49 protein-coding genes, 4 tRNA genes, 3 rRNA genes, 1 other RNA gene and 1 pseudogene (2 of these 58 running past the window's edge) are annotated in these 56880 nt (G+C 61.7%); 36 read left to right on the top strand and 22 right to left on the bottom strand.

What is annotated here, in order from left to right:
- Positions 1-443 carry the 3' portion of a universal stress protein gene (locus ACZ46Y_RS12480; protein ID WP_311957608.1) on the top strand. It extends 46 nt beyond the left edge of the window, so the window shows 443 of its 489 coding nt (coding positions 47-489); the start codon falls outside the window, past its left edge; it ends in the stop codon at positions 441-443.
- Between the two features lie 139 nt (positions 444-582).
- Positions 583-1623 (top strand): AbrB family transcriptional regulator, encoded by a 1041-nt coding sequence (locus ACZ46Y_RS12475; RefSeq protein ID WP_311957610.1) that lies wholly within the window; start codon positions 583-585, stop codon positions 1621-1623.
- A 130-nt stretch (positions 1624-1753) separates the two neighbouring features.
- On the opposite strand, the pseudogene ACZ46Y_RS12470 reads toward ACZ46Y_RS12475, so the two are convergent.
- The 4 genes and pseudogenes from ACZ46Y_RS12470 to ACZ46Y_RS12455 all read right to left on the bottom strand — a co-directional run bounded on the left by ACZ46Y_RS12470 (position 1754) and on the right by ACZ46Y_RS12455 (position 4810).
- Positions 1754-2907, bottom strand: a pseudogene (locus ACZ46Y_RS12470) (transposase).
- A 167-nt stretch (positions 2908-3074) separates the two neighbouring features.
- Positions 3075-3626 (bottom strand): DsbA family protein, encoded by a 552-nt coding sequence (locus tag ACZ46Y_RS12465; protein WP_311957206.1) that lies wholly within the window; start codon positions 3624-3626, stop codon positions 3075-3077.
- Between the two features lie 277 nt (positions 3627-3903).
- Positions 3904-4557, bottom strand: coding sequence for a transglycosylase SLT domain-containing protein (locus tag ACZ46Y_RS12460; protein WP_376717597.1), 654 nt, complete (start codon positions 4555-4557; stop codon positions 3904-3906).
- 34 nt (positions 4558-4591) lie between these two features.
- Positions 4592-4810 carry a hypothetical protein gene (locus tag ACZ46Y_RS12455; RefSeq protein WP_464380044.1) on the bottom strand — a complete coding sequence of 73 codons (219 nt, stop codon included), beginning with the start codon at positions 4808-4810 and terminating at the stop codon, positions 4592-4594.
- A 551-nt stretch (positions 4811-5361) separates the two neighbouring features.
- Here ACZ46Y_RS12455 and ACZ46Y_RS12450 point away from each other — a divergent pair.
- From ACZ46Y_RS12450 to ACZ46Y_RS12440, 3 genes are all read left to right on the top strand, one after another.
- A complete protein-coding gene (locus ACZ46Y_RS12450) occupies positions 5362-5910 on the top strand; it encodes a cysteine hydrolase family protein (protein ID WP_311957204.1) in 549 nt (182 codons plus the stop codon).
- Between the two features lie 106 nt (positions 5911-6016).
- The gene (locus ACZ46Y_RS12445) at positions 6017-7228 is read left to right on the top strand and encodes a cation:proton antiporter (RefSeq protein WP_464380043.1); all 1212 of its coding nucleotides are present in this window, start codon (positions 6017-6019) and stop codon (positions 7226-7228) included.
- Positions 7225-7671 carry a CBS domain-containing protein gene (locus ACZ46Y_RS12440; RefSeq protein WP_311957201.1) on the top strand — a complete coding sequence of 149 codons (447 nt, stop codon included), beginning with the start codon at positions 7225-7227 and terminating at the stop codon, positions 7669-7671. Before ACZ46Y_RS12445 ends, ACZ46Y_RS12440 begins: the two co-directional genes overlap by 4 nt.
- A 106-nt stretch (positions 7672-7777) precedes the next feature.
- Here ACZ46Y_RS12440 and ACZ46Y_RS12435 read toward each other — a convergent pair whose 3' ends face one another.
- The 5 genes from ACZ46Y_RS12435 to ACZ46Y_RS12415 all read right to left on the bottom strand — a co-directional run bounded on the left by ACZ46Y_RS12435 (position 7778) and on the right by ACZ46Y_RS12415 (position 13211).
- Positions 7778-8737 carry a DMT family transporter gene (locus tag ACZ46Y_RS12435; RefSeq protein WP_311957199.1) on the bottom strand — a complete coding sequence of 320 codons (960 nt, stop codon included), beginning with the start codon at positions 8735-8737 and terminating at the stop codon, positions 7778-7780.
- A gap of 263 nt (positions 8738-9000) precedes the next feature.
- Positions 9001-10128 (bottom strand): cell division protein ZapE, encoded by a 1128-nt coding sequence (gene zapE / locus ACZ46Y_RS12430; RefSeq protein WP_311957207.1) that lies wholly within the window; start codon positions 10126-10128, stop codon positions 9001-9003.
- Positions 10129-10333: 205 nt separating this feature from the next.
- Entirely contained in the window at positions 10334-11215 is an 882-nt protein-coding gene (locus ACZ46Y_RS12425; RefSeq protein WP_311957198.1) for an MBL fold metallo-hydrolase, read from the bottom strand.
- Positions 11216-11242: 27 nt separating this feature from the next.
- Positions 11243-11566, bottom strand: a complete 324-nt coding sequence (locus tag ACZ46Y_RS12420; RefSeq protein ID WP_311957196.1) for an ArsR/SmtB family transcription factor — start codon at positions 11564-11566, stop codon at positions 11243-11245.
- 268 nt (positions 11567-11834) lie between these two features.
- A complete protein-coding gene (locus tag ACZ46Y_RS12415) occupies positions 11835-13211 on the bottom strand; it encodes an NAD-dependent succinate-semialdehyde dehydrogenase (RefSeq protein ID WP_311957194.1) in 1377 nt (458 codons plus the stop codon).
- Between the two features lie 263 nt (positions 13212-13474).
- On the opposite strand from ACZ46Y_RS12415, the gene ACZ46Y_RS12410 reads away from it, so the two are divergent.
- The 5 genes from ACZ46Y_RS12410 to betT all read left to right on the top strand — a co-directional run bounded on the left by ACZ46Y_RS12410 (position 13475) and on the right by betT (position 19942).
- Positions 13475-14371: an AraC family transcriptional regulator gene (locus ACZ46Y_RS12410; RefSeq protein WP_311957192.1), complete on the top strand. Its 897-nt coding sequence runs from the start codon at positions 13475-13477 to the stop codon at positions 14369-14371.
- A gap of 212 nt (positions 14372-14583) precedes the next feature.
- Positions 14584-15360: a MipA/OmpV family protein gene (locus ACZ46Y_RS12405; RefSeq protein ID WP_311957189.1), complete on the top strand. Its 777-nt coding sequence runs from the start codon at positions 14584-14586 to the stop codon at positions 15358-15360.
- Positions 15361-15470: 110 nt separating this feature from the next.
- A complete protein-coding gene (gene hdhA / locus ACZ46Y_RS12400; RefSeq protein ID WP_311957186.1) occupies positions 15471-16238 on the top strand; it encodes a 7-alpha-hydroxysteroid dehydrogenase in 768 nt (255 codons plus the stop codon).
- 207 nt (positions 16239-16445) lie between these two features.
- Positions 16446-17774, top strand: coding sequence for a serine hydrolase domain-containing protein (locus ACZ46Y_RS12395; protein ID WP_311957183.1), 1329 nt, complete (start codon positions 16446-16448; stop codon positions 17772-17774).
- A 113-nt stretch (positions 17775-17887) separates the two neighbouring features.
- Positions 17888-19942 carry a choline BCCT transporter BetT gene (gene betT, locus ACZ46Y_RS12390; RefSeq protein WP_311957182.1) on the top strand — a complete coding sequence of 685 codons (2055 nt, stop codon included), beginning with the start codon at positions 17888-17890 and terminating at the stop codon, positions 19940-19942.
- A 227-nt stretch (positions 19943-20169) separates the two neighbouring features.
- Here the strand turns inward: betT and ACZ46Y_RS12385 are convergent.
- From ACZ46Y_RS12385 to smpB, 3 genes are all read right to left on the bottom strand, one after another.
- Positions 20170-20246: transfer RNA gene (locus tag ACZ46Y_RS12385), tRNA-Arg, on the bottom strand.
- Positions 20247-20442: 196 nt separating this feature from the next.
- Positions 20443-20822: a transfer-messenger RNA gene (gene ssrA / locus ACZ46Y_RS12380) on the bottom strand.
- Positions 20823-20865: 43 nt separating this feature from the next.
- Positions 20866-21360: an SsrA-binding protein SmpB gene (gene smpB, locus ACZ46Y_RS12375; protein ID WP_311957179.1), complete on the bottom strand. Its 495-nt coding sequence runs from the start codon at positions 21358-21360 to the stop codon at positions 20866-20868.
- Between the two features lie 116 nt (positions 21361-21476).
- Here smpB and ACZ46Y_RS12370 point away from each other — a divergent pair, with 116 nt between their 5' ends.
- On the top strand, positions 21477-21911 hold the full coding sequence (locus ACZ46Y_RS12370) for a type II toxin-antitoxin system RatA family toxin (protein ID WP_311957176.1): 435 nt from the start codon (positions 21477-21479) through the stop codon (positions 21909-21911).
- A 13-nt stretch (positions 21912-21924) separates the two neighbouring features.
- Complete coding sequence (locus tag ACZ46Y_RS12365) at positions 21925-22236, top strand: RnfH family protein (RefSeq protein ID WP_311957174.1); 312 nt, start codon at positions 21925-21927, stop codon at positions 22234-22236.
- A gap of 1 nt (position 22237) precedes the next feature.
- Here the strand turns inward: ACZ46Y_RS12365 and ACZ46Y_RS12360 are convergent, their stop codons facing one another.
- Positions 22238-22696 carry an outer membrane protein assembly factor BamE gene (locus ACZ46Y_RS12360; protein ID WP_464380042.1) on the bottom strand — a complete coding sequence of 153 codons (459 nt, stop codon included), beginning with the start codon at positions 22694-22696 and terminating at the stop codon, positions 22238-22240.
- A gap of 72 nt (positions 22697-22768) precedes the next feature.
- Here ACZ46Y_RS12360 and fur point away from each other — a divergent pair, with 72 nt between their 5' ends.
- A complete protein-coding gene (gene fur, locus ACZ46Y_RS12355; RefSeq protein WP_311957169.1) occupies positions 22769-23236 on the top strand; it encodes a ferric iron uptake transcriptional regulator in 468 nt (155 codons plus the stop codon).
- A gap of 60 nt (positions 23237-23296) precedes the next feature.
- Here the strand turns inward: fur and ilvY are convergent, their stop codons facing one another.
- Positions 23297-24190 (bottom strand): HTH-type transcriptional activator IlvY, encoded by an 894-nt coding sequence (ilvY, locus tag ACZ46Y_RS12350; RefSeq protein WP_311957166.1) that lies wholly within the window; start codon positions 24188-24190, stop codon positions 23297-23299.
- A 211-nt stretch (positions 24191-24401) separates the two neighbouring features.
- Between ilvY and ilvC the strand changes: the two genes are divergently transcribed.
- The 5 genes from ilvC (at position 24402) to rrf (ending at position 31943) form a co-directional block, all read left to right on the top strand.
- Entirely contained in the window at positions 24402-25418 is a 1017-nt protein-coding gene (ilvC, locus tag ACZ46Y_RS12345) for a ketol-acid reductoisomerase (protein ID WP_311957164.1), read from the top strand.
- 228 nt (positions 25419-25646) lie between these two features.
- Entirely contained in the window at positions 25647-26498 is an 852-nt protein-coding gene (gene pssA, locus ACZ46Y_RS12340) for a CDP-diacylglycerol--serine O-phosphatidyltransferase (protein WP_311957162.1), read from the top strand.
- Between the two features lie 467 nt (positions 26499-26965).
- Positions 26966-28498, top strand: a 16S ribosomal RNA gene (locus tag ACZ46Y_RS12335).
- Positions 28499-28733: 235 nt separating this feature from the next.
- Positions 28734-31723, top strand: a 23S ribosomal RNA gene (locus ACZ46Y_RS12330).
- Positions 31724-31827: 104 nt separating this feature from the next.
- Positions 31828-31943, top strand: a 5S ribosomal RNA gene (gene rrf, locus ACZ46Y_RS12325).
- Together the 16S, 23S and 5S rRNA genes form the textbook arrangement of a ribosomal RNA operon.
- A 407-nt stretch (positions 31944-32350) precedes the next feature.
- Here rrf and hisC read toward each other — a convergent pair.
- Positions 32351-33412, bottom strand: a complete 1062-nt coding sequence (gene hisC, locus ACZ46Y_RS12320) for a histidinol-phosphate transaminase (RefSeq protein WP_311952523.1) — start codon at positions 33410-33412, stop codon at positions 32351-32353.
- Between the two features lie 157 nt (positions 33413-33569).
- Here hisC and ACZ46Y_RS12315 point away from each other — a divergent pair, with 157 nt between their 5' ends.
- From ACZ46Y_RS12315 to mnmH, 4 genes are all read left to right on the top strand, one after another.
- Entirely contained in the window at positions 33570-34019 is a 450-nt protein-coding gene (locus tag ACZ46Y_RS12315) for a copper resistance protein NlpE N-terminal domain-containing protein (protein WP_311952519.1), read from the top strand.
- A 116-nt stretch (positions 34020-34135) separates the two neighbouring features.
- Entirely contained in the window at positions 34136-35512 is a 1377-nt protein-coding gene (gene radA, locus ACZ46Y_RS12310; RefSeq protein ID WP_311952516.1) for a DNA repair protein RadA, read from the top strand.
- A 102-nt stretch (positions 35513-35614) separates the two neighbouring features.
- Positions 35615-36652, top strand: a complete 1038-nt coding sequence (gene selD / locus ACZ46Y_RS12305) for a selenide, water dikinase SelD (protein WP_311952512.1) — start codon at positions 35615-35617, stop codon at positions 36650-36652.
- Positions 36649-37758 (top strand): tRNA 2-selenouridine(34) synthase MnmH, encoded by a 1110-nt coding sequence (gene mnmH / locus ACZ46Y_RS12300; RefSeq protein WP_311952508.1) that lies wholly within the window; start codon positions 36649-36651, stop codon positions 37756-37758. Before selD ends, mnmH begins: the two co-directional genes overlap by 4 nt.
- Here mnmH and ACZ46Y_RS12295 read toward each other — a convergent pair.
- Positions 37755-38444, bottom strand: a complete 690-nt coding sequence (locus ACZ46Y_RS12295; protein WP_311952505.1) for a type 1 glutamine amidotransferase — start codon at positions 38442-38444, stop codon at positions 37755-37757. The genes mnmH and ACZ46Y_RS12295 overlap by 4 nt on opposite strands.
- 136 nt (positions 38445-38580) lie before the next feature.
- Between ACZ46Y_RS12295 and ACZ46Y_RS12290 the strand changes: the two genes are divergently transcribed.
- Positions 38581-39177, top strand: a complete 597-nt coding sequence (locus ACZ46Y_RS12290) for a YjaG family protein (protein ID WP_311952502.1) — start codon at positions 38581-38583, stop codon at positions 39175-39177.
- 41 nt (positions 39178-39218) lie between these two features.
- Here the strand turns inward: ACZ46Y_RS12290 and ACZ46Y_RS12285 are convergent, their stop codons facing one another.
- The 5 genes from ACZ46Y_RS12285 to hisB form a co-directional block, all read right to left on the bottom strand.
- The gene (locus tag ACZ46Y_RS12285; RefSeq protein ID WP_311952499.1) at positions 39219-39782 is read right to left on the bottom strand and encodes a hypothetical protein; all 564 of its coding nucleotides are present in this window, start codon (positions 39780-39782) and stop codon (positions 39219-39221) included.
- Between the two features lies 1 nt (position 39783).
- Complete coding sequence (hisF, locus tag ACZ46Y_RS12280) at positions 39784-40557, bottom strand: imidazole glycerol phosphate synthase subunit HisF (protein ID WP_311952497.1); 774 nt, start codon at positions 40555-40557, stop codon at positions 39784-39786.
- A complete protein-coding gene (gene hisA, locus ACZ46Y_RS12275) occupies positions 40554-41300 on the bottom strand; it encodes a 1-(5-phosphoribosyl)-5-[(5-phosphoribosylamino)methylideneamino]imidazole-4-carboxamide isomerase (RefSeq protein WP_311952495.1) in 747 nt (248 codons plus the stop codon). Before hisA ends, hisF begins: the two co-directional genes overlap by 4 nt.
- Before the next feature lie 71 nt (positions 41301-41371).
- On the bottom strand, positions 41372-42013 hold the full coding sequence (gene hisH / locus ACZ46Y_RS12270) for an imidazole glycerol phosphate synthase subunit HisH (protein ID WP_311952492.1): 642 nt from the start codon (positions 42011-42013) through the stop codon (positions 41372-41374).
- A gap of 10 nt (positions 42014-42023) precedes the next feature.
- Complete coding sequence (hisB, locus tag ACZ46Y_RS12265; RefSeq protein WP_311952487.1) at positions 42024-42617, bottom strand: imidazoleglycerol-phosphate dehydratase HisB; 594 nt, start codon at positions 42615-42617, stop codon at positions 42024-42026.
- Positions 42618-42822: 205 nt separating this feature from the next.
- Between hisB and ACZ46Y_RS12260 the strand changes: the two genes are divergently transcribed.
- The 12 genes from ACZ46Y_RS12260 to ACZ46Y_RS12205 all read left to right on the top strand — a co-directional run bounded on the left by ACZ46Y_RS12260 (position 42823) and on the right by ACZ46Y_RS12205 (position 53184).
- A complete protein-coding gene (locus tag ACZ46Y_RS12260) occupies positions 42823-43179 on the top strand; it encodes an acetyl-CoA sensor PanZ family protein (protein WP_311952482.1) in 357 nt (118 codons plus the stop codon).
- Positions 43176-45482 (top strand): AsmA family protein, encoded by a 2307-nt coding sequence (locus tag ACZ46Y_RS12255; protein WP_311952477.1) that lies wholly within the window; start codon positions 43176-43178, stop codon positions 45480-45482. The genes ACZ46Y_RS12260 and ACZ46Y_RS12255 overlap by 4 nt, the downstream gene beginning before the upstream one ends.
- A 6-nt stretch (positions 45483-45488) precedes the next feature.
- Positions 45489-46622: an A/G-specific adenine glycosylase gene (gene mutY / locus ACZ46Y_RS12250; RefSeq protein WP_376717565.1), complete on the top strand. Its 1134-nt coding sequence runs from the start codon at positions 45489-45491 to the stop codon at positions 46620-46622.
- Between the two features lie 42 nt (positions 46623-46664).
- On the top strand, positions 46665-46937 hold the full coding sequence (locus tag ACZ46Y_RS12245; protein ID WP_311952473.1) for an oxidative damage protection protein: 273 nt from the start codon (positions 46665-46667) through the stop codon (positions 46935-46937).
- A 128-nt stretch (positions 46938-47065) separates the two neighbouring features.
- Positions 47066-47141: transfer RNA gene (locus ACZ46Y_RS12240), tRNA-Phe, on the top strand.
- Positions 47142-47145: 4 nt separating this feature from the next.
- Positions 47146-47220: transfer RNA gene (locus ACZ46Y_RS12235), tRNA-Gln, on the top strand.
- 75 nt (positions 47221-47295) lie between these two features.
- Positions 47296-47371 (top strand) — tRNA-Thr (locus tag ACZ46Y_RS12230).
- Positions 47372-47482: 111 nt separating this feature from the next.
- Positions 47483-48082 carry a DUF2726 domain-containing protein gene (locus ACZ46Y_RS12225; protein WP_311952470.1) on the top strand — a complete coding sequence of 200 codons (600 nt, stop codon included), beginning with the start codon at positions 47483-47485 and terminating at the stop codon, positions 48080-48082.
- 197 nt (positions 48083-48279) lie between these two features.
- On the top strand, positions 48280-49764 hold the full coding sequence (locus ACZ46Y_RS12220; RefSeq protein ID WP_311952467.1) for a Na+/H+ antiporter NhaC family protein: 1485 nt from the start codon (positions 48280-48282) through the stop codon (positions 49762-49764).
- A 20-nt stretch (positions 49765-49784) separates the two neighbouring features.
- Positions 49785-50978 (top strand): glycine C-acetyltransferase, encoded by a 1194-nt coding sequence (locus ACZ46Y_RS12215; protein ID WP_311952463.1) that lies wholly within the window; start codon positions 49785-49787, stop codon positions 50976-50978.
- A complete protein-coding gene (tdh, locus tag ACZ46Y_RS12210) occupies positions 50975-52000 on the top strand; it encodes an L-threonine 3-dehydrogenase (RefSeq protein ID WP_311952460.1) in 1026 nt (341 codons plus the stop codon). The genes ACZ46Y_RS12215 and tdh overlap by 4 nt, the downstream gene beginning before the upstream one ends.
- 119 nt (positions 52001-52119) lie before the next feature.
- The gene (locus ACZ46Y_RS12205) at positions 52120-53184 is read left to right on the top strand and encodes an endonuclease/exonuclease/phosphatase family protein (protein WP_311952456.1); all 1065 of its coding nucleotides are present in this window, start codon (positions 52120-52122) and stop codon (positions 53182-53184) included.
- Positions 53185-53200: 16 nt separating this feature from the next.
- On the opposite strand, the gene ACZ46Y_RS12200 is transcribed toward ACZ46Y_RS12205, so the two are convergent.
- Positions 53201-54172: a homoserine kinase gene (locus ACZ46Y_RS12200; RefSeq protein WP_311952452.1), complete on the bottom strand. Its 972-nt coding sequence runs from the start codon at positions 54170-54172 to the stop codon at positions 53201-53203.
- 213 nt (positions 54173-54385) lie between these two features.
- On the opposite strand from ACZ46Y_RS12200, the gene polA reads away from it, so the two are divergent.
- On the top strand, positions 54386-56880 hold the 5' portion of the coding sequence (polA, locus tag ACZ46Y_RS12195; RefSeq protein ID WP_311952449.1) for a DNA polymerase I. The gene runs 292 nt beyond the window's last position; only the first 2495 of its 2787 coding nucleotides appear in the window; the start codon lies at positions 54386-54388; its stop codon lies beyond the right edge, outside the window.

The raw sequence follows: 56880 nt of genomic DNA, 5'->3' as shown, positions 1-56880 counted from the left end.
GCAACTGCGACCACGTGCTTGAACAGGCCGCTGACCTGGCGCTTGTCACCGGAGCCGACCTGCACATACTGCACGTCGCCAAGTCCTTTCCTGAGGACATGTTCAACACCTTGAAGACCAATATTCGCGACCGCGACACCTTGAGCGCACTGCTGGAACAGCGCCTTGAGGAGCGTCGCCTTGAGCTGGCCCAAAAAGTTGAAACGGCCTGTACACGCTATCCGTCGCTGCAGAAGGCAGTGCAGGAACAACGGGTTACTCAGTCGGTGCGGGAGGGTTATCCCGGCTCGGTCATTGCGCACTTTGCCACCGACGGCGGCTTCAGCATGATCGTGATGGCTGCCAACAAGCAGGGCAGCACGGCGTCTTACGCCGGCAAGATTACCAAAGGCGTCATCAAACGCGCGACGGTTCCCGTAGTGGTGGTGCCTGCCGCGCCTTGATGGCCTAGCAGAAGCTGAAGGCAGGGGGAGAAACTGCTTGCCGGCCGCCAGCGGTAGTGAGAAGGCTGACGCTTCGTCATCGGGTCTGCGTCTGGCGGGCCCGTCACTTTGACATTGGGGATATCCTGCTTTGCCCTCCGTGCTGTCTTCTCTGCGCCGGCTGTTACCCGCTCTCGCGCTGGGGCTTGCCGGCGGTACGCTGGCGTTTGCGCTGCACTTGCCGTTGCCTTGGCTGCTGGGCGCCATGCTGGCCACTACCGCAGCAAGTCTGGCCGGCGTGGAACTGCATTCACCGGCGCGCAGTCGTCAAGGCGTGCTGGTAGTGATCGGGGTGATGCTGGGCTCGGCGTTCACGCCGGATATCTCGGGTGCCCTGGGGCGGTGGAGTTTGAGCTTGGCAATCATGCTGGTCGCGACGGCGGCCATGATGGTGTTCTCGGTGTGGTTTTCACGGCGGATCGCCGGATACTCGCCGGATACGGCGCTGTATGCCGGCGTCCCGGGCGGCGTTTCACTGGTCACCATGATGGCGGCGGGAACCGGCGCTGATTTGAGAGTTATCGGCATCACCCACGCGGTGCGTATCATGGTGCTGCTGGTGGCCATTCCGCCGGTGTTGCAGGCCATCGGGCATGTGGATTTGGGCAATGCCACGCCGGATCCGGCTCGATGGCTTATGCTGCCGGGGCCGGCTGATACGGGTTGGCTGATCGCTGCCGGGGTGGGTGGTGCCTGGCTGGGACGTCGGCTGCGCTTGCCCAATGCCTTGCTGTTTGGGCCGGCGCTGGCCTCGGCGACGCTGCATCTCACCGGCGTCACCGAGGCGGCGATCCCGCCAGTGCTGGTGGCCCTGGCTCAGGTGCTTATCGGCGTTTCGATAGGTGTGCGCTTTGCGGGCACGTCGCTTGCACTGGTGGGTCGAGCCATGTTGATGGCGGTGGCTCAGGCGCTGGTGCTGCTGGTTATTGCTATTGTGACTGCCTGGGTCGGCCATTTGCTGACCGGCTACTCGGCCGCCGCGGCGTTGCTTGCCTATATGCCGGGCGGTGCACCCGAGCTCAGCCTGGTAGCGCTGACGCTGGGTATCGACCCGGCGTTCGTTACGACCCACCACCTGCTGCGCATTTCGCTACTGGCGCTTTTGCTACCCCTGTTACTCAAGCAAAAAGCAGCGGCCTGAGCGTTTTCTTCCGATTGCTTCGCGGCTTTTTGCGCTTTCAGGCTATGTTGATATGTTTATTCGGGTGTTTCACTCTCAAGGCGCACGCCCGGCGTTTTGCTGAATACATCAATGTTGGCTCTTCGACGTTTCATGTGGATTGGGCCTGATTCAGCATGCTCCCGACCGGGCTGCCAATCAGGTAGATCATGGTGATGAAGGTGCTTTCGTTGCGGTACCCGCGAGCACGTGAGCGGGCGGCCTGAAACAGACTGTTCATCCCTTCCAGTCGTGCGTTGGTCAGGGACGACGTCCAGCGCCGGATGACTCGCTCGGCATGCCGTTCCAGGGTGTTCAGTGCCTTCCTGACCGGGGCCAGCAAGGCCTTGTCTGCGATCGCCTCCCGGGCGAAATTGAGGAAGTGGGTGATCCGCCAGCGGGCCCCGCGAGGCGTGGGCGCCTGCTGAATCCAGCGCAGCTTCTCCTTGATGAGCCAGGCGTCGGCCGTGGCGCTTTCGTCGGCCAGCAATTCCTGCAACGCGGCGATCTGGTGGGACGTCAGGTTGTCGGATTCCGCGTTGCGCAGGATGGCCCAGCGCAGGTGCTTGGGGTGGGGCTGTTCGCGCCGCTCACGCTTTCTGACCTCATCCAGCGCCCGCGTGAAGGTCTGCACGATATGAAACCAGTCGACGGTGACCTCGGCGTGGGGTAACTGCTCTTCCACGCCCTTGAGGAAGGCCGGCGACATGTCGCAGACCACCTCCAGCACCTTGCCGGGAGCGCCCTGATGCGCGGCCAGGAAGTCGCTGAAGGCCTCGATCGTGGCCTTGCCCCGGCCTTGACCGCGGATAAATCGAGTTGCTCGAGCATGCGGCCGACATAGTGATGCACGATGCGCCACAGGCGCTTGTCGGTGATCTCGATCAGGCGGGCAGCGGCCAGCACCGGCATCTCCCGGACCAGGGCCATGGCGGCCTGCTCGAACAGCAGGGTGAAGTCGCTGCCCGGCCGCGCCCAGGGCACCTCGATGCGCTTGACGCCATGCTCGGGGCACTGGGTGCGAGGCACGCGGGCGTGCAGGTAACAGTGATGCTGGAAGAAGTTCAGGTGGCGCCAGGTCTTGTCGGCAAAGTCGTGGGCCGGGCAGGCCTTACCGCACTCCGGGCAGGGGTAGAGGCTACCTCGTTCGGCTTCAACATGAAGCTCCAGCCGGTGAGGTGACACGGTAGTATCCAGGTGCTGGTCCTTGAGAATCCAGGGCGCTTCAAGACCCAGGCCAAGGGTTAGAATCTGAGTGCCGTCCATGTCCTACCTCCTGTCATCGTGGAGGTCATATCCTGGCCTAGCTCAGGGGGTGAATTCCACACCCGACGTCGAAGAGCCCATTTCATACGGCGGGCTTCTAAAATCGGTTTGGCGGTACCTCAAGTATACCTGGCCGTTGTCTTCTGCCGGAGGCCCGCCGGCAGGGGTTAACCCACGCGCTTGACCCATTCGCTCACGTCATCGCCGCTGCCCATGCCGGGATCAATCAGGCCGTCGACCATAAAGGTGGGCGAGCCGTGGATGCCGTTCTGGCGTGAATATTTGGCGTGGCGTTTGATCTCGCGATCAAGGTCGGGGGTGTCAAACGCCGCGGTGAATGCCGCACCGCTGTATTCTTCCAGTCGCTGGAGAATCTCATCCGGCGTGGTGCGACGGTTGGCGCCCCGGCAGTGGTCTTCAAACACAAATTCTTCGCGATGCTGACCTACCGCATCCATAACCCGGTAGGCATTGCTTTTACCGCCCTCGAGCGTTGAGGCGGCAACGATTGCTCGGATAACAATGCCGGAATACAGGTGCCAGGGCTGGGAGTGCAGCCAGATTTGCACGCGGACGTTATCCTCGCCGGCCTGGCTAAGAAACTCGTCCAGCTTGTTGAAGGTCTTGACTGAAAAAGGGCAGGTCGGCTCCAGAAAAACCTCAAGCAGACGCGGGCCGTGGCCCCAGACGAGCGGATCGGCATGCCAACGATGCGCCATGGTAAACACTCCTTTTTGTCACGTACGAGCTGCAAAACGCCTGGTACAGGCGACTGTGCGCCCACCCTAGCATAGAGGCAGACAGGGAGCAGAGCCGCGTAGCAGGGTTGCCCAGCAAGGATGAAGCGCGGTGAATACCGGCTGGGCATCTGGCCATCCTTCGTTCCGCGACCCTACACGTTGGCGGTTCCACACAAGGGAGGTGGCGTTAGAGAGAGAAGCGGCGTTAGAGGGAGTTCCATACATGAGTGGATGGTCAGGCAGTAACTTGGTGCCGCTATCGACAAAAGGGCCAGAATGCCAGCAGGCCGTCGCACTGAAACTCCGCCTCGCAGGCCGCCAGCTGCCCCTGGTAGCGTGAGGCGGTGCGCGATACCTGGCGGGCTGCCCGCCGGACCGCCGGCTTGCCTCGATAGGAGCCGCGCTGATAGCCGCCCTGTCCTTCGTGATAGGCAAGGTAAAGGTGCTCGGGGTTGTGAAGGGATACCCCTGCCACGCGGTGCGTGCGGGCGTTATACCAGCCGATGAAGTCGGTGGCGTGCTTGATGTGGGTACGGCGCGCAAACAGGCGCCCGGCGTCGTCTTCGTATTCTTCCCAGACCGGGTCCTGGGCCTGGGCGTAGCCATAGGCCGAGGAGGGGCGCGTCCAGGGAATGAAGCCCAGCAGCCGGCGGCGGGGTGGCTTCACGTGGCTGCGGAAGCTGGATTCGCGCTGGATGAATGCCATCTGAGTGGCGATAGGCGTGCCCCACTTCTCCTGCGAGTCTTGTGCGTAGTCGTACCAGCCGGGCTGCTCGCGGAAGATTTCGCAAATATTCTCCTGGTTTGCGGGCGGCGACGGCGCCAGCATGGCGCACCCGGCGAGCATGGCGGCAAGGCTCAGCCCGCCCAGCGGCCGGAGCAACGGTGCCAGGCAACGGATGGATGTCACGGCCCTGGGATTCCTTGCGTTACGGTAGTCATCGTCAAGACAATTCCTGAGAAGTATCGCGAGCGTCTGAACGAAATGCGCGTTGCCGGTATTGAAGCACAGGGGTTCGAGAACCACGAACTTCCGTACCGGCATCCTGGGGGCGTACGTAAGGGTGACGCAGGGGGATGCTCAGCGCCGGGATGAAGGCCAGCGTCAGCCCTACAAGGGCGTAGATGCCCCAAGGGTGTAAACTCCAGTGAAGAAACGTCATCTCCATGGAAAACTGAGCGGTAGTAGCATCGCTGCTTAAATAAGGACGGAACGAGGCGTGAGAACAGCGTGGCTGCCGTGTCACCTTGCCAGCCAACAAAGATCAGTAGCAGGGCAATGACGGTGGCCGAGACGATAAACAGGCTCATTTTCCTGAGCGATGGCATAATGTCGGGCTTCCGTAACGTTATCGTGTTGTGCGCAAGGGTCGGCTGTTTTTAGAGAATGGAAATCCCGGCGCGGCAGGGACACTGTGTTATATTAGATTTATATAATATATTGATATGAGCGGCTAGTTTTGCTTTGCTGGCGTCGCTTAAGTGGAGCGCAAGCCTTGATAACCCCCATGCTGGTGGCAATGGCAGTATTCGTGACCAAGAGGTCGTGACATCGTAAAACTAACCGGAAGATGATGAGTGTATGGACACGCCTGGAAAAAATTCAGATGGTTGGATGATCAAGAAAGGAAACTGTAACCCGGCATGTGTTCAGAAACAGATCCGCTTTTAGCTGAAAACACGGAATCTGACATTTAACAGAAAGAGGTAACCCATGACCAAACGCGCCATTATCGTCGTAGACTTTCAGAACGAGTACCTTCCCACCGGTAAGCTACCGTTGGCCGGCTTGGAACAAGCGCTGACAAATGCCGCTCGCCTTATTGATACGGCGCGTACCGGGGGCGATAAGCTTTTTCATATTCGCCATGAGTTTGCCCAGCCCGACGCGCAGGTTTTTGTACCGGGAAGCGATGGCGTTGAGATTATTCCAGCCGTCGCGCCGGCCGAAGGCGAGCCGGTCGTCCTCAAGCATTCTCCCAATGCGTTTCGCGGCACGAATCTGCAGCAGCAGCTGGAGGAACAGGGTGTCGAGGAGCTGGTGATCATCGGTGCCATGAGCCATATGTGTGTGGAAGGGACCTCCCGCGCTGCCAGCGATCTTGGCTATGCCGTTACCGTGGTGCAGGATGCGTGCGCCACGATGGATCTTGAGTTTCAGGATACGAAAGTGCCGGCGGCCCAGGTGCACGCCACGGCAATGGCTGCGCTGGCGTTTGCCTATGCGACCATTGCCAGCACCGAGGCCTATTTGGCCGGCTGATGGGATAGTGATTCCCTGCCCTGTTACGAAAAGAAAACAGTGGGGTGCTGCGGTTCTGCTGTGATAAGCCCGTTTCTGCCCCTGGACAGGCGTCGATGGAGGTAATGTGGAAGTTCTGCTGATTGGAATGCTGCTGCTGACCGGGCTGGCGTTCGGTGTGCTGGGCAGCCGCTTTCTGCGTGTGCCTCGCGTGGTGGGTTATATATTCGCCGGCATCTTGTGGGCCCCTGACCTCCTTGGTGGGCCGCTGGGCGCAGAAACTACCGAATGGACCCGCTCTATTGTTGCCGTCACTCTTGGCATCATTGCTTATTTAATCGGCGGCGCGGCGACCGTCACGCAGCTTCGTCAGCTGGGCTGGGCCATTGTCACCGCGACGGTGGGTAAGGTTTCCGGTAGCTTTCTCGCGGTACTGGTGGGTTTTGCGCTGCTGGGCTCGGCCGTGGCCGATGTGCCCGGCTGGACGCTGGCGCTGCTACTTGCAGCGATTGCCACGACTACGGCGCCGGCCGCCATCGTTGCAATCATCCACCAGTATCGAGCTCGCGGCCCGCTGACTACCACACTGCTGGGCATGGTGGCGCTGGATGATGCGCTGGCGCTGGTGATTTTCTCGTTGGTATTGGCCGCCATGGACAGCACGGGCTTCGCCGCTGCGATTCCAGCCGTTATTTGGGAGATCGTCGCGGCCATCGGGTTTGGGGCGGCCGGCGGCTATGTGGTTGAGCGTACTGCACGTCATCTGCCCGAACCGGAACTGCAGCTGGTGGGGCTGCTGGGTGCCATCGTTCTGCTCACTGGGCTCGCCGACGCCTGGCATTTTTCGCCGCTGTTGGCCGCCATGGCGCTGGGTTTTTCCACTCGGTTTTTCGGCGGCGCCCATTCCGAACCGCTATTCCGTCCGCTGGAACAGCTTCAGGAAGTCGTATTTGTGCTGTTTTTCACCCTGGCCGGGCTGCATTTCGCGCCCGGCGTGGTGTTCAGCCATGCGGGGCTGGTCGTGCTGTATTTTGTGCTGCGAGCGGGCGGGCAGATCATCGGCGCGATGACCGGCGCGCGGCTTGCGGGGGCGCCGCGGGTTATCAGCCATAACGTGGGGCTGGTCATGTTGCCCCAGGGCGGGGTGGCCATCGGGATGGCGCTGCTGCTGACCGGGGTGCCACGTCTGGAGGCGTCTGCGCTGGTGATCGTCAATATCGTCACCGCCACCACGCTGCTGACCGAGACGCTGGGAGCGGTGGCCGTTCGCTTTGGGCTGGCGCGAGCCGGCGAGCTTGATCAGGCGGCGAAAATCAGCGAGACGGAGAACACAAGATGAAGACCAGCGAATGGATAGCTGCCTATCCGACCAGGGCGTTGACTATCACCGGTGAATGCCGGCTGCAGGAGGCGGCCCGTATGCTGCTGGATAATCCGGAACGGCGCGATCTCTTTGTCCTCGACGCCGAGGGGCGTGTCTGCGGGCACCTGGGCTTGTGGCATCTGTCCAGCTTGCTGCTGGCCAAGCTACGGCCCACGCATAGCCTGCGCGAACTGGTGGAGCGGATCACGCTGGGCAGTGTGGCCGAACACATGGACGGTCGTGTGATGTGCGCCGGAGCCGATGAGGATATCGACAACATTTTATATCAGCATGACCTCTTCCAGCAGCACGTAGAGCGCCGCGTCGAGGACATCCCGGTGGTAGACGTGCAGCACCGTCTGCTGGGCGTGATTCGTCTATCCGACCTGCTGCGCAACGCACTCGATACAGGAGCGTGATGCCGCGGCCTCTATGTAGCGATAGCAGAATTTGAGCCTGAGCCCCTTGGCTTCGGCGACCGGAATGTTTCGCCTGGCCAAAGCAAGATAAAGGCCATGGCGGTATTCATGGCCGGGAGGATTCGACGTCAGAACCGGAGGTCGAGAGGGACTTCTCCTGCTTGTTTGCCCTGGCGGAAGCGCTGATAAGCACCAGGCAAGCCAGTATCAGCCCGATGCCGGCCCAGCCCATCAGCGGTAGACGTTCGCCGACGATGACCACCGCCAGGCCTGCCGCCACCACGGGCTCAAACAGCGTTATCGTTGTGGCGGTGCTGGCAGCAATACGTGCCAGGCCGTGTCCGAAGCAGAGATATCCCAGGAACATCGGCACCAGAGCCATGTAGAGCCCCACCGCGGCATTGCCCCAGGAGGCGAGCAGCGGCGCCCCGGTTATCAAAAGGACTGGCATCAGCATCAGGCCGCCCAGCCCGAAGGTGGCCCCCATGGCAGCTCGGGAAGCAATGCCACGCTGCATGAGGTGGCGTGCCGTCCATGAATACAAGGCATAGGTAAGGCCGGCCAACAACCCCAGCAGCACGCCGGGGATCACACCCGATTCCGTTCCGGTCGGTACATGGCCGCTGCCTTCGGCCAGGCAGAGTAACGCCATACCGGCTAGCCCAAGCCCAGCGCCGGTTATCCAACGCCGGGTGAGCCGAAGCCCGTCCAGATGATACTCGATCAGCGCCGAGAGCAGCGGTGCCGAGCCGATGGAGACGACTGTACCAATGGTGACCCCGGCCAGGCGCATTGAGGCATAGAACGCCAGCGGATAAATCGCCACGCCCAGCGCGCCCAGCAGCAGGTACTGCCACTGCGCTCGCAGCAGTTCGGCATGGCGGTAGATCCGCCCGGCAGAGAGGGCGGCCTGCATGAGGCCACCGCCGCCCATGGCCACGGCACCGATGGCGACGGCGCTAACGCCTGGAGCGAAGGTCGCCGCGGTACCGGTGGTCCCCCATAGGATGGCGGCCACCAGAACGGCGGCAATGCCCAGTAGGTGATCGCTGGCTCGCTGATTCATCGCGTTGTCGTGGCTCAATGAAATCGGATACTCATATGGGTGGTAAGTTGGCCATCCCAAACGAGGTGTATGATGGCGCGGAAAACGTCGTTCCTTTTCCATGAAATTCAAGCAGGAAGCCGCAAGCCTAGTGCTGGAACAACCGCCGATCAACCAAATGGGGCTTTCCATGAGTAACCTTGGGGTCTTAAACACCTGGGTCGCCATAGGTCTCATGGAAAGCGATGGCATAAATCGTTGAGTGCAGGCAGCCGCGAGGGCGATTACTGGCCAAAGCGCTGCAGCTGCATTTCCTGCAAGCGGCTCAAGGTACGACGGAAGGGAAAGGCCAGCGCGCCGTCGCGGTAGAGCTCATTTAACGGCACGGCTGCCTCCAGATAAAGCGGTACACAGCGGTCATAACATTCATCAACCAGCGCAATAAAGCGGCGCACACCATCGTCCTGATGCGTTAGCGCCGGCAGCTGGCGATCTCCGGCTTCCACCTGCAACACGCCATCTTCGGTGCCACGAGCTATCGACTTTTGCTGGCCACTACCGGTCAGCCGAGGCACCTCACTTAAGAAAATATAGGAAAAGCGCTCACACAGCTCAATAAAATCCTGTGATGCCAGCTTTTGCTCGCATAGATCATCGTAACGGCACCACAGCGCATGTTGGCTGCGCTGCACGACCGTGATCTGACGGTGCCCAAGCAGCAAGGATTCACGATGAGGCCGCTCGTCTTTGCTGAGCTGTTTGGCAAAGGCGTTTTCCAGCGCCTTTGGCTCATTCACCCAATAGCGTTGCTGACGCTCCCCGGGATGCAGCCGGTGATCCTGGTCACCGTCAACGCTCACCACCTGCATATGGTGTTTAATGGCCGCAATGGCCGGCAATAGTCGTTCACGATTAAAGCCGTCTTTGTACAGTTCATCTGGCGGCTGGTTAGACGTGCTTACTATGACCAGACCTTGAGCCAGCAACTGCTGGAACAAGCCACCTAACAGCATGGCATCGCCGATATCGCTGACAAACAGCTCGTCCAGACAGAGTACACGCGCTTCAGACGCCAGCTCCTGCGCAAGCAGGTCCAGGGGAGATTTCTGCCCGGTTAGCTGAAACAGGCGCCGGTGTACCCAGCGCATGAAGCGGTGAAAATGCTGTCTGCGGGCCGGCACGGTTAACGCCCGGTGAAACTGATCCATTAACCAGGTTTTACCTCGCCCCACAGGCCCCCAGAGATACACACCCTGAATATCCGCCTGGCCCGCCTGCAGCTGTTCATGGCAGCGCTGCAAGCCAAGGACTGCCTCATGCTGAGCCGGGTCGTCCTTAAAGCCCAGGGCCAGTGCCTGCCGATAGGCTGAGTGAGGGGAGGGCGGTGTCGCCGTTGAGCTGAGAGGCCTCATATCACTATCGAGTCCCGCATGATGAAAAATCTGCCTGTTCACGAAAGAAAACTGAATCGCCCCGAGTATTGAGACAAAACGCGCGCAGCAGAGCGACGTTGCCAGAAACGCTGTCCGCTCGAGCTTGGGAGTCGCTGAGCTATTCTATTCCTTGGGCCACATCCCTGCAGACCTGCCTATCCATATCTATTTTCATTCTCTCTGCTTAAAAGCGGTTGAGCGGCACTTTCAAATACACCTGGCCGTTGTCTTCCGCCGGGGGCAGTTCGCCGGCGCGCATGTTCACCTGCACCGAGGGCAGTAGCAGCCGGGGCATGCCCAGGGTGGCGTCGCGCTCGGTGCGCATCTTGACGAACTCGGCCTCGCTTACGCCGTCATGCACGTGGACGTTATGGGCGCGCTGTTTGGCCACGCTGGTTTCGTGCTGGTAGGTGTCCCGGCCGGGCGCCTTGTAATCGTGGCAGAGAAACAGCCGCGTCTCGTCGGGCAGCGCCAGCACTTTCTGGATGGAGCGGTACAGCGCCTGAGCATCGCCGCCGGGGAAGTCGCAGCGGGCGGTGCCGTAGTCGGGCATGAACAGAGTATCGCCGACGAAGGCGGCATCGCCGATCACGTAGGTGAGACACGCCGGCGTATGGCCGGGGGTATAGAGTACCTGTCCTTCCAGCTCGCCGATGGCGAAGGTGTTGCCTTCCTCAAACAGGCGATCGAACTGGCTGCCGTCCCGGGCGAACTCGGTGCCGGCGTTGAACGCCTTGCCGAAGACGTCCTGAACCACGGTGATGTTGGCGCCGATGCCGGTCCAGCCGCCGAGCTGCTCGTGCAGATAGGGGGCGGCGGACAGGTGGTCGGCGTGAACGTGGGTTTCCAGCACCCATTCCACGCTTAGCCCCTCGGCGCGGATAAAGTCGATAATGGCGTCGGCCGAGCGCACGTCGGTGCGTCCGGCGGCGTAGTCGAAGTCGAGCACCGAGTCGATGATGGCGCAGGCCGTGCTTTTGGGGTCGCGCACCACGTAGCTGAAAGTGCTGGTGGCGTCGTCAAAAAACGCCGTCACCGTCGGGATGGATACGTCTTGAATCGGCATGGGAAAGGCCCTCCGTCAAAGAATGGGTCAGGAACCGGGGGAGGCGCAGAACTGCTCGTAGAGCGTTTCAATCACCGCCATGGCCCTGTCGTCCTTGATCCGATAATAAATCTGCTTGCCTTCCCGCCGCGTGGCGACCAGGTCTTCTCGCCTCAGTACGGCGAGCTGTTGGGAAAGCGTGGGCTGCTCAATGCCCAGCTCGCGCTCCAGGTCGCCGACGTTCATTTCGTCCTGGGAAAGCTGGCACAGCAGTATCAGGCGGTCGGTATTGGCCAGTGTCTTGAGCAGCTTTCTGGCTTCTCCGGCGCTCTCGCGCAGGCGAGATAGCTCAATGGGGGTAGCATCCGGCATGGCGCTTGGGTCTCAGTGTCCCGGGGGAGTTATTTAATAATAGCATATTATATATTTACTGAGAGTATTGAGCGCCCCGGCTAACCTATAAAAACCACGCCCCTCTAGCTTGCCGGAGGGGGTTGCTACCACACCAGAGAGAGCCACCATGAACATTCGCCATCCCTTCGCGCTGGGATTGGCTAGGTGCATGGTCGATATGTCTTCTCGACTGGCGCGCCAATAAATGTCGTGGGCCGGGGTCGTTCCGGCCGAACAGCCAGGTGAGTTATTCCACGATCATCACCGATTTGACGTTGACGAACTCCTTCATGCCAAAGCCGCCGTGCTCACGGCCGTAGCCGCTGTCCTTGACACCGCCGAAGGGCAGCTGGGGCTGGGCGATGCGGTAGCCGTTGACGTTGACCATGCCGGTATCGAAGAGGTTGCGGGCGATATGGATGGCGCGCTTCTCGTCCCTGGAGAAAATGCCGCCGCCGAGGCCGTAGCGCGAGTCGTTGGCGACACGAATGGCTTCATCTTCGTTTGCCACACGAATCAGTGACGCGACCGGGCCGAACAGCTCCTCGTCGTAGGCGGGCATGCCGGGCTTCACATCTTCCAGTACGGTACTGGGGTAGAAGTAACCCGGGCCGTCAGGGATTTCACCGCCGAACACGCAGGTCGCTCCAGCGTCAACGGAGCGCTTGACCAGGTCATGCAGGGTATCCCGCAAGTCGTCGCGTGCGATGGGGCCAAGCTGGGTGTTCTTGTCGGTTGGGTCACCGTATTCGATCTGGCGCATCTCCTCGACGAACTTGTCGCGGAACTGCTGATAGACGGAATCCACCACGATAAAGCGCTTGGCGGCGACGCAGGTTTCGCCGTTATTGAAGATCCGTGCCTGACTGCAGGTTTTGACTGCCAGATCGATATCCGCGTCATCCAGTACCAGGAAGGCGTCGTTGCTGCCCAGCTCCAGCACGGATTTCTTCAGGCACTCACCCGCCTTGGAAGCCACGGCGCTGCCGGCGCGGGGGCTGCCCGTCAGGGTCACGCCGCGCACGTATTCGTGCTCGATGAGCTGATTGACCTGGTCTGCGCCAATGAGCAGGTTGCGGAATACGTTCTTCGGCAGGCCGGCCTCAATGAAGACCTTCTCGATCTCCATCGCCGATCCCCAGACGTTGGGGGCGTGCTTCAGCAGCACGGTGTTGCCCGCCATGATGTTGGCAATGCTGTAGCGAATGACCTGATAGAACGGGAAGTTCCAGGGCTGGATACCCAAAATCACGCCCATTGGCTGATAGCTGACCAGCGCACGGCCGCCGTCGAGCTCGCGCTCTTCGTCCGCCAGTTCTTTCCCCGCGTTATCGGCGCTGTACTCGCAGATCGCGGCGCACAGCTCGATTTCAGCGCCGCCCTGAGCAATCGGCTTGCCCATTTCCCGGGTCATCAGCGCTACGTACTCATCCTTTTTCGCCCGCAGACGCTTGGCGATATTGCGCAGGATGTTGCCGCGCTCCTCAAGGCTGGTCGTGCGCCATTCGAGGAAGGCTTGGTGGGAGTCACGAACTGCTTGCAGTGCCTGGTCGTCGCTGATCAGCTCATAGGTGGCAATAACCTCGCCGGAGGCTGGGTTGATGGTCTGATGTGTCTTTGCCATGTTATTCATCCTTTTTGCAATGGTTCATAGAGCCCGTTTGGAACGGGGTTCTGACGTAGGCCTGTTCTCTCGATCCTCAGGACCTGACTGACGCCATGCTGACGATAAAGTGGTAACGGCAAGCATTATAAGAAGTACAGCCAGACAATGGGAGCAACGTTTCTACGGGGTTTTTGCATATTCCTACTAATTTAAGGCGCCTATGCGGATGATAAGGGGATAAATTGGCATAATCGTCCCGCCCTCGTATCAAGGAGTCCAGGATGTCCGCAAACTCACCGACCGATGTTCTCATCGAACTGATTGCCCCCTTGGTCGAGCGTGACGGTTACACCACGACGTTACTGCCATCGGTGACGCTGATGGCGCTACGCCGGCCCGTCCCACGAACACCGCTGATATACGAACCAAGCCTGAATATCGTCGCCCAGGGCTACAAGGTCGGCTACCTTGGCGATCGCGAGATCCACTACGGCCCAGGGCAATATCTGGTGCAGACGCTGCCGCTGCCGTTCGAGTGCGAAATCCATGCGTCGCTCGAATCACCGCTGTTGGGGGTGTCGATACGCCTTGATCCGGCGCTGCTGGGGGAGCTGGTGGCGGCCATGGGGGAAAGCGGTGTCCCGAATAAAGCCTCGCCCGAGCCCATGGCTTCAGTGTCGATGGACGAGCGCATGCAGGGTGCCGTGGTGCGGCTACTGCAAGCGCTGCATGACTCCGGCGAGTGTGCAGCCATGGGCTCGCTGCGGGTGCGCGACGTGGTGTTTGAGGCGTTGAAGGGGCAGCAGGGGGCGGCACTGCGTGCCCTGGTGCATCATCAGGGGCACTATTCGCAAATCGTCCGTGTACTGTCTTGTCTGCACGCTAGCTACGCGGAGGAAGTGTCGGTGGAGAGTCTGGCACGTCAGGCCAATATGAGTCCCTCTGCCTTCCATCAGCATTTCAAGCAGATCACCCAGGCCTCGCCGCTGCAATATCTCAAGCGGCTGCGCCTGATCAAGGCCCAGCAGCTGCTCGTTCAGGACACGCATAATGTCAATCAGATTGCCGAGGCCGTCGGCTACCGCAGCGCTTCCCAGTTCAGCCGTGACTACAAGCGCTGTTTCGGCAGCTCGCCTCTGCGGCATCGCAAGGAAGAACATGCCCTGCAAGCGCCATGAGCTGTACTGGCCAACAACACTTGGCCCCTACAAGCGGAAGTAGTCAGACATACCGACCACACCATGCCTTCTGTCAGCGTGGGGAGCGTATTCTGGCTCAGATCGCGGCGGTGAATGTTGCATTTAATGGGGTGATTTTTTCTTGCATACATACAGGGATGTATATATATTTAGCCGCCCAGTTATTAAGTTAGAAGTGACTAATGAAAGTAATGAAAAATAGCACCCAGCTGATGAGCTCCCTCGTAATGCCATTGGCAATGCTGGCAATGGCCGGCTCGGTTCAGGCCGCGGCAGCCTCCAATGAATGGTCGGTAGGGCTGGGAGTGGGTGCCGCCTGGTCGCCAGAATATCGCGGCGCCGATAGCCATGAGTGGGAAGCGCTGCCCTGGATTCAGGCGAGTAAAGGTCGCTTCTCTTTAGGCCCTGTTGAGGGGCTGAGCTATGACCTGCTGGCGGGGGAAAATTGGACGCTGGCATCCTCGCTGTCTTATGCCAGGGGGCGTGATAACACGGGCGCTCTGGATGATTTTGACGACGTGCATGGCAGCCTCATGGCCGGCTTTTTGGCCAGCTGGACGAATGGCCCCTGGCAGCTAAACAGTGATATCGCCGGGCCGGTAACCGGGGATCTTGAAGGGGTGCGGGCGCGTGGCTATCTGCGCTATCGAGGCCAGTTCACCAAGCGTCTGCGGTTTGCCGTTGGTCCGGGCGCTACCTGGGGTAATGGCCGTTGGAATCAGGCTCTATTCGATATTTCCGCCAGGGATGCCGCGAACTCTGGTTTAAAGCGTTATCACGCCGGGGGAGACTATGTCCAGGGCAGCATGAATGGCCGACTCACTTACTTACTGACTCGCAAACTGAGTGTCTCGGCCGTCACTCAGTACAGCCGTCTGTTGGGTGACGCTGCCGACAGCCCGATCGTCGATGACGTGGGTGATAATAACCAATGGCTTGGAAGTCTGGCGATTAACTATCAACTCTGATTGCCAGCCGGTATATGCTGTTTCGATAAGAAAATCATGCAGCGGCCAAGCGTTTTTGGTCGCTGCCTTTTGAGCATTTCGCCACACAGATACGCAAAGAGGACGCTGACATGTATGATCCGAAAAATTTTACCCTGGAGGGCCAGGTTGCCGTCGTTACCGGGGCTGGGGCCGGTATTGGCCGCGCTATTGCCGAAACCTTTGCCGCTGCCGGCGCCGCGGTCATGGTCAGTGACCTCAAGGCAGAGGCAGCACAGGAAGTTGCAGACGGCATCAAGACGCAGGGCGGCAGGGCCACCGGTATTGCCTGCGATATCACCAAGGAAGATGACCTGGCCGGACTGGTCGACAGCACGACAAGGGAATTTGGCAAGCTCACGACTCTCGTCGGCAACGCGGGCGGCGGCGGCCCAAAACCCTTTGATATGTCGATGGACGAATTTCGCTGGGCCTATGAGCTGAACGTGTTTTCGCTGTTTCGGCTGTCCCAGCTTGCCGCGCCCGAGATGGAAAAGGCCGGGGGCGGCTCGATCCTTGCCATCACCTCAATGTCGGCGGAAAACAAGAACCAGCGCATGGCGTCTTACGGCTCCTCCAAGGCGGCGACCAGCCATCTGGTGCGCAATATCGCGTTCGACCTGGGGCCGAAAGGCATCCGGGTGAACGGTGTCGCGCCCGGCGCCACGCGGACGGATGCGCTGAAATCCGTCCTGAACGACGAAATCGAGACAACGATGCTGGCGCACACGCCGATCAATCGCCTGGGCGAGCCCGGCGATATGGCTAACGCGGCGCTGTTTCTGTGTTCGCCCGCCGCGAGCTGGATCAGCGGTCAGATCCTGACCGTGTCGGGCGGCGGTGTGCAAGAGTTGGACTGACGATTCCCCCAATTTGCTACAGAAGATCGGCCTTGCCGCTGGCGGTTTCCCTGGCGGGTGGTCGCCCACCTGATAACGATCCGAGCAAGCGTCGTGTCTGAACAGAGCCGCATTGGATTGATACCGATGGATGGGAGAGGTTTTTGTATGTTCAGGAGATAGGCCAAACAGTATAACATGCGCTTCCATCATCTTAGGAGACTGACCATGACGCAACGGCATCGATACGCCCGTGCTTCTCTGTGGCAGGGGGCGGCTCTTGCTCTGCTGTGCCTGCCGGCTATGGCCCAGCAGGCGGATACTGCCGCCGGCCAGGACAGAGCCCAAGCCGGCTGGATGCAAGGCTTCCCGCCGCCGGAAAACCGCACCATTCGCTTCACCGACGACGACTACTTCGCCCCGCCCAAGATGGGATGGACGGTATGCCACTTCCGCGAGCTGATGCCCACCGCCGGCGTGGATAACGGCACCGACTGCGCGCGCAAGCTGCCCAAAAAGCTGGATGAAGGCATCGGTGAGGTCAGCTTCACCCCCACCGGCGGCGGCGAGTCGATGACCTTTGACGAGGCTTTTACCGTCAACCACAGCGACGGCGTGCTGGTGATGCACAAGGGCGAGGTGGTCTACGAGCGCTACGCCGGCTGCCTGGATGAAAATACTCTGCACGGCGTGATGTCAGTGACCAAGTCGATCACTGGGCTGATCGGCGAAACCCTGATCGCCGAGGGCAAGCTCGACGACAGCGCCGAGGTCAGCGAGATCATCCCCGAGCTTGAAGGCAGCGCCTTCGGCGATGCCACGGTGCGCCAGGTGATGGACATGACCACCGCGCTGGACTACTCCGAAGACTACTCCGACCCTGACGCCGACGTCTGGACCTACGCCAAAGCCGGCAGCCCCCTGCCGCCGCCGGACGACTACGACGGCCCGCGCAGCTACTTTGCCTTTCTGGAAACCGTGGATAAAGACGCCAACCAGGCCCACGGCGACGCCTTTGGCTACCGCACGGTCAACGCCGACGCGCTGGGCTGGCTGATTGCTCGCAGCACCGGGCAAAGCGTAGCCGACTGGCTGGCCGAGCGGGTGTGGTCAACGCTTGGCACCGAGCGCGAAGCTTTCTACACCGTGGACTCTATCGGCACGCCCTTCGCCGGCGGCGGCTTTAACGCCACCCTGCGCGACCTGGGCCGGCTGGGGCAGCTGGTGCTCAACGACGGCGAGCTTGACGGCGAGCAGATCATCCCCGCGGCGGCCATCGACAATATCCGTCAGGGCGGAGATCAAAAGGCCTTCGCCAAGGCCGGCTACGAAGGGCTTCCCGACTGGAGCTATCGCGGCATGTGGTGGGTAAGCCATGACGACCACGGCGCCTTTTCTGCCCGGGGCGTGCACGGCCAGACGATCTGGATAGATCCTAAGGCCGAGATGGTCATCGTGCGGCTGGCCTCGCACCCCAAGGCCGCCAACGCCGCCAGCGACCCTACTTCGCTCCCGGCCTACCGCGCCGTGAGCGAGTATTTGATGGATCAGCCGTAACGCTTGCTGTCGGCTTGGCGCAGTGCTGTTCCACAACTTTCCGCACACCAGGGCACACCAGTAAGGAGTTAAGATATGAAACGCTATGACTACGTGATCGCCGGGGGTGCGGTGTGAGCACCGAAGCTGCAGACCCTGAACGACCTCCGGAGCACGCAGACAAGACAGTCCTTCCACCGGTTAACTGGCCCGTGTTCATCTGGGCCGCCATCGGGTCGATCGCCATCACCCTGTGGGCGCTTATCACCCCCGAATCTGCCCAGGAGGCGCTCGGTGCCGTGGTGGGGTGGACCTCGGGCTGGTTCGGGTGGTTCTATGTCCTGCTCGCAGGCGGGGTGCTTACCTTCGTGATCTACCTTGCCTTCTCCCGTTTTGGCAACACCAAACTCGGGCCGGAAAACTCCAAACCCGAGTTCTCCACCATCGCGTGGGCATCCATGCTGTTCGCCGCCGGCATCGGTACCGACCTGATGTTCTTCGCCGTCGCCGAACCCGTTACCCAGTACCTGCACCCGCCCTCGGGCGCAGCGGAAACGGTCGACGCCGCCCGTCAGGCCACCGTGTGGACCCTGTTCCACTACGGGCTCTCCGGGTGGGGAATGTACGCCCTGATGGGGATGGCCCTGGCGTATTTCGCCTACCGGATGAAACTGCCCCTCGCCGTCCGCTCCGCGCTCGCCCCGATCTTTGGCAGTCGCATCCACGGCCCCCTGGGGGACACCGTGGACTTTGCCGCACTTCTGGGCACCATCTTCGGGGTGGCCACCTCGCTGGGGATCGGCGTGGTGATGGTCAACGTGGGGCTCGCCACCGTGCTTGGGGTGCCGGTAAGTACCGCTACCCAGGTGGCGATCGTCGTCATGGGAGTGGGTGTCGCCATCCTCTCGGCAGTATCCGGGGTCGATAAAGGCATCAAGTTCCTCTCGCTGATGAACGTGTTCTTCGCGATCGCTCTGAGCCTATGGGTCCTTGTCACCGGGAAGACCCAGTACCTGCTGGACGGACTGGTGCTGAACATTGGGGACTTCGTCAACATGTTCCCGGACATGGTCCTGCAGACCTTCGCCTTCGAGGACACCGGTACCTGGATGAGCGACTGGACGCTGTTCTTCTGGGCCTGGTGGGTCGCGTGGGCCTCCTTTGTCGGCATGTTCCTCGCCCGGATTTCCCGGGGTCGCACGATTCGCCAGTTCGTCACCGGTACGCTGACCATTCCGTTCGTGTACATCCTCATGTGGATCTCCATCTACGGCAACTCCGCCCTGGACATCATCCGCAGCGGGGACGCCGCGTTCGGTGCCAATACCGTACTTAATCCCGAAAGCGGGTTCTACGAACTGCTCTCGCACTACCCTGCGTTCATGTTCATCGCTGGGCTTGCGACACTGACTGCGCTGCTGTTCTACGTCACCAGCGCCGACTCTGCTGCCCTGGTCATGGCGAACCTCTCCTCCCGCCTGCCTACCCCGCAGCACGACGGACGGCCTGCACTGCGGATCTTCTGGGCGATTGCCACCGGCGCGCTTACGATCGCGATGCTCATTGTGGGCGGGATCGGCGCATTGCAAAGTGCCACGGTCATCATGGGGCTGCCGTTTTCCTTCGTCATGATCCTGGTGATGGTCAGCCTGTACCGGTCGCTACGGGTGGAAGCCCGGCGTCTGGACAGCAGGGAGCAGGCAATGCCCGTGGCGGGGCGCGCCGCCCGTGGGGGGGAGGTACGCTGGCAGCATCGCCTGGGGCGGATGCTCACCTTCCCCAACGCAGGGCGAGCCCGGGAGTTCGAAGAAAAGGTTCTTCTGCCCACCCTCGGAGAAATCGTCGATGAACTCGCCGGGCGGGGGATCACCGCCACCTGTGAAAAGCACCTTGACGAGGAAGGGGAGAGATATATCGAACTCGAGGTAGACCCCTCCTCCGAACACCCCTTCCACTACCAGGTGTTCCGCAAGGAAGCACCGATACCGCATTTCGGCGGGCGCCCAACCCAGGTGGCAGACAAGTTCGTGCGCATGGAGGTTTATCTCGACGTCGCCGCCTCACAAGGTTACGACATCATGGGCTACACCAAGGGACAGCTGCTGGACAACGTGCTGGATCAGTACGAACGCCATCTGGAATTCCTGCAGATGCAGGAGTTTGTGCTCAATGCTCAGGAGGCGAGCTGACGTGTGACGTGAGCGCGCGAGTGAATGCGCAGACCTGACCATGGTAGGGAGGCCTGCAGGCCTCCCTATTGATCTACCCGGCACTGGTGCGCACCAATGCCGAGTAGATCACTTTTGAAAGCAGGGCAACATTCGGAAATCAGTCACCACCTGGGCACAGAGTGGGCACCGTTTGGGCACAGGCATAAAAAAAGGACCTACGCGTTAACGTAGGTCCTTGAAAAAACTGGTGCGCCCAGCAGGATTCGAACCTGCGACCCTCGGCTTCGGAGGCCGATACTCTATCCAGCTGAGCTATGGGCGCTTGATGGGTGCGTATCCTAACGGCCTCGTCGCCGTGTGTCCAGCGGTTATCGCCGGTTCAACAGCGCGTGGCCTGAAAAAATATTCTGCCCCCTACACAACATCGGCGTGGCGAGTCACCAGAGCTTATGCTCCAGCGCCGTCGTAGCACCCGGCAACAAAAAAGCGCCCGTAGGCGCTTGATTGTCTTGCTTGTTTGGTGGAGGCGGCGGGAATTGAACCCGCGTCCGCCGACACTCGCCCATTGGCTCTACATGCTTAGATTTCGTCTTTTGTTTTAGCGCGACTGACTCCGACGATCAGGATCCAGTCACGCGAGCCTTCAAAGGTTTAACAGTTGACGTGAAGACGCCGCCAACTGCGATCCTGTCAGTTTTAGCTCGTATCTCCGCAGCCATGAACAGGCACATGGCCTTGGAGCCGGACAAGAAGCTAGCAGTTTTTACGCTGCCAGCGCGCCCTGAGCATAGTTTTCGTCGTTTGCGACTATTTTTCGTGATGTTGGATTTACGAGATACATCACGCTCTCGGCATGCACCGCAGGGTTTGTCATCGGCGTCGAGACCATGTCGCCCCCTTAGCGTGTAAGCATTCTAACGTGCTCACCTTTCATTGACCAGCTATTCTTTGTTTTGTTCCCGCATGATACGACCTTTCTGCCGCTGCCAGTCGCGGGCTTTTTCGGTGGCGCGTTTGTCGTGCTGCTTCTTGCCGCTGACCAGGGCCAGCTCGCACTTCACCAGGTTGCGTTTCCAGTACAGTTTGAGCGGTACGCAGGTGTGTCCCTTGTCCTGGGTCCGGGAAAATATCTTGGCAATTTCCCTGCGATGCAAAAGCAGCTTGCGGGTGCGGGTAGGGTCGGCAGTCTCATGGGTGCTAATAGTGTCCAGCGGCATGATGTGGCTGCCCAGCAGCCAGGCTTCACCCCGACGCACCAGAATGTAGGTATCGGTAAGCTGGGCCTTGCCTGCACGCAGGCTTTTGACCTCCCAGCCGGCAAGCGCAAGCCCGGCTTCAAAGGTCTCGTTGATGTGGTATTCAAAGCGCGCCTTTTTATTCTGGGCAATAACGCTGCTGCCCGGCCCTTTCTTGGTTTTTCCCTTCTTTGTGGCCATATCACCTCGTCATTGATCTGTGGGTTGCCCTTCGTGAATGGAAAAGGCGTGGTACCATTCATGGAAAATTGCCCCAATGATACGCCTTGGGCACTATGAAGTCAGCGGAGAGGTCAATGCCAACCGTGAATCGTTCCGCCCTGGTGCGGCATACTCCCCAGCAAATGTTTGAGCTGGTGAACGACTTTGAGCAATACCCGCAGTTTTTACCCGGCTGCCGTCGTGCCCGGCTGCTGGAGCGTGACGAAACCCACCTAGTGGGGGAAATGACGCTTGGGCGTGCCGGCGTCGAGCAGACCATCACCACGCGCAATGACCTTTATACGCCCGAGCGAATTGAGATGTCGCTGGTAAAAGGGCCGTTCAAGCGTCTCAAAGGGCGCTGGCTGTTCATCCCCGTGGACGATACAACGTGCCGGGTCAGTCTGGAGATGGAGTTCGAGTTTGCCAACCGTCTGCTGAGCATGGCGTTTGGCAAGCTGTTTGAGCAGATTGCCGTCCAGCTGGTGGATTCCTTTACTCGCCGTGCCGATGAGCTGTATGGCCGCTGACAAGGAGGGAAGCTTGAGTACAGCGGGTGGTTCGTTGAGCGTTGAGGTGACGTTTGCTCTGCCGGACAAGCAGCGCCTGATTAGCCTTGAGGTTACGCCGGGCACGTCCGCCGCCCAGGCGGTTGCCCGGGCGGATCTGCCTGGCCTGTTTCCGGAAGTCCCCGCCGAGACGTTTCAGCGGCCGGATATGGGTATTTTCGGCAGGGCACTGCGCGAGCCGGCTAACTACCGGCTGCGCGAGGGCGATCGCGTTGAGGTCTACCGGCCTCTGGTGATTGACCCCAAGGCTGCTCGGCTGGCTCGGGCCAAGCGCCAGCAACGTTGAGCTAGCGTCGCGGCGTGCTGGCAGGGCCGGCATCCGGCGCCGAGACTCCGGTGCTTTCTTCGGGCATCGCCTCGAGGGGATCAGCGCCTTCACTGGCACCGGGCGCAGTGTTGATATCAAGCGGCAGGTCCTTGGCGATATTGCCCTCCTTTTCGATGTTGACCAGCTGTCCGGCGTCATCAAAGGTGAGCGTGAGACGCCGAGTTTCAACGTCGCTATAGGCCTTGTCCAACTGGAAGACATAGTCCCATTCGTGGGCGTCAAACGGGGCTTCCAGCAGAGGGCGTCCCATGATGCGGGTGACCTGGCGCTGGCTCATGCCGGGACGCAGCTGCTGGGCCATTTCCTGGGTGATCAGATTGCCCTGGGGGATATCGCGCTTGTACACACCAAAGGTGCTGCAACCGCTGACGGTGGCCAAGGTAACGGAAAGAGCGATGATTCTCGTCAGTTTTTGCATTTGCGCCTGTTCTTCACTATCGTGGTTTTGGTCGATCATACCCGACCTAACCTGTTACTGCGAAGAGTGACCATGGCCGATCAGAATCATGAGCTGCGTAAAGCCGGGTTAAAAGTGACCCTGCCGCGGGTAAAAATCCTGCAGATTCTCGAACACGCTTCGGGAAAGGATCACCTGAGCGCCGAAGAAGTTTACAAGACCCTGATTGATGCGGGTGAGGATGTGGGGTTGGCCACCGTATACCGGGTGTTGACTCAGTTCGAGTCAGCCGGCCTTGTGATACGGCATAATTTCGACGGCGGGCATGCGCTGTTCGAGATGGCCCAGGAAGAACACCATGACCACATCGTTTGCCTGGAAAGCGGGGAAATTTTCGAGTTTGTGGATAAAGTTATTGAGCGTCGCCAGCAGGAGATCGCCGAGGAGCACGATTTCGAGCTCGTCGATCATGCGCTTGTGCTGTACGTACGCCCACGCAATTCAGAATCGTCTCATCGAGAAGGCAGCGCACAGCCCAAGGGCGTTGCGCCCAAAAAGTAGCGCAAGCGCCTCAGCTGATTGCATCACGACGGCAGGCCAATGGCCTGCCGTTTTTCTGTGTTACAGCTTTTGTGCGCTCACGGCTTCCCAGAGGGCCTGCAGGCGCGGGCGCTTCAGGCGTCGGCGAAGCACGCAAAGTCCAACGTCGTAATGGGGGAGTTCGGGCTTGACGTTGAGGATCTGGACGCGGGCCGCCAGGGGGCTGTTATCCAGCACGATCTGCGGTACCACGCCTACGCCAAACCCCAGGCCGACCATGCTGACAATCGCCTCGTGCCCGGCTACCTGGGCGTAAATGTGTGGTGAAACGCCCAGTGCCTTGAACCAGGTGTCGGCGTATTCCCGCGACAAACCGGCTTCGGAAAGGATCATGGGCACAGTGCGCCACTGCTCGGGAGTTGAGCTGTCCGGGGCCTGTGGGAGCCAGCCTAGCGGCGCGTTGGGGGCAATGAAAACCAGCGGTGAGCGGGTTAGCGACTTGAATGCCAGCGCCTGCGGGGGCGTGCGCGGTCTCGGCGTGATTGCCATGTCGTCGTCGCCGGCAAGAACTCGGCTCATGGCATCCGCCGGATCTCCCGTACGCAGCTTGAGCTCGATGCCCGGGTGTTGGGCGCGAAAGTCGCTGAGCAGCGCGTAGAGAAAGCTGTAGCTTGCGGTCACCGAGCAGTAAATACTGATGGTGCCGGTCAGCTGGGTGGCATCATCGGCCAGGGTGCGTCTGATATTTTCCCATTGCTCAAGAGTGTCGCGCGCATAGCGCTGGAACATGAGTCCCTGCCGGGTCAGCGTTACGTGGCGGTTATCGCGCTCAAAAAGCGTAGCGGAGAGCGTCTCTTCGAGCTGTTGAATCGCGCGGCTGAGCGTCGACGGGCTGATATGGCAAAGCTCGCTGGCGCGACCAAAGTGCAGAGTGTCAGCCAGGGTCATAAAGTAATGAAGCGAGCGGAAGTCCATGGCGTCTCCGTTGTTGCAATATTTGCAATGTTGTATTGCAAATATAGCGTTTTACGCAATAAGCAGGATGGCGTAAAGTTTGTTCATGCCGCCGTGCGCATGTCGTAGCGTCTGCGCTGCTGAGGGTGGCTTCTGGCGCCGACGCTGCCCGTTTCGCCGGCACTTATTCTGTCCGTTCTGTTTCTATCTGCACCGTTCTGGAGCTTTAGCTATGCGCGTTTATTATGATAAAGACTGCGATTTGTCCCTGATCCAGGCCAAGAAGGTTGTGATTGTCGGCTATGGCTCCCAGGGTCACGCTCATGCCAACAACCTGAAGGAATCCGGCGTGGATGTCACCGTGGCGCTGCGTGAGGGCTCTTCTTCTGCCGCCAAGGCTGAGGCCGCAGGGCTGAAAGTGGCAACCGTGGCCGAGGCGTGCAAGACCGCAGACGTGGTCATGATGCTGGCGCCGGATGAGAACCAGAAAGCCATTTACGAAAACGAGATGGCGCCTAACCTGAAAGAAGGGGCGACACTCGCTTTTGCCCACGGGTTTAACGTTCACTATAACCAGATTGAAGCGCGCAAGGATCTTGATGTGGTCATGATTGCGCCCAAGGCCCCGGGGCATACCGTGCGTAGCGAGTTTGTCCGCGGTGGCGGTATCCCCGACCTGGTTGCGATCCACCAGAACGCATCGGGCAGTGCCAAGGAGCTCTCGCTGTCCTACGCCGCAGGTATTGGTGGTGGCCGCAGCGGCATCATCGAGACCACCTTCCAGGACGAGACCGAAACTGACCTGTTCGGCGAGCAAGCCGTACTTTGCGGCGGTACCGTTGAGCTGGTGCGAGCCGGTTTCGAGACGCTGACCGAAGCCGGCTACGCGCCGGAAATGGCCTACTTCGAGTGCCTCCATGAGCTCAAGCTGATCGTTGACCTGATGTATGAAGGCGGCGTTGCCAACATGAACTACTCCATCTCCAACAACGCGGAGTACGGTGAGTACGTAACTGGCCCGAAGATCATCAACGAGCAGTCCCGGGCGGCCATGCGCAGCGCCTTGAAGGATATTCAGACGGGCGAATACGCCAAGATGTTCATCAACGAAGGCGAGACCAACTATCCGTCGATGACCGCCCGTCGCCGTCTCAATGCCGAGCACGAGATGGAGACAGTCGGGGCTAAGCTGCGCGGCATGATGCCCTGGATCGCAGCAAACCAGCTGGTCGACAAAGAGAAGAACTAAGCGGCCAATGCTCTTTAACAGAGCAGCCAGGCGCTGCTCTGTTCTGCCTATCAAAGCGCGCACGATGCCAATCGTGCGCGCTTTTTGCGTTTTATCAACTGCGCGTTGAAGCCCTTTCGGTGGTGGTTGTGGCGCCACCATGTAAAATGCAGGGCGTAGCGCAACAAATTTGCGTTTAGGCCGTGACCCCGTGAATCGGAATACCATCCATGACGCAAGGTAACTGCTATGACTCAGGATAATCGTGACGCATCGTCATCCCCGGCATCGTCGCATGACGAACAGGCGGATACCCGCCGCAATGAAGATATGGCAGCCACTTTCATGCGCGAGACAGAGGTGGTCGAAGAGTCCATGGTCGAGGGTGAAAAGGTGCGTCGTAAGGGGATATATCTGCTGCCCAATCTCTTTACCACATCGGCGCTGTTTTCCGGATTTTTTGCCGTTGTGGCCGGTATTAATGGGGATTTTTCCGCAGCGGCCATCGCTATTTTCATTGCCATGGTGCTGGACGGGCTGGACGGGCGCGTGGCGCGTATGACGAATACGCAAAGTGAGTTTGGTGCGGAATATGACAGCCTGGCCGATATGCTCTCGTTCGGCATGGCACCGGCGCTGGTAGCGTTCACCTGGATTCTGCAGGATATCGGGAAGCCCGGCTGGATCGTGGCGTTTCTCTACGTAGCCTGTGCTGCCTTGCGGCTGGCACGCTTCAACGTCCAGATCGGCAGCGTGGATAAGAAGTGGTTTATCGGTTTACCCAGCCCCTCGGCTGCGGCACTGGTGGCGGCAAGCGTGTGGACCTTCAACAGCTTCGAGGCCAACGAATTCGGCTTCAAGCTGCTGATGCTTGGCGTGGTCGCTGCAGCCGGCATCTTGATGGTGAGCAATATTCGCTATTACAGCTTCAAGGATGTCGACTTCAAGAAGCCGGTGCCGTTTGTCGTGCTGCTGGCCGTCGTGCTGGGGTTTGTGATGATTTCCGTCGAGCCCTCGGCCATGCTGCTGCTGCTCTTTGGTACCTACGTGATTTCGGGGCCGCTGCAGGCCGTGTTACGCAAGATCAAACCCCGGCATTAATTTATTGGCTGAACCCCTTGCCAAACACCCTGTCAGATCCTATAGTACGCATCCGCTGCCGGCGACGCCAAGCGTCACCGGCGGTGAAGGGGCCCGAAAAGGCCTTGTTTGTCAGCAGGTTAGCGATCGGCAGAAATGTATTATTGCCGAAGCCGAATGGCTAAAGAAAGCATTCAGCCGTTGACAAGCGCTTCAAGGCGTGTAGAATGCGCCTTCCTCGCAGCCGCCGCGGCAGGTCATCGCCGGCGAGTGGTGTTAGCGAGACGCTCTTTAACAAGTTGATCAGGTAATTCATGTGGGCGCTTGCCTGGGTGGGTGACAAATCACCTACTATCAAGGCAAGCGACTCGTCAGAATTTGGAAATCTCGATTTCTGGATTTTTGAGAACGTTTGAAACCTTGAGCCAAGTTTGATCCGCTTTTTCCAATGCCCTCGGGCAGCGGAAAGCAAGGATCACAATGATCGTAAACCGAAGAGTTTGATCATGGCTCAGATTGAACGCTGGCGGCAGGCTTAACACATGCAAGTCGAGCGGAAACGACAGGAGCTTGCTTCTGGGCGTCGAGCGGCGGACGGGTGAGTAACGCATAGGAATTTGCCCGGTCGTGGGGGATAACCTGGGGAAACTCAGGCTAATACCGCATACGTCCTACGGGAGAAAGGGGGCCTTGGCTCCCGCGATCGGATGAGCCTATGTCGGATTAGCTGGTTGGCAGGGTAACGGCCTACCAAGGCAACGATCCGTAGCTGGTTTGAGAGGATGATCAGCCACACCGGGACTGAGACACGGCCCGGACTCCTACGGGAGGCAGCAGTGGGGAATATTGGACAATGGGCGGAAGCCTGATCCAGCCATGCCGCGTGTGTGAAGAAGGCCCTCGGGTTGTAAAGCACTTTCAGTGAGGAAGAACGCTGTCGGGTTAATACCCCGGCAGGGAGACATCACTCACAGAAGAAGCACCGGCTAACTCCGTGCCAGCAGCCGCGGTAATACGGAGGGTGCAAGCGTTAATCGGAATTACTGGGCGTAAAGCGCGCGTAGGCGGCGCGATCAGCCGGTTGTGAAAGCCCCGGGCTCAACCTGGGAATCGCATCCGGAACTGTCGCGCTAGAGTGCAGGAGAGGAAGGTGGAATTCCCGGTGTAGCGGTGAAATGCGTAGATATCGGGAGGAATACCAGTGGCGAAGGCGGCCTTCTGGACTGACACTGACGCTGAGGTGCGAAAGCATGGGTAGCAAACAGGATTAGATACCCTGGTAGTCCATGCCGTAAACGATGTCGACCAGCCGTTGGGGTCCTTGAGACCCTTGTGGCGAAGTTAACGCGATAAGTCGACCGCCTGGGGAGTACGGCCGCAAGGTTAAAACTCAAATGAATTGACGGGGGCCCGCACAAGCGGTGGAGCATGTGGTTTAATTCGATGCAACGCGAAGAACCTTACCTACCCTTGACATCCTGCGAACCCGAGAGAGATCTCGGGGTGCCTTCGGGAGCGCAGTGACAGGTGCTGCATGGCTGTCGTCAGCTCGTGTTGTGAAATGTTGGGTTAAGTCCCGTAACGAGCGAAACCCTTGTCCCTATTTGCCAGCACGTAATGGTGGGAACTCTAGGGAGACTGCCGGTGACAAACCGGAGGAAGGTGGGGACGACGTCAAGTCATCATGGCCCTTACGGGTAGGGCTACACACGTGCTACAATGGCCGGCACAAAGGGCTGCTAACTTGCGAGAGTGAGCGAATCCCATAAAGCCGGTCTCAGTCCGGATCGGAGTCTGCAACTCGACTCCGTGAAGTCGGAATCGCTAGTAATCGTGCATCAGAATGGCACGGTGAATACGTTCCCGGGCCTTGTACACACCGCCCGTCACACCATGGAAGTGGACTGCACCAGAAGTGGTTAGCCTAACTTCGGAAGGCGATCACCACGGTGTGGTTCATGACTGGGGTGAAGTCGTAACAAGGTAGCCGTAGGGGAACCTGCGGCTGGATCACCTCCTTAACCGATGCGTCTACCCGCCCGGCAAGTGCCCACAATGAATTACCTGATCGATGTGCCCCTGAGCAGTCATAAGCCCCGTGAAATGCCACGACGCTTATGACTGCTTTCAGGCAGTGCTCTTTAACAAGATATATCATGCTGATAAAACGATCTTCCTTGAGAAGATCATGTGATACGTCTCAAGCGTATCCGGCAATATCGTTGTCATTGCGACCCCGACTCCTTCGGGTTATAGGGTCAAGCAATGAAGCGCACACGGTGGATGCCTAGGCAGCCAGAGGCGATGAAAGACGTGGAAGCCTGCGATAAGCGTCGGCGAGGTGGCAAACACCCTTTGACCCGGCGATCTCTGAATGGGACAACCCACTCATCACAAGATGAGTATCGTATCCTGAATCCATAGGGATACGAGGCGAACCGGGGGAACTGAAACATCTCAGTACCCCGAGGAACAGAAATCAACCGAGATTCCCCCAGTAGCGGCGAGCGAACGGGGAGTAGCCCTTAAGCGCGTGACCGATTAGACGAAGGCCCTGGGAAGGGCCGCCATAGTGGGTGATAGCCCCGTAGTCGAAAATCCGATCGCGTGAAATCGAGTAGGTCGGGGCACGAGAAACCTTGACTGAAGACGGGGGGACCATCCTCCAAGGCTAAATACTCCTGGCTGACCGATAGTGAACCAGTACCGTGAGGGAAAGGCGAAAAGAACCCCAGTGAGGGGAGTGAAATAGATCCTGAAACCGTGTGCGTACAAGCAGTGGGAGCCCCATCACTAAGCTTCTTCGTGATGAGCTCATCATTATCACATCCGCTTGAGGGTTAACGTTGCCTGCAACGTTCAACCCAAAAATCAAGCAGAGGTGGCTTAGTGATGGGGTGACCGCGTACCTTTTGTATAATGGGTCAGCGACTTATTTTCCGTAGCGAGCTTAACCGTGTAGGGGAGGCGTAGCGAAAGCGAGTCTTAACAGGGCGACAAGTTGCGGGGAATAGACCCGAAACCGGGCGATCTACCCATGGCCAGAGTGAAGGTTGAGTAACATCAACTGGAGGCTCGAACCCACGTATGTTGAAAAATGCGGGGATGAGCTGTGGGTCGGAGTGAAAGGCTAATCAAGCCCGGAGATAGCTGGTTCTCCTCGAAAGCTATTTAGGTAGCGCCTCACGTATCACCACCGGGGGTAGAGCACTGTTTCGGCTAGGGGGTCATCCCGACTTACCAACCCGAGGCAAACTCCGAATACCGGTGAGTGCCAGCGTGGGAGACACACAGTGGGTGCTAACGTCCATTGTGGAAAGGGCAACAACCCAGACCGTCAGCTAAGGTCCCCAAATTCTGGTTAAGTGGGAAACGATGTGGGAAGGTTTAGACAGCTAGGAGGTTGGCTTAGAAGCAGCCATCCTTGAAAGAAAGCGTAATAGCTCACTAGTCGAATCGGCCTGCGCGGAAGATGTAACGGGGCTAAACCAGATACCGAAGCTACGGACGTGTCTTTTTAGATACGTGGTAGAGGAGCGTCGTGTAAGCCGATGAAGGGAGGCTGAGAAGCCTGCTGGAGGTATCACGAGTGCGAATGCTGACATGAGTAACGATAAAGGGCGTGAAAAACGCCCTCGCCGGAAGACCAAGGGTTTCTGTTCGACGCTAATCGGAGCAGAGTGAGTCGGCCCCTAAGGCGAGGCCGAAAGGCGTAGTCGATGGGAAACGGGTCAATATTCCCGTACCTCACAGTATTGCGATGGGGGGACGAAGAAGGCTAGGTGAGCCAGGCGACGGTCGTCCTGGTGAAAGTCCGTAGGCTGAACCATCAGGGAAATCCGGTGGTTCAAGGCCGAGAGACGAGACGAACAGCCCACGGGCTGGAAGTCATCGATGCCACGCTTCCAGGAAAAGCCTCTAAGCCTCAGATACTGCGAGACCGTACCCCAAACCAACACAGGTGGTCAGGGTGAGAATCCCCAGGCGCTTGAGAAAACTCGGGTGAAGGAACTAGGCAAAATGGTGCCGTAACTTCGGGAGAAGGCACGCCGCCGGTACGTGAACCCCCACGCGGGGGGAGCGGAAGGCGGTCGAAGATACCAGGTGGCTACAACTGTTTACTAAAAACACAGCACTCTGCTAACGCGCAAGCGGACGTATAGGGTGTGACGCCTGCCCGGTGCCGGAAGGTTAAGTGATGGCGTTAGCTTCGGCGAAGCGCTTGATCGAAGCCCCGGTAAACGGCGGCCGTAACTATAACGGTCCTAAGGTAGCGAAATTCCTTGTCGGGTAAGTTCCGACCTGCACGAATGGCGTAATGATGGCCACGCTGTCTCCACCCGAGACTCAGTGAAATTGAAATCGCCGTGAAGATGCGGTGTACCCGCGGCCAGACGGAAAGACCCCGTGAACCTTTACTATAGCTTCACACTGGACGCCGATGTTGCTTGTGTAGGATAGCTGGGAGGCTTGGAACCCCGGTCGCCAGACCGGGGGGAGCCACCCTTGAAATACCAGCCTGGCATCATTGGCGTTCTCACTCCGATCCGTGATCCGGATCGAGGACCGTGTGTGGTGGGTAGTTTGACTGGGGCGGTCTCCTCCCAAAGCGTAACGGAGGAGCACGAAGGTACCCTCAGCACGGTTGGACATCGTGCAGTGAGTGCAAGAGCACAAGGGTGCTTGACTGCGAGACAGACACGTCGAGCAGGTGCGAAAGCAGGTTCTAGTGATCCGGTGGTTCTGTATGGAAGGGCCATCGCTCAACGGATAAAAGGTACTCCGGGGATAACAGGCTGATACCGCCCAAGAGTTCACATCGACGGCGGTGTTTGGCACCTCGATGTCGGCTCATCACATCCTGGGGCTGAAGTCGGTCCCAAGGGTATGGCTGTTCGCCATTTAAAGTGGTACGCGAGCTGGGTTTAGAACGTCGTGAGACAGTTCGGTCCCTATCTGCCGTGGGCGCAGGATGTTTGCGAAGGGCTGCTCCTAGTACGAGAGGACCGGAGTGGACGCACCTCTGGTGTTCCGGTTGTCACGCCAGTGGCATTGCCGGGTAGCTAAGTGCGGACGGGATAACCGCTGAAAGCATCTAAGCGGGAAGCCCCCTTCAAGATGAGACATCCCCGAGGCCTTGAGCCTCCTGAAGGGCCCAGCAAGACGAGCTGGTTGATAGGCCGGGTGTGGAAGCGCTGCAAGGCGTTGAGCTAACCGGTACTAATGTGCCCGTGAGGCTTGACCCTATAACACCCAAGGGGTCGGGTCGCAGGACAACGATGAAGATGTCAAACAAGACAGGACGGATACGCGAGACGATCACGAACAGCATGATATATCACCGGTTACGCCTGACGGCCATAGCGAGCGGGAACCACCTGATCCCTTGCCGAACTCAGCAGTGAAACCGCTCAGCGCCGATGGTAGTGTGGGGCCTCCCCATGCGAGAGTAGGACATCGTCAGGCACCAATACGCAAAGAACCCGGCCAAGCGCCGGGTTTTTTGTGTGCGCGGAAGAAAAGCGGCAAGGGCACCGCCTCCCCGGTCATCGCGGCTCCTGGGTCATGGCGAGCGAAGCGTGGCCATCTCGGGTTTCGCCGATAGTGCCACCGCCCGTACGAGATCGCCACGTCGCTATGCGACTCGCGATGACAGTAGAGGGAAAGTGCCAGCGCAAGTATGAGATCGCCACGTCGTTTACCCCCGTTTTCTGGTTGCTTGCGCTCCTCGCGACGACCGTAGCGGGCTGTGAGCACCGCACCCGCCACGTCATAGCGACCCCTGGGTCATCGCGATGACCGTAGCGGGGAAAGGCGCACGCGCCCACCGCGGCATGGCGAGACGATCTCCTGCGGGCGCGGTGTGGGGCTGTTCAAATACAGAGCACTTCCAGGGTTTCGATCAGGGTGTCCATCTCGTCATCGGTGCCGATGGAGATACGCAGGAAGTTGCTGAGTCCGGCCTTGTCGAAGTGCCTTACCAGGATGCCGCGTTTGCGCAGGCCGGCAAATAGCTGGCCGCCATCGAGGGTTGCGTGTTTGGCAAAGAGAAAGTTGGCCTCGGAGGGAAGAACGTTAAAGCCCAGCGTTTCCAGCCTCATGCGGGTGCGCTCACGAGTGGCGATAACGCTGTCGCGGCAGGCGTGGAAGTGTTCGGTGTCTTCCAGCGCGGCAATGCCGGCGCGTTCGGCCAGGCGATCCACCGGGTAAGAGTTGAAGGAGTCCTTGATACGTTTCAACCCTTCTATCAGCTCCGGCGAGCCGATGGCATAGCCAAGGCGAATCCCGGCGAGGCTGCGGGACTTGGAGAAGGTGCCGGTCACCAGCAGGTTAGGGTAGCGCTCCGTCAGCGGGGCGGCACTTTCCGCGCCAAAATCAACGTAGGCCTCATCCACCAGTACGACGCGGTCAGTCACGCGCCTGAGGAGCGTTTCCAGTGCGGCGAGCGTGTGTGCATGGCCAGTGGGGGCGTTGGGGTTGGCAAAGATGATGCCGCTTCTGTCGTCAGCGCTTGCCAGCGCTTCCAGGTCGACCTCCCATTTTTCGTTAAGCGGATGCTGACGCAGCTCGACGTCATAAAGCCGGGCGTAGACCGGGTAGAAGCTATAGGTGATGTCGGGAACGTCCAACGGCGCGCCGTGACGGAAAAACGCCTGAAAAGCAAAGGCAAGGATCTCATCCGAACCGTTGCCCGCAAAAACGCTGTCGTCAGTTACTTCGTACGTTCTGGCCAGTGCCTGACACAGCGCGGTGGAGGCGGGATCGGGGTAGAGGCGCAGATGGCTGGTGGCATAGTCGCGGAGCACTTCGCCAACGCCCGGCGCAGGGGCGTAGGGGTTTTCGTTGGTATTCAGCTTGATGACCTGATCGGCGGGCTGCTCGCCAGGAACGTAAGGGGTTAGCTCACGTACGCCGGGACTCCAGAATTGGCTCATGGCAATGACCTGAATCGGTGGGCACAGTGACGATCATGGTCGCTTGGGCGGAAAAAAAGCGCAAGTAACCCGCAGGAAGGGGGGTGTGCGTGGTAGTGTGGAGCGGTTATGCTGTTGCCACTTTACTTGACTGTTTAACGCGATGAGGAGATCAACGATGCAACTAAGAAGTGTGCTGATCGGCTCGGCCATGCTGTCGCTGCTGGCAGGCTGTGCCGGCGGCCCGACAGAAACGGCCAGCAAGGAGTCCGTGGAGCCTGCTGCCGTCAGCTATCAGGGAACGCTGCCCTGCCGTAACTGTGACGGTATCGGTCTCGACGTGGAAATGACCGGTGAAGAAGCTGATGCCATGCAGGAGCGTACCTTTGCACTCACCGCCTCCTACATGAACCATCCGCAAACGCCGCCGGACGAAGACTACGCCGGTAACTGGGAAGTCCTGACCGGAACGCCCTCCGATCCGGATGCCAAGGTATATGAGCTGACGCCGGACGGTGAAGGCCAGACGTACTACTTCCTGCGCCTGGACGAGCGCACGCTTGAGCTGATTGATCCCGAGCGTCGCCGCTTTGAAAACGGTGAGATGCTGCGCCTCAAGCGTCAGTAATCGTTGCGGGTAGCATCAAGGCAAGAAGCAAAGGCGGCCATGAGCCGCCTTTGCTGTTTTACGGCAGGTAAGATGGCCCGCTAATCCTTCATGCTCATTGTCGTAGGAGCACGTTTGTGGCCAAAGCCAAAAGCGCTTTTGTGTGCACCGAATGCGGTGCCGAATATCCTAAGTGGCAGGGGCAGTGCTCCAGCTGCAAGGAATGGAACACGCTGAGCGAAGTGCGCCTGGCGGCGCCGCGTCCGGGCGCAGCGCCGAGCGTCTCAACCGGGCGTAGCGGCTATAGCGGCACGCTGACGCGGAAAGTGGTGGACCTGGGCCAGGTGGACCTCAGCGAAGTGCCGCGTATGAGCTCCACCTTCGGTGAGTTTGACCGCGTGCTGGGCGGCGGCCTGGTGCCGGGCTCAGCGGTTCTCCTGGGCGGCCACCCCGGCGCGGGCAAGTCGACGCTTCTGCTGCAAACCGCCTGCAAACTGGCCCAGAGCCAGGCGGTTATCTACGTCACCGGGGAAGAGTCGCTGTCCCAGGTGGCCATGCGCGCCCACCGGCTGCAGCTCCCTACCCAGGGGCTCAAGATGCTCGCCGAAACCAGCATCGAGACCGTTCTGGCGGTAGCCGAGCGCGAAAAGCCCGACGTGTTGGTGATCGACTCCATCCAGACCATGCACCTGGAAGACATTGCCTCGGCTCCCGGCGGCGTCGCCCAGGTGCGCGAGTCCGCCGCTGCGCTTACCCGCTTTGCCAAGCAGAGCAATACCGTGCTGCTGTTGGTGGGGCACGTGACCAAGGACGGCAGCCTTGCCGGCCCCAAGGTGCTCGAGCACATGATCGACGCCTCGCTTTTGCTGGAAGGCGGCTCGGACTCGCGCTTTCGCACCCTGCGCGGGCAGAAAAACCGCTTTGGCGCGGTCAACGAGCTGGGCGTTTTTGCCATGCTCGAGCAGGGGCTGAAAGAGGTGAAAAATCCCAGCGCGATTTTCCTATCGCGCAACGAAGAGCAGGCCCCCGGCAGCCTGGTCATGGTGGTGTGGGAAGGCACCCGCCCGATCCTGGTGGAAGTGCAGGCGCTGGTGGACGAGTCCGCGCTGGGCAATCCGCGCCGGGTGGCGGTGGGGCTGGATCACAACCGCCTGGCCATGCTGCTTGCTGTGCTCAACCGCCATGGCGGGCTTTTTACCGGCGATCAGGACGTGTTCTTGAACGTGGTGGGCGGCGTCAAGGTGCTCGAAACCAGCGCCGATCTGGCGGTGCTCCTGGCGGTGGTGTCGAGCCTGCAAAACCGCGCTTTGCCTCGGGAGCTGGTGGTATTTGGCGAGGTGGGGCTGTCCGGCGAAATTCGCCCGGTGCCCAGCGGCCAGGAGCGCATTGCCGAGGCCGCCAAGCACGGCTTTACCCGGGCCATTGTGCCCCGGGCCAACGCGCCCAAAAAGTCGCCGAAGGGCATGACGGTTACCCCGGTGGACAAGCTTAGCGACGCGCTGGATGCCCTCTAGCGGTCAGGTGCATCTGGTGCCAGTGCCGTAAGGTGGCATAGGTGGTGAGCGCCCGGCTGCGTTAGAATGGCCGCCCATCGTTTTGGCCAAGGAGACACCTCAATGAGCGCCATTCGCCTGACCCAGTACAGCCACGGCGCCGGATGCGGCTGTAAAATTGCTCCCGACGTGCTCGACGGCATCCTCGCCAAGGCCGGCCCGCCGGCCAGCAGCGAGCGCCTGGTGGTGGGTAACCAGGGTCGCGAAGACGCCTGCGTCTACGACCTGGGCGACGGTCGCGGGATGATCGCCACCACCGACTTTTTCATGCCCATTGTCGACGACCCGTACGATTTCGGGCGTATCGCAGCGACCAACGCCATCAGCGACGTCTACGCCATGGGCGGCGATCCGGTCATGGCGCTGGGGATTCTCGGCTGGCCGCTGGACAAGCTCAGCGTCGATATCGCCGGCGATGTCATGGCCGGTGCCCAGGCCGTTTGCCGCGACCACGGCGTGGCCCTTGCCGGCGGGCACTCCATTGACGCCCCGGAGCCGATTTTCGGCCTGGCGGTGAACGGCCTCATCGAGCTTGAGCGCTTGAAGCTCAACAGCGCGGCCAAGCCCGGGGATTTGCTGTTTTTGACCAAGCCGCTGGGCGTGGGGATGCTTACCACGGCAGAAAAGCGCGGCCTGCTGGCCGCCGAGCACCGGGGGCTTGCCCGGGAAACCATGCTGGTCTCCAACCGCATCGGCGTCGAGCTTGCCGAGGTGGCCGGTGTACACGCCATGACCGATGTCACCGGCTTTGGCCTGGCCGGGCACTTGAGCGAAGTCTGCGCTGCGAGCGGCGTGGCCGCGGTGCTCGATTTCAGTCGCCTGCCGCGCCTGGAAGCTGCGGAAGGCTACCGCCAGCGCGGAGCAGTGCCCGGCGGCACGGTGCGCAACCGCGAAGCGTTGGGGGCGGCGCTTCCGGCGATGAGCGATGTTCACTGGCAGTGGCTGTGCGACCCGCAAACTTCCGGCGGGTTGCTGCTGGCCGTAGACCCGGACAGCGCTGATGCGGTCCAGTGCATCGGCCGCGAGCACGATATCGAGCTTGCCGCGTTCGGCACGCTCAAGGAAGTCGACGGTGAGGCGCTTATCGAGGTGGCCGGGTGATTGGTGCGAGCGCACCGGCCGGTACCGACCTGATTTGCCAGGCGTACCCGCTGATCGACGTGCGTGCCCCGGTGGAGTTTGCCCAGGGGGCGCTGCCGGGCGCGGTCAATCTGCCGCTGCTGGACGACGACGAGCGCCATCAGGTGGGCCTGGCCTATAAAAAGCGCGGGCAGGCGGCCGCCGTTACGCTGGGCGAAAAGCTGGTCAGCGGCGAGACCAAGGCCGGGCGGCTGGCAGCCTGGCGCGCCTACCTGAGCGAGTATCCCGACGCGCTGATCTACTGTTTTCGTGGCGGGCTGCGCTCGCAGATCGTGCAGCAGTGGTTAGCGGAGGCCGGCCGCGCGCCGCCGCGGATTGAAGGCGGCTGGAAAGCCATGCGGCAGCGGCTCTGTACGCGTATTGATGACGCTGCAAGCCAGCCCATGCTGGTCATCAGCGGGCTTACCGGCTGTGCCAAGACGGCGCTGATCAACCGGCTGGAAAGCGGGGTGGATCTGGAAGGCTTCGCCAACCACAAGGGCTCGGCGTTCGGCCGGATGCCCGAACCGCCGCCAACCCAGATTGACTTTGAACACGCCCTGGCCAAACGGCTGATGGCGCTTTCCGGTCCGCTGACGCTGGAAGACGAGTCGCGCCAGGTCGGCAGCGTCAACGTTCCGCTGACGTTCTGGCAGGGGATGGCACAGGCGCCGCGCATCCGCGTGGAAATGCCCCTGGACTGGCGGCTGGAGCAGCTGCAAAAGGACTACATCATTGATCTTGAGCGCGCCCACTGCGCCCGCTTTGGCGAAGAAGAGGGCTGGCAGCGCATGCGCCAGCAGCTGGGTAACGCCCTGCTGCGGCTGAAAAAGCGCTTGGGCAGCGCCCGCCTCGCCCGGCTGCAGCGGCTACAGGCGCTGGCGTTTGCCGCCCACGAAAGCGGCGATCGCCAGGCCCACGAAGCCTGGCTGGCCCCGCTGTTGACCGAATACTACGACCCCATGTACCGCTACCACCTCAAGCGCCACCAGCAGACCGGACTGCGCGAGCTGCACGTGGGCGACTGGGGCAGCTGTTTGAGCGCCGCCCGGGAGTGGCAGGCAGTGCAGGCGCCTGCCAGCGGCTAAGACGCTGGCGCTGTGCTCAGCCATTCGCAGAGTACCCGGTCGAGCAGCGGCGCGAGCCGATCGAAAGGCTCGGCGTCGGCGAGGATGTCCGTCGGTGGCTGAACAAAGTCGTCGCGGCCGGCGGGTGGCGCCTGGCTGTCCAGCAGAGTCGAAACGCTTTCCCGGGTCGCGTGCAGCTGGCACAGCAGGCCGATGACGCGCTTGTCGTCCCAGGCAAAGCCCTGCAGCGGGGCAGCCGCGCTTGCGCCCAGCGGCGTTGCGTTATCCGGCAGGCTGAAGACGGCGCGGTGCCACAGAAAGGCGTGAAACTGCCCGGGCAGATCAAACGGCGAGCGCTCATCCACAGTCACTGCGTGAAAGCCGGCCTCGGGGAAGGTACCCGGAGCGACCGTTGCCCCCAGCGCATCAGCAATCAGGTGCGCGCCAAGGCCGAAGCCCAGCAGCGGCTTGTGGCCGTCCAGGTAGCGCTCGATCAGCTTTTGTTCTCCCCGCTGCCACGCCGGCGGGTGATCGAGCTGAGCTTCGTCGCCGTCGAGGACGATCAGCGCATCGCTGTCGCCCGGGGGCGGGGCCAGCTCGCCTTCGTCAAGATGAAACACGGTGTAGCTGTGCCCCATGCTCAAAAACCAGTCGGCGAGGCGCGCGGGGCCGTGGCGGGGGCTGTGCTGTAGCAGATGGACGTGCATGGTATTCTCCTCGACCGATAGCGGCTTTTTGGGCCAGCGCTTAGTGACACAAATCTTGTTCCATTTTTTGAACAAGCACCTTACCGGCAAGCGTGATCCTGACTCCCCGGTGGGAAGCACGCACAGGAATACTAACATGGCGTCACAAAATCTGGGCTTTTTCCAGCGACTTCAGCAGCTTGGCCTTCCCGAACAGCAGGCCTTCATGGCCGCTCTGGCCGAGCGCCAGCTGCCCAACTATGCGCTTTACGCGCAAACCACCGGCCACGGCGATACGCATACGCTGCGCGCCGTGCTGGATCTGGTGTGGGAAAAGCTCGCCGTGCGCAGCGCAAGTATCGACTTCGACCGCCAGGCAGAAAAGCTGGCCGAATGCGAGCCCCCGGCCGAGGACGACAGCTTCGGCGCCCGGCGGGCGCTGGACGCCGTGATGTCGGTGTCGGCGCTGCTGGATACCCTGCGCGGCGAAGCCCCCGAGGCGGTGCTCGACGTCAGCCGCACCTCGCGTGCCGGCGTGCGCGCCTTTATCGAGCTCACCGAAGGCGAAGACGACGCCGAGAAGCTGGCGCTGCTGATTCGTGACCACCCGCTTACCGACGACGAAAACGGCTTTCAGGACGCCGTGCTTGAGGCCGTCTCGCCGCCGCTTTCCAAAGACCGGCTGAAAGAGGTCCGCCGGCTGGGTAAAAACGAGGGCGTTAGCAATCTGGGGCTTTCGCTGGACTCGGAATAGGCGAGCAGAGGCCGCCGGATGCCGCCGGCGGCTTTGGGGGGTTAAATACGGATGCCGGCGTTGAACATGACGCCGGCGGTGCCGAATAGCAGTATATCGGTTTCAACCTTGCCCCAGCGGACGCCGACGGCCGGCAGAATGGCCGGGGCAACGCCGTAGTGGTTGAACGGAATCTTGTGCTTTTTGCTGTCCTTGTAGCCGCGCAGCGCGCCGGCGGTGAGCTTGGCACGAAACTCCAGATTCGGCGCCGGCTGCCAGAAGGGAAATTCGCGGCCGGCGTAGAAATACCAGATGGGCTGGTCGAAGGAGTTTTTCAGCCAGGCCGTGCCTGCAAGCCAGCGGTCGGGGTTGTGCAGCTCGATGCCGATCAGGTTCTGATCTTCGTTGTAGCCCGCGCTGCCGGAGAAGTGCTGCGTTACCAGGCTCGTTTGCACAAAGGTGTGGTCGTATTGCCAGAAGTCGCTGCCCGATGCGCTCAAGGGGAGGGCGACGCCCGCTAGCAGAGCGATAAGCCAGCGGCGCGCCCTGGGGGTGTACGCCGCCACCATGTCGGAAACAAAGTGCATGTCGGAAACAAAGGGCATGCCGGAAATAAACGCCGTCATCTTATAGCCGCATCTTGATGCCGCGCTCTGTCATGTAGCGCTTGGCCTCGGGAATGGTGTATTCGCCGAAGTGGAAGATGCTGGCAGCGAGCACCGCGTCGGCGCCGCCCTTGAGCACGCCGTCCACCAGGTGATCGAGGTTGCCCACCCCGCCCGAGGCGATCACCGGCACGCCCACCGCCTCGGCAATGGCGTGAGTCAGGTCCAGATCAAAACCGGCCTTGGTGCCGTCCCGGTCCATGCTGGTCAGCAGCAGCTCGCCGGCGCCGTAGTCGACCATTTTCTTCGCCCACTCCACCGCATCGAGGCCGGTTGCCTTGCGCCCGCCGTGGGTGAAGATTTCCCAGCGGGGCGCCTCGCCTTCCCGGGATACCTGCTTGGCGTCAAGAGCCACGACGATACACTGGCTGCCAAAGCGCTCGGCGGCTTCGCGGACGAACTCCGGGTGGGTAATCGCCGCGGTGTTGATCGCCACTTTATCCGCCCCGGCGTTGAGCATGGTGCGGATATCTTCGCAGCGGCGGATGCCGCCGCCCACGGTCAGCGGAATGAATACCTCGCCGGCAATGCGCTCGACCATGTCCACGGTGGTGTCGCGGCCGTCGCTGCTGGCGGTGATGTCGAGGAAGGTGATCTCGTCGGCGCCCTGCTGGTTATAGCGCTGGGCGATTTCCACCGGGTCGCCGGCGTCGCGGATGCCGATAAAGTTGACGCCCTTGACCACGCGGCCGGCGTCGACGTCAAGGCAAGGGATAATGCGTTTGGCAAGGCTCATGATTTTCCTCCGCTCAGACGATCGCTCAGCCGCTGGGCCTCGGCGACGTCCAGACTGCCCTCGTAAATCGCGCGGCCGGTGATCGCGCCCAGAATACCGCTGTCAGCCACTTCGCACAGCGCTTCGATGTCGTCCAGATTGGTCACCCCGCCCGAGGCAATCACCGGCAGGCCGCCGTCCCGGGCAAGCGCGGCGGTGGCCTCGACGTTGACGCCCTGCATCATGCCGTCCCGGGCGATGTCGGTATAGACGATGGACGACACGCCGTCGTCGGCAAAGCGCTTGGCAAGCTCGGTGGCTTTCATCGTAGAGACCTCGGCCCAGCCGTCGGTAGCGACAAAGCCGTTTCGGGCGTCGAGCCCGACGATCACGCGGCCGGGAAAGGCGCGGCACATGTCGCCGACAAACGCCGGCTGCTTCACCGCCTGGGTGCCGATGATGACGTAGGACACCCCGGCGTTTACATAGTGCTCGATGGTCTCGGCGTTGCGGATGCCGCCGCCGATCTGGATGGGCAGGTCCGGGTAGGCCCGGGCAATGGCGGTGACCGCCTCGCCGTTGACCGGCCGGCCGGCAAAGGCGCCGTTTAGATCGACCAGGTGCAGGCGGCGGGCGCCGGCCTCGACCCAGCGCGCGGCCATGGCCACGGGGTCGTCGCCGTAGGACGTGGCCTCGTCCATGCGGCCCTGCTTGAGGCGCACGCACTGGCCGTCTTTCAGATCGATGGCGGGGATGACTAGCATGATGTTCTACCTTACCTGAGGCGCGGTGTTCAGGGTGACGAGCTCATGGAGGCCGGCTTATGGAGACCGGCTTATGGAGACCAGGTAACAAAGTTTTCCAGCAGCCGCAGCCCGGCGCGGGAGCTTTTTTCCGGATGAAACTGTACGGCAAAGGTGGACTGGTGACCAATGGCCACGTGGGCGCTGACGTGGCCGTACTGGATAGTCCCGAACACGTCGGCGCCCTCAGCGGCCGCCACGTAATAGCTGTGCACGAAGTAGAAGTGCTCGTGGCTGTCGATGCCTTCCCAGAGCGGATGCTCGCGGCGCTGGTCGACCAGGTTCCAGCCCATGTGCGGCACCTTCATGCGCGCATTGTTGTGGTCGCGCATGGCTTCCGGAAAGCGCTTCACCTCGCCCTTGAATGCGCCCAGGCAGCTAACGCCGCCGCTTTCCTCGCTGTGTTCCAGCAGCATTTGCTGGCCCACGCAGATGCCCAGCAGCGGCTTTGCCTGGCGCTGGATCACGTCTTCGACCAGGCCCCGGAGCTCAGTACGCTCAAGCTCGCCCATGCAGTCGCGGATCGCCCCCTGGCCGGGGAGAACCAGCCGGGTCGCACCAAGAATGCAGCGCGAATCCCGGGTAATGATGACGTTTTCATGGGTAACGTGCTCAAGCGCCTTGGCCACGGAGTGCAGGTTGCCCATTCCATAGTCGATCACGGCAATGGTCATGGAGTGCTCCTTATAAGGTGCCTTTGGTCGACGGCATCTGTCCGGCCATGCGCGGGTCTTCGGCCATGGCCATGCGCAGCGCCCGGCCAAACGCCTTGAAGATCGTTTCGGCCTGGTGGTGGACGTTGAACCCCTTGAGGTTGTCGATGTGCAGCGTCACCGCGGCGTGGTTGACGAACCCCTGGAAAAACTCCTGGAACAGCTGGGTATCCAGCGCGCCAACGGTATCCCGGGTGAATGCAACGTCCATGAATAGCCCCGCGCGCCCGGAAAAATCGATCACCACCCGGGAAAGCGACTCGTCAAGCGGCACATAGGCGTGACCGTAGCGGTAAATGCCGCGCTTGTCGCCAATGGCCCTGGCAAACGCCTGGCCCAGGGTAATGCCCACGTCTTCCACCGTGTGGTGATCATCGATATGCGTATCCCCGGTGGCGTTGATGTCCAGGTCGATCAGGCCGTGCCGGGCAATCTGGTCGAGCATGTGGTCCAGAAACGGCACGCCGGTTTCGCCGTCGAGCCGGCCGCTACCGTCGAGGTTGACGCTGACCTTGACCTGGGTTTCCTGAGTGTCACGGCTGACCGTGGCAATACGCGCTGACATCTTGTTTCTCCTGCGCCAAGGCGCACTTGAGGGGAGCGCCGGTGGCGACGCACACTGTTTATGAGGCGCCCCGCGAAGGCGCAGGCCACCGGATGAGCAGGGCAAGCCTGCGGCAAAACCGTCATTATAGTGAATCGGCCCGGCAATCGGCTACAATGCGCGCACAAGGTATGCCCGCCCGCCGGGCCAAGAGGATCCCTGAACCATGCCGGTGACACTGCAGCACGTAGACCAGACCCGCTGGGCCCAAGATTCCCAGGCTCGCCAGGACCTGATACGCATTTACCAGGACGCCGATCCAGCGTATCTGGCGCCGGATGCGGCCAAGGCCTTCGTCGCTGACCACCTGCGCGCCGGCAACGGCTTTGCCTGTGCGCTGTTCAACGCCCGGCTGCTCGGCGCCGTGGCGGTTACGCCAAACGCTGACGGCGCGTGGCAGCTAAGCCACCTCTGCGTGCGCGCGGAAACCCGCGGGCGCGGGGTGGCCACCCGGCTGCTGGCGCTGGTGGCCGCCGAGGCCAAAACCCGCGCGCCGACGGGAACGCCGGAGGAGGCGCCATGAAACAGCTGTTGCGCATCCTGCTTGCCGCCGTTGGCATTCTCGGCGTGCTCGCCGTGGCCGCCGTGGTCTATGTTACCACCTTCATGGACCCCGAGGACTTCAAGCCGCGCCTGACCGCGGTGGTGGAGGAACATACCGGCCTGGATGTCGAGCTCGACGGCGCGCTTTCGTGGTCCTTTTATCCGCGCATCGGCGTCAGCGTAGAGAAAGCCCGAGCCTGGCTTGCCGAGCAGGACGAAGAGGCGCCGCCGTTTGCCGCCGTGGAGCGGGCCGAGGTCAGCGTGGCTCTGGCCCCTCTGCTGCGCGGGGAAATCGCCGTGGACGGCCTGACCCTTGACGGCATGAACCTGAACCTGCGGCGCAACGAACAGGGGGAAGGCAACTGGGAGGCGCTGCTTGAGCGCATGGCCGAGCGCGGCGAAAAAGCCGAAACCGTGTTGGCCCCGGCGAGCGCCGGCCCCAACGCCGATGCCGGTAACCTCGACGTGGCGCTGAGCATTGCCAGCGTCAAGGTCCAGAACGCCGAGCTGCGCTTCCGCGATGCCCAGAGCAATACCTTATGGCACGCCGAAAAGCTCAACGTGACCGGTAGCAATGTCAACTCGCGGCGTTTCTTCCCGCTCAAGGCCATGCTGACGCTCAGCCGCTACGATAGCCTGGATGCCCAGGCGCTGACGGAGCCGCCGGCGGTGAGCAGCGAAATCAACCTGGACACGCGGCTCAAGCTGGCGCTGGCCGAGCACGGCTTCGTGCTGGAAAACCCCGATCTGGAAACGCGCACCCGGCTGGCGGCCGACGTCGAGCCCCAGGCGCTGCGCCTGGGGGCATCCCGCATCGAGGCGGGGCTGGACGAGCGGCAGCTGGCCGTGACCGACGGCGTGCTGGAAACCACCCTGCACCATCCCGACACCTGGGAGGGCGGCCTGGCGCTGGCGCTCAAGTTTGCCCTGGAAGGTGACTGGGGCGAGCAGGTCGCCACCGTTAACGACATGCAGCTCGAAGGCCCCGACGGCCTGCGCGCCCGGGGCCGGCTGACGCTGGAAAACTGGATGAGTGACCTTCGCTTTGCCGGGCAGATGACGCTGGCGCCGCTGTCGCTTCGCCCCTGGCTCGAGCGGCTGGGCGTGAGCCTCGATACGCGCAACCCGGGCGCGCTTTCCGACGTGGCGCTGACCAGCCAGATAAAAGGCGACGCCGAGCGTATCCGCTTTGCCCCGCTGTCGCTGGTGCTCGACGACACCACCCTGACCGGCGAGCTTGCCGCCGGGCTTGATGGCACCGCGCTGGACTTCGACCTGGAAGGCGACACCCTGAACGTCGATCGCTACCTGCCCGCTCCTGCCGCTGCCGCGAGCAAGCAGGCCGGTATCGGGCTTTTGCGCCGGGCCGTGGCAGAAGAAGACGCGCCGGCGCTGGTATCCCAACCGCTTCTGGCCAAGCTTGATCTCGACGGCGCGCTGGCGCTGGGCTCGCTGACCCTTGGCGGGCTCAAGTTCGACTCCCCCGAGCTTGCGCTCAAGAGCCGCGAGGGTAATCAGCGGCTCGAGGCCTTCGAGGCCGGCTTTTACGGCGGCAAGCTCAGCGCTACCGGCAGCCTCAATGCCGGGCAAACGCCGCTGGAGTGGGCGCTGGCGCCCCGAGTCAGCGGGGTGAAAATGGCGCCGCTGCTGGAAGCGCTTGGCGAGCGCGACGCCTCGCTTAGCGGCCGGCTTGACGCCAGCGGCGAGTTCATCACCCAAGGCAACACCCGCGAAGACCTGGTGCGCCGGCTAAACGGCAGCGCCAAGGCGGAGCTGAACGACGGTGCCATCGCCGACGTTAATATATCCCGGCAGATGTGCGAAGCCGTTGCTGCGCTCGAAGGCCGCGATACCACCCGCGAGTGGCGCGACGACACCCGCTTTGAGCACGTGGATGCCACCTTCACCGTGCGCGACGGCGTCGTTGAGAGCGACGACCTGCGGGTGACGCTTCCCGGCATCAGCGTCCAGGGGGAAGGCGAGTACGACCTGGGCCACCGCCAGTTTGATGCGCTGGCCAGCGTTCGGCTGGACAACACCGCCGACGCCGCCTGCCGGGTTAATCCCAGGCTTGCCAAGCTGGCGCTGCCGGTGCGCTGCGAAGGCAGCATCAGCGCTGAGCCAGGTAAATGGTGCCGCGTTGACCGCGACGCGCTGAAAGATAACGTGTCGCGGCTGGCCGGCGACGAAGTCGGCAGCCGCATTGAGGAAAAGCTCGACGACAAGCTCGGTGAAGGGGCCGCCCGTGAGCTGCGCGACGGCCTGAAACGCCTGTTCGACTGAGGTTGCATGTCATTGTCCAAGCATCATCAGAGTCAGCCCGCCATGCCCGAGCCGGTGCTTGAACCGGCGCGCTTTCAGCGGCGCCTGCTCGACTGGTTCGACCGCCACGGGCGTCACGACCTGCCCTGGCAGGCGCCGCGCACGCCGTACCGGGTGTGGGTGTCGGAAATCATGCTGCAGCAAACCCAGGTAACCACCGTCATCGGCTATTTCGAGCGCTTTATGCAGCGCTTTCCCACCCTTGGCGATCTGGCCGCCGCCAAGCAGGACGAAGTGCTGCACCTATGGACGGGGCTTGGCTACTACGCCCGGGCGCGCAACCTGCACAAGGCAGCGCAAGTGGTAGTGGACGAGCACGGCGGCGAGCTGCCGACCGCAAGCGTGGATGAGCTCACTGCGCTTCCGGGCATCGGCCGCTCCACCGCCGGAGCGATCATCGCCCAGAGCACCGGCGAGCGCGCGGTAATGCTCGACGGCAACGTCAAGCGCACGCTTACCCGCCTGCACGCGGTAGAAGGCTGGCCCGGCAGGCCCCAGGTGGAGCGCGGCCTCTGGGCGCTGGCGGACCATTACACCCCTGAATCGCGACTTGCCGACTACACCCAGGCGATGATGGATCTGGGCGCGACGCTGTGTAAGCGCGGCACCCCGGACTGCGCGATCTGTCCGTTTGCTGATGTTTGCGTGGCCCACGCCCGGAGCGAGGAGCGCCGCTACCCCGAGTCCAAGCCCAAAAAGGCCGTGCCCACCCGGCAAACGCTGATGCTGATGCTTCATGACGGCCAGGGGCGCGTGTGGCTCGAGCAGCGCCCGCCCGCAGGGCTCTGGGGCGGGCTCTGGTGCCTGCCGCAGTTCGATACCCACGACCAGCTGCACGACTGGCTGGCGACCCACGCCAAAGCCCCCGAGCGCGAGCCGGCGCGGCCGACGTTTACCCACGCGTTCAGCCACTTTCGCCTGGAGATCACCCCCCAGCCGGTGCACTGCGATGAGCTTTATGCCGTGCGCGAAGGCGGGCAGTGGTACGACGTCAATAATCCGCCGGCGCTGGGGCTTGCCGCGCCGGTCAAACGCCTGCTCAGCGAGTTTGCCGTGGAGCTGGCGCCGTTTTGCCTGGATAATGCGCCGGGCCATGCGTAGCCTGTTAAGCCAATCACCCCGCGTTGCTGTAAGGAGTCATTCATGAGTCAGACAGTATTTTGCCGCAAGTATCAAAAGGACATGGAGGCGCTGCCGTTTCCGCCGCTGCCGGGCCAGAAGGGCCAGGAGATTCAGGCCAACGTGTCCAAGCAGGCATGGGAAGAGTGGCAGGCGCTGCAGACCCGCCTGATCAACGAAAAGCATCTCAATATGCTTGACCCCGAGTCCCGGGCCTATCTGATGGAGCAGATGGAGCGCTTTCTGGATAACCGCGAAACCGACCAGGCCGAAGGCTACGTTCCGCCCGAGGCGTAAGTGCCCGTGAATAGGCCGCACGGCGCATAGAACATAAGCCGCGGAAAGGAAAGGTAGAAACGAAAGAAAGTTTTACAAAGCGGTTGACGGAAGGCGCCGCTTTTAGTTTAATACGCACCGTTGGCGGCGGCCGGATAGCTCAGTTGGTAGAGCAGTGGATTGAAAATCCTCGTGTCGGCGGTTCGATTCCGTCTCCGGCCACCAACGTTGGGGTATCGCCAAGTGGTAAGGCACCGGTTTTTGGTATCGGCATGCGCAGGTTCGAATCCTGCTACCCCAGCCATTCGCCAACACGATTTCTTGTTGGATGTGCCCAAGGCATTGCGCCCCGGCACATTCGTTTCTCAAGAAACGCCATGCCGACATAGCTCAGTTGGTAGAGCAACTGACTTGTAATCAGTAGGTCCCGGGTTCGACTCCTGGTGTCGGCACCACTGCAAAGCCTTTGCAGTCAAAGCGTTAGAGAACACAAAAAAGCCGCCTTTCAGGGCGGCTTTTTTGTGTGTGTCAACAAAATGTCTACAGCGTAGACGCGGAGTCGCCGCATGAACCTGCCTTTTGCGCTACCGGGCGCGATGCCGGAGTATCTGAATCATCCGCTGGCATGGGGCCTTGGCGGGGTGCTGGCCCTGATGCTGCTGATCGCGCTGATCAAGCGGCTTATTCCTAAGCGGCGGGCCCGCTACCGGGCGCACGAGTTCCTGTTCACCCAGGCCGAGTGGCGCTTTGCCGGGGCGCTGCAAGAGGCCATCGGCAGCGATTGGCTGCTGATGGGCAAGGTCCGGATAGCGGATTTGCTCGCCGTGGAGCGCGATCCAAGACTCCCCCGGGGGGAGTGGCTGCGGGCGTTTTCGCGCATCAGCCAAAAGCACATCGACTATGTGCTGGTCGACCCGCAAAGCGGGCGGGTGATGTGCTGTATCGAGCTGGACGACGCTTCCCACGAGCGCCAGGACCGGCTCAAGCGGGACCGTTTCGTCAACGCGGCCTTTGCCCAGGCCGGGGTTCCGCTGCTGCGCATACCCACGGCCCGGCGCTACGAGGCGCAGGCGCTGCGCGAGCATATCCAGGCGGCGATTCGCGAGCGCCCGGCAAAGCCCGGGAAGCGCGGCCGCAAGAAGGCGGCCAAGAGGCGCTCGGCGTAGCGGCCGGCGGCGCCTCTACGCCTATAGTGCTAGGCGGCAGCGCTTTTACGTGCACAGTATTTCCTCTACTTTGAGGTTTGAGGACATACAAAATGATGCCAGACGCCGCGTTAGCGGTGAATATTGCTGCGGCTTCTGTCCCCCGGTATGTCGCCGGCACCGCGCCGGGAGATCCCCCGTCGAACAAGGAGAATGGCATGGCAGAGCCAACCACGTCGTCCGGGCAGCATCCGCCGCCCGTCGCTTCCCTGTCGTTTCGCTTTGGCGCGCTCGGCGCCGCCGTGCCGCTGGCGTTTTTCGTCATCTGGGCGATTACCATCAGCGTGCTCGGACTATCGTCGGAAATCGCCCTGGTCATGGGCGCGCTGTTCGGCATTGTGCTGGGGCTTTTCTGCTGCGCCAGCCGCTGGTCCGACTACGCCAACGGCCTGTTTGAAGGCATGACTCAGCCGGTGGGCGTGGTCGCCATCGTTGCCTGGTTCTTTGCCGGCATGTTTGCCCAGGTGCTGCAGGTGGGCGGCCTGGTCGAGGGCCTGGTGTGGCTCGGCGGCGTGTCCAACGTCACCGGCGGGCTCTTTGTGGCCATGACCTTTGTGCTCGCGGGGATCTTTTCCACCGCCGTGGGCACCGGCTACGGCACTACGGTTGCCTTTTGCACCCTGATGTATCCGGCCGGCGTGGCCGTGGGCAGTGACCCCACCATGCTGTTCGCCGCTATCCTCTCCGGAGCGATCTTCGGCGACAACCTCGCCCCGGTCTCGGACACCACCATCGTTTCGGCCACCACCCAGGGAGCCGACGTGCCAGGCGTCGTGCGCAGCCGCTTCAAGTATTCCATCGCCGCGGCGATCCCCACCGCCGTTCTGTTTGCCGTATTCGGCGGCGGGGGCGACGCAAGCTTTGCCGACCCGGCGGCTCTTGAGGAAATGATGGCCTCCACCGAGCCCATGGGGCTTTTGATGCTGGCGCCGTTTGCGCTGGTGCTGGTGCTGGCGCTGTCCGGCCAGCACCTGCTGACCTCACTCACCTGGGGCATTATTGCCTCGATACCGGTGATTCTGGTGGCCGGCACCGGCGCGCTTGGCGACATCGTTAGCTTTGACGCCGAGGCCGACACCGTGATGACCGGCGCGCTGGTGCAGGGCGTGAAAGGCTACGTCAATATGGCGATCCTGATTTTGCTGATCGTCGCCTCGGCCTACCTGCTCAAGCTGGGCGGCACCATGGAAGCGATCACCGGCAAGCTGGTGACCTGGATCAAGGACTCCGTGCGCAAGGCAGAGCTTGCCATCTGGGGGATCGTGGCGCTTTTGAACACCGCCATTACCATCAACACCGCCGCGGAAATCGCCGCCGCGCCCTTTGTGCGCGAGCTGGGCGAGCGCTACCGGCTCCACCGCTACCGCCGAGCCAACATGCTCGACGCCATGACTTCGGCGCTGGGCTATATTTTCCCCTGGGGCGCGCCGGTGCTGCTCGGCTGGTCGACCATCAGGCTGATGCAGGAAACCTACGAATGGCTGCCGAGCGTTGCACCCACCCAGGTATTTCCGTTCGTCTTCCAGGGCTGGCTGCTGGTTGCGATCATGCTGGTCGCGGCGCTCACCGGCTGGGGCCGGCGCTATGAAGGCCCCGGCGGCCAGGAGCTGAAAGAGCCGCCGGAAAACCCGACACACACCTAAGCCAACGGAGAAACAACCCCATGACCCAGGCGTTTCAGCGAGAGCTCAAGAGCCGGCTCGACGAGCTTCACGAAGAAGGCCTCTACAAGCACGAGCGCGAGCTGATGTCGCCCCAGCGGGCGCGGATCAGCGTAGCCCAGGGCGAGGTGATCAACTTCTGCGCCAACAACTACCTGGGGCTGGCCGACGACCCGGCGCTGATCAAGGCCGCCGAGCGCGGCCTGCACGAGCTGGGCCTGGGCATGGCCTCGGTGCGCTTTATCTGCGGCACCCACGCCGAGCACCGCCGGCTGGAGCATCGCCTGGCAGATTTTCTGGGCATGGACGACGCCATCCTCTATGCCTCCTGCTTTGACGCCAACGGTGGGCTGTTCGAGACGCTTTTGGGGCCCGAAGACGCGGTGATTTCCGACGCCCTCAACCACGCCTCGATCATCGATGGCATCCGCCTGTGCAAGGCCGGCCGCTACCGCTACGCCAACAACGACATGGCTGAGCTTGAGGCCCGACTGCAGGAGGCCGACGCCGCGGGCGCGCGCTTCAAGCTCATCGCCACCGACGGCGTGTTCTCCATGGACGGCGTGGTCGCCAACCTCACCGCCATCTGCGATCTCGCAGAAAGGTACGACGCCATGGTGATGATCGACGACTGCCACGCCACCGGCTTTCTCGGCGAGGGCGGCCGCGGCACCCACGAATACCACGGCGTCATGGGCCGGGTGGACATCATCACCACCACGCTTGGCAAGGCGCTGGGCGGCGCCTCGGGCGGGGTCACCGCCGCCCGCGGAGCGATTGCCGAATGGCTGCGCCAGCGCTCCCGGCCGTATCTGTTCTCCAACGCCCTGGCGCCGCCGATCGTCGCGGCAAGCCTTGAGGTGCTGGATAGGGTCGAGCAGGGCGGCGAGCTTCGCCGACGGCTGTGGGACAACGTCGCGCGCTTCCGCGAAGGTCTTGAGAAGGCGGGCTTCACCCTGACCGGCGCGGACCATCCGATCATCCCGGTAATGCTGGGCGACGCCCGGCTGGCCTCCACCTTCGCCGAGCGCCTGCTCGCCGAGGGCATCTACGTCATCGGCTTTTCCTACCCGGTAGTGCCCCGAGGGCAGGCGCGCATTCGCACCCAGATGTCGGCGGCGCACACGCCCGAGCAGATCGACGCGGCCTTGGAGGCCTTTACCCGTATCGGCCGCGAGCTGGAGGTCATCTCATGAAAGCCCTTGCCAAGAGCCGCGCCGAGCCCGGCATCTGGATGGTTGACGCACCCGTGCCCGTGCCCGGCCACAACGACGTGCTGATTAAAATCCGCCGCACCTCGATCTGCGGCACCGACCTGCACATCTACCACTGGGACGAGTGGGCGCAGAAAACCGTGCCGGTGCCGATGATCACCGGCCACGAATACAGCGGCGAGATCGTTGCTCTGGGCGAGGGCGTGGACGGCTTTGCCGTGGGCGACCGCGTTTCCGGCGAAGGCCACGTGACCTGCGGCTACTGCCGCAACTGCCGGGCCGGGCTGCGCCACCTGTGCCGCAACAGCATCGGCGTGGGCGTCAACCGCCAGGGCGCCTTTGCCGAGTACATGACGCTGCCCGCCTACAACCTGTTCAAGCTGCCCGACGACGTCTCCTTTGATCTGGCGGCGATTTTCGATCCCTTCGGCAACGCCGTGCACACCGCGCTGGCGTTTGACCTGGTGGGCGAGGACGTGCTGATCACCGGCGCTGGGCCCATCGGCATCATGGCCGCCGCCGTGGCCCGCCACGTAGGCGCGCGCCACGTGGTGATCACCGACGTCAACGACGAGCGCCTGGCCCTTGCCCGGCGCATGGGCGTGACCCGGGGCGTCAACGTCGCCCGGGAGTCTCTGGAAGACGTCATGGCCGAGCTTTCCATGAGCGAAGGCTTCGACGTGGCGCTGGAAATGTCCGGCGTGGCCTCGGCCATCGACCAGCTGCTCGACGCCATCAACCACGGCGGCAAGGTCGCCATGCTGGGGATCCCCCCGGGCGAGATGCCCATCGACTGGAGCCGGGTCATCTTCAAGGGGCTGACCATTCGCGGCATCTACGGCCGGGAAATGTTCGAGACCTGGTACAAGATGGCAAGCCTCATCCAGTCGGGGCTGGATCTCGAGCCGATCATCACCCACCGCCTGGCCATCGACGACTTCGAGCAGGCTTTTGCCGTGGTGGAAGAGGGCAGCTCGGGCAAGGTGGTGATGAGCTGGGACTAGGCGCGCACGTTCAAGCGCAGGAGTGAGCGAGGCCCGCGGCGACTTTTGCGCCGGGGCCGTTTATTGGGCATGCTGAACGTTCGTTATCACGCCGTTATTCACCCAGCCGGATGCCGCCCATGCTCACCCTTGTTCTCACCGCTGCCACCGCCATCCTGCTGGCCGCTACCACCCTGGGGCGCATTCCCGTTCACCAGTGGTGGGCGCGCGCCTGCGAGTTTCCCCGGCTGCAGATCGCAAGCCTTGCCGCGCTGTGCCTGGTGCTCTCGGCCTTTGCCGAGGCCGACGCGCGCCTGTGGCTGATGCTTGCCAACGCCCTGGTGGTGGCCGTGCAGCTGCACCGCATCCTGCCCTATACTCGGCTTGCCTCGATTACCGTGCAGCCCACCGACCCGGACGGCGACGAGGCGCGCTGCGTAACGCTGCTGGTAGCCAACGTGCTCACCCCCAACCGCCAGGCGCACCGGCTCACCGAGCAGATCAAGGCGCTCAAGCCCGACGTAGTGCTGACGCTTGAAAGCGACGACTGGTGGCAGGAGCAGCTGGACCCGGCGCTGGACGAAGGCTGGCCGCACAGCGTAAAAATTCCGCTGGACAACCTCTACGGCATGCACCTGTATTCCCGCCTGCCGCTGGAAGAGGCCGAGGTCAAGTGGCTGATCCAGGACGACATTCCATCCATACATACCTGGCTTGTGCTGCCCAACGGCGAGCGCGTCCGCTTTTATGCCCTGCACCCGCGCCCGCCGGCCCCCAGCGAAAGCGAAACCTCGCTGTGGCGCGACGGCGAGCTTTTGCTGGTGGGGCAGATGATTCATCGCGACCCGAAGCCCACGCTTGCCGCCGGCGATCTTAACGACGTGGCCTGGTCGCGCTCCACGCGGATGTTCTGCCGGGTGAGCCACATGCTGGACCCGCGCCGGGGGCGGGGCATGTTCAGCACCTTTCACGCCAAGTATCCGCTGTTGCGCTGGCCGCTGGATCATATCTTCGTCAGCGAGCACTTTACCCTGACCGCGATGCGCCGCCTCAAGTCCATCGGCTCGGACCATTTTCCCATCATGGCCACGCTCTGCCTGCAGCCCTCGCGCACCGATGAGAACGACGCCCCCGAGGCCGACGGCGACGACCGCGAAGAGGCCGCGGACACCGTTGGCGAGGCTCAGCGGCAAAGTCAGGATTAGCGCGCGGCATGCCGGGCTAGCCCGCTGCGGTGGCCGGGGCCTCGGGCAGCGGCAGGGTGCCGTGCATCTGGCGCGCTTTGAAAATGGTGCGAAACTGCGTGGGGTCGTGGGGCGTGAGGTCGTGCGCCGGCGGATTGACGTACACCACCAGCAGCCGCGAGAGCCAGTAGCGCAGCGCGGTCATGCTCAGCATGGTCGGCCACAGCGCGCGCTCGTCGGCGGTGAGCGCCCGGCGCGCCTGATAGGCGTTGATGATGACGTCGTGGCGCGCCTGATCCAGGCGGCCGTCTTCATCGGTGGCCCAGTCGTTGATCACGATGGCAAGATCAAACAGCAGGTCGCCGGTGCAGCCGTTGTAAAAATCGATGATGCCGCCGAGCCGATCGCCCTCGAACAGAGTGTTGTCGCGGAACAGGTCGCCGTGCAGCGCGCCCTGGGGCAGCTCACCCCGGGAGGCGAACTCGCCTTCGAAGTCGTCCACGGCGTTTTTCATCAGCGTCTGGTCTTCCTGGCGCAAAAAACCCAGCACCTTGTGGTGCATGGCCTGCAGCCAGCTCAAATCTCGTGGGTTGGGGCGGAGCCCGGAAAAATGCCGGGAGGTTTGATGCATCCGGCCAAGGGTATCGCCTATTACCCGGCACTGCTCCAGGTTGGGGTTTTCCGGGTGGCGGCCGGGCAGGCGCGGGAACAGCAGCGCCGGCTTGTCGGCCAGGCGCTTGAGCGCCACGCCGTCGCGGTCGTGAACCGGGCCGGGAATCGGCAGGCGATACGCGTCGAGGTAGTCGAGCAGGTCGACAAAAAACGGAAGCTCCTCCTGCTCGCCCTGTTCAAACAGCGTGAGCACCAGCTCGCAGCGGTCGGTGGTAACAAAAAACGTCGAATTTTCCGTGCCGCCGGCAACGCCCTGTAGCGACACGAAGCGGCCCACGTCAAAAGATTCCAGAAACGTAGCGACCTGCGCGTCGCCAAGCGGAGTGAATACAGCCATGAGAATCTCGCTCAGGTTGCCAAGCCTCGTATTGTAGCGGCTTGAACTCTGACTTGGCAGCGCTGCGGCGGTAGACCGCCGTCATGCCTTAGCCCCATACCCGGTGGAAAAGACGTCGGTGCTCGCCGGAGCGGCGGCACTGGGCGTATTATGGCCGGCAAGATTTTATCGCCCTTGTTTTCTGACCTCTCTCTTCGGCAACGGATACTGGCTATGGCTCGCGCACCGATCGTTTTAGTTGACGGCTCCTCCTACCTCTACCGGGCGTTTCACGCGCTGCCGGCGCTGACCACCTCCGCAGGTCAGCCAACCGGCGCGGTCAAGGGCGTGCTCAATATGCTCAAGCGCCTGATCAAGGACTATCCCGAAAGCCCCATGGCGGTGGTGTTTGACGCCCCGGGCAAAACCTTTCGCGACGCGCTTTATGAGGAGTACAAGGCGAACCGCCCGCCGATGCCCGACGACCTCAGAAGCCAGATTGAGCCGCTGCACCAGTGCGTCAGGGCGCTGGGGCTGCCGCTTTTGTGCATTGAGGGAGTCGAGGCCGACGACGTTATCGGCACGCTTGCCCGCCACGCCACCGATGCCGGTCGCGACGCGGTGATTTCCACCGGCGACAAGGACATGGCCCAGCTGGTCAACGACCATATTACGCTGGTCAACACCATGAAAAATGAAACCCTGGACGTCGCCGGCGTCGAGGACAAGTTCGGCCTGCCGCCGGAGCGGATCATCGACTTTCTCGCGCTCATGGGCGACAAGGTCGACAACATTCCCGGCGTACCCGGCGTCGGGGAGAAAACCGCGCTGGGGCTGCTGCAGGGCATGAACGGCGGGCTGGAGACCGTCTACGGCGATCTGGAGCGCGTCACCACGCTTGGCTTTCGCGGCGCCAAGACGCTGCCCAAAAAGCTCGAAGCGCACCGCGATCAGGCGTTCCTCTCCTTTGACCTTGCCACCATCAAGACCGACTGCGAGCTGCCCGCCGGCCTCGACGACCTGGAGATCGCCCACCCGGACCGCGACGCCCTGGTCGGGCTTTACCGCGAGCTTGAGTTCAAGCGCGAGCTTAACGAGCTGCTGGAAGGCCGGGACGAAGGCGTGGACGACGTTGTCGGCGGCACCCCCGCGCCCAGCGCCGCCGACGGCAGCGACAGCGGCGAAAGCGAGGGCCAGCCGACGGCCCAAAGCCAGCGGCAGGACGTGGTGATCACCACGCAACAGGAGCTTGACGCCTGGCTCGAACGGCTGAGCCGGGCCGAGCGCTTCTGCTTTGACCTGGAAACCACCAGCCTCAACTACATGGAGGCGGAAATCGTCGGCGTAGGCATCGCCCTTGAAGCCGGCGAGGCGGCGTATATTCCGCTGGCCCACGACTACCTCGACGCTCCGGACCAGCTCGATCGCCGCGCCGTGCTCGAAGCGCTGACGCCGATCTGGCAAAGCGCTGCCAAGACCAAAATCGGCCAGAACCTCAAGTACGATATTTCCGTGTTGGCAAGCTACGGCATCGAAGTGGCACCGCCGCTGGCCGACATCATGCTTGCGTCCTACGTGCTCAACTCCACCGCCACCCGCCACGACATGGACTCGCTGGCGCTGAAGTACCTGGGCGAGACCACCACGTCGTTCCAGGAGGTCGCGGGCAAGGGCGCCAAGCAGCTCACCTTCAACCAGGTAGCGCTGGAGCAGGCTGTGCCCTACGCCTGCGAGGACGTGGATATCACCCTGCGCCTGCTGGATACCCTAACGCCTCAGGTGGAAAAAGAAGGCCGGCTGGCGGAGGTGCTGGAGACCCTTGAGCTGCCGCTGATTCCGGTGCTCTCGCGCATGGAGCGCGCCGGTGTAGCGCTGGACGTGGAGCGCCTGCACGCCCAGAGCAAGGCGCTTGAGACGCGCATTCACGAGTTGGAGCAAAAGGCCTTTGAGCTTGCCGGGCGTGAGTTCAACTTAAGCTCGCCCAAGCAGCTGGGCGAGATCCTGTTTGACGAGCAGAAAATCCCCGTGCTCAAGAAAACCCCCAAGGGCGCACCGTCCACGGCGGAAGCCGTGCTCGAAGAGCTGGCGCTGGACTATCCGCTGCCCAAGGTCATCATCGAGCACCGGGGGTTTTCCAAGCTCAAGTCCACCTACACCGACAAGCTGCCCCGGCTGGTCAACCCCGCCACCGGGCGGGTGCACACCAGCTACCATCAGGCAGTGACCGCCACCGGGCGGCTGTCGTCGTCGGATCCCAACCTGCAGAACATCCCCATCCGCACCGAAGAAGGGCGCAAGATCCGCCAGGCGTTTACCGCACGTCCCGGCTATCGCGTGGTCGCCGCCGACTACTCCCAGATCGAGCTGCGCATCATGGCGCATCTGTCTGAAGACAAAGGCCTGCTCAAGGCCTTCGCCGAAGGCAAGGACATCCACGCCGCGACCGCCGCCGAGGTGTTCGGCCCGCCCCTGGACAAGGTCACCAGCGATCAGCGGCGCAGCGCCAAGGCCATCAACTTCGGGCTGATCTACGGCATGAGCGCCTGGGGGCTTTCCCGCCAGCTGCACATCGAGCGCAACCAGGCGCAGACCTACATCGACCGCTACTTTGACCGCTACCCAGGCGTGGGCCGCTACATGGAGCGCATCCGCGCCCAGGCCGCCGAGGACGGCTTCGTCGAAACCGTCGCCGGCCGGAGGCTCTACCTGCCCGAGATCAACGCCCAGAA

The sequence above is a fragment of the Halomonas garicola genome, from assembly GCF_055382465.1.
Note: the sequence above shows the minus strand (reverse complement) of the source record. Positions and strands in the feature narration are given on the sequence as shown.

Bases quoted from the DNA above. Each gene is read 5' to 3' on its own strand.
- hisH (WP_311952492.1), bottom strand. From the start codon at position 42,013: ATGACCATTGCCGTGATCGACTATGGAATGGGCAACCTGCACTCCGTG.
- ACZ46Y_RS12465 (WP_311957206.1), bottom strand. From the start codon at position 3,626: ATGGCGCATCGTTGGCATGCCGATCCGCTCGTCTGGGGCCACGGCCCG.
- ACZ46Y_RS12290 (WP_311952502.1), top strand. From the start codon at position 38,581: ATGGCGTCACAAAATCTGGGCTTTTTCCAGCGACTTCAGCAGCTTGGC.
- ACZ46Y_RS12395 (WP_311957183.1), top strand. From the start codon at position 16,446: ATGACGCAACGGCATCGATACGCCCGTGCTTCTCTGTGGCAGGGGGCG.
- ACZ46Y_RS12410 (WP_311957192.1), top strand. From the start codon at position 13,475: ATGTCCGCAAACTCACCGACCGATGTTCTCATCGAACTGATTGCCCCC.
- hisC (WP_311952523.1), bottom strand. From the start codon at position 33,412: ATGAGCCAATTCTGGAGTCCCGGCGTACGTGAGCTAACCCCTTACGTT.
- hdhA (WP_311957186.1), top strand. From the start codon at position 15,471: ATGTATGATCCGAAAAATTTTACCCTGGAGGGCCAGGTTGCCGTCGTT.
- ACZ46Y_RS12450 (WP_311957204.1), top strand. From the start codon at position 5,362: ATGACCAAACGCGCCATTATCGTCGTAGACTTTCAGAACGAGTACCTT.
- hisA (WP_311952495.1), bottom strand. From the start codon at position 41,300: ATGCTAGTCATCCCCGCCATCGATCTGAAAGACGGCCAGTGCGTGCGC.
- ACZ46Y_RS12200 (WP_311952452.1), bottom strand. From the start codon at position 54,172: ATGGCTGTATTCACTCCGCTTGGCGACGCGCAGGTCGCTACGTTTCTG.
- ACZ46Y_RS12205 (WP_311952456.1), top strand. From the start codon at position 52,120: ATGCTCACCCTTGTTCTCACCGCTGCCACCGCCATCCTGCTGGCCGCT.
- ACZ46Y_RS12360 (WP_464380042.1), bottom strand. From the start codon at position 22,696: ATGCAAAAACTGACGAGAATCATCGCTCTTTCCGTTACCTTGGCCACC.
- ACZ46Y_RS12415 (WP_311957194.1), bottom strand. From the start codon at position 13,211: ATGGCAAAGACACATCAGACCATCAACCCAGCCTCCGGCGAGGTTATT.
- ACZ46Y_RS12440 (WP_311957201.1), top strand. From the start codon at position 7,225: ATGAAGACCAGCGAATGGATAGCTGCCTATCCGACCAGGGCGTTGACT.
- ACZ46Y_RS12220 (WP_311952467.1), top strand. From the start codon at position 48,280: ATGGCAGAGCCAACCACGTCGTCCGGGCAGCATCCGCCGCCCGTCGCT.
- ACZ46Y_RS12370 (WP_311957176.1), top strand. From the start codon at position 21,477: ATGCCAACCGTGAATCGTTCCGCCCTGGTGCGGCATACTCCCCAGCAA.
- ACZ46Y_RS12315 (WP_311952519.1), top strand. From the start codon at position 33,570: ATGCAACTAAGAAGTGTGCTGATCGGCTCGGCCATGCTGTCGCTGCTG.
- ACZ46Y_RS12455 (WP_464380044.1), bottom strand. From the start codon at position 4,810: ATGACGTTTCTTCACTGGAGTTTACACCCTTGGGGCATCTACGCCCTT.
- ACZ46Y_RS12405 (WP_311957189.1), top strand. From the start codon at position 14,584: ATGAAAAATAGCACCCAGCTGATGAGCTCCCTCGTAATGCCATTGGCA.
- ilvY (WP_311957166.1), bottom strand. From the start codon at position 24,190: ATGGACTTCCGCTCGCTTCATTACTTTATGACCCTGGCTGACACTCTG.
- ACZ46Y_RS12420 (WP_311957196.1), bottom strand. From the start codon at position 11,566: ATGCCGGATGCTACCCCCATTGAGCTATCTCGCCTGCGCGAGAGCGCC.
- ACZ46Y_RS12245 (WP_311952473.1), top strand. From the start codon at position 46,665: ATGAGTCAGACAGTATTTTGCCGCAAGTATCAAAAGGACATGGAGGCG.
- tdh (WP_311952460.1), top strand. From the start codon at position 50,975: ATGAAAGCCCTTGCCAAGAGCCGCGCCGAGCCCGGCATCTGGATGGTT.
- ACZ46Y_RS12295 (WP_311952505.1), bottom strand. From the start codon at position 38,444: ATGCACGTCCATCTGCTACAGCACAGCCCCCGCCACGGCCCCGCGCGC.
- ACZ46Y_RS12255 (WP_311952477.1), top strand. From the start codon at position 43,176: ATGAAACAGCTGTTGCGCATCCTGCTTGCCGCCGTTGGCATTCTCGGC.
- ACZ46Y_RS12425 (WP_311957198.1), bottom strand. From the start codon at position 11,215: ATGCCGATTCAAGACGTATCCATCCCGACGGTGACGGCGTTTTTTGAC.
- pssA (WP_311957162.1), top strand. From the start codon at position 25,647: ATGACTCAGGATAATCGTGACGCATCGTCATCCCCGGCATCGTCGCAT.
- selD (WP_311952512.1), top strand. From the start codon at position 35,615: ATGAGCGCCATTCGCCTGACCCAGTACAGCCACGGCGCCGGATGCGGC.
- hisF (WP_311952497.1), bottom strand. From the start codon at position 40,557: ATGAGCCTTGCCAAACGCATTATCCCTTGCCTTGACGTCGACGCCGGC.
- ACZ46Y_RS12215 (WP_311952463.1), top strand. From the start codon at position 49,785: ATGACCCAGGCGTTTCAGCGAGAGCTCAAGAGCCGGCTCGACGAGCTT.
- hisB (WP_311952487.1), bottom strand. From the start codon at position 42,617: ATGTCAGCGCGTATTGCCACGGTCAGCCGTGACACTCAGGAAACCCAG.
- fur (WP_311957169.1), top strand. From the start codon at position 22,769: ATGGCCGATCAGAATCATGAGCTGCGTAAAGCCGGGTTAAAAGTGACC.
- ACZ46Y_RS12225 (WP_311952470.1), top strand. From the start codon at position 47,483: ATGAACCTGCCTTTTGCGCTACCGGGCGCGATGCCGGAGTATCTGAAT.
- ACZ46Y_RS12285 (WP_311952499.1), bottom strand. From the start codon at position 39,782: ATGACGGCGTTTATTTCCGGCATGCCCTTTGTTTCCGACATGCACTTT.
- mutY (WP_376717565.1), top strand. From the start codon at position 45,489: ATGTCATTGTCCAAGCATCATCAGAGTCAGCCCGCCATGCCCGAGCCG.
- ACZ46Y_RS12435 (WP_311957199.1), bottom strand. From the start codon at position 8,737: ATGAATCAGCGAGCCAGCGATCACCTACTGGGCATTGCCGCCGTTCTG.
- ACZ46Y_RS12260 (WP_311952482.1), top strand. From the start codon at position 42,823: ATGCCGGTGACACTGCAGCACGTAGACCAGACCCGCTGGGCCCAAGAT.
- ilvC (WP_311957164.1), top strand. From the start codon at position 24,402: ATGCGCGTTTATTATGATAAAGACTGCGATTTGTCCCTGATCCAGGCC.
- zapE (WP_311957207.1), bottom strand. From the start codon at position 10,128: ATGAGGCCTCTCAGCTCAACGGCGACACCGCCCTCCCCTCACTCAGCC.
- smpB (WP_311957179.1), bottom strand. From the start codon at position 21,360: ATGGCCACAAAGAAGGGAAAAACCAAGAAAGGGCCGGGCAGCAGCGTT.